The 57,671-nt window shown below is 50.3% G+C and carries 56 protein-coding genes and 2 riboswitches (1 of these 58 running past the window's edge); of the genes, 4 read left to right on the top strand and 52 right to left on the bottom strand.

Going from position 1 to position 57,671, the window contains the following annotated elements; genetic code table 11:
* The 10 genes from uca to urtA form a co-directional block, all read right to left on the bottom strand.
* Positions 1–1,929, bottom strand: the 5' portion of a protein-coding gene (uca, locus tag DFQ01_RS22325; RefSeq protein WP_110046135.1) for an urea carboxylase. It extends 1,764 nt beyond the left edge of the window; the window shows 1,929 of its 3,693 coding nt (coding positions 1–1,929); the start codon lies at positions 1,927–1,929; the stop codon falls past the left edge of the window.
* Between the two features lie 195 nt (positions 1,930–2,124).
* Complete coding sequence (locus DFQ01_RS22320; RefSeq protein WP_110046180.1) at positions 2,125–2,781, bottom strand: urea amidolyase associated protein UAAP2; 657 nt, start codon at positions 2,779–2,781, stop codon at positions 2,125–2,127.
* Positions 2,782–2,851: 70 nt separating this feature from the next.
* The gene (locus DFQ01_RS22315) at positions 2,852–3,577 is read right to left on the bottom strand and encodes an urea amidolyase associated protein UAAP1 (protein WP_110046134.1); all 726 of its coding nucleotides are present in this window, start codon (positions 3,575–3,577) and stop codon (positions 2,852–2,854) included.
* Positions 3,578–3,607: 30 nt separating this feature from the next.
* Positions 3,608–4,501, bottom strand: coding sequence for an ABC transporter permease (locus tag DFQ01_RS22310; protein ID WP_425452430.1), 894 nt, complete (start codon positions 4,499–4,501; stop codon positions 3,608–3,610).
* 14 nt (positions 4,502–4,515) lie between these two features.
* Positions 4,516–5,523 carry an ABC transporter substrate-binding protein gene (locus tag DFQ01_RS22305; RefSeq protein ID WP_245946826.1) on the bottom strand — a complete coding sequence of 336 codons (1,008 nt, stop codon included), beginning with the start codon at positions 5,521–5,523 and terminating at the stop codon, positions 4,516–4,518.
* Positions 5,524–5,578: 55 nt separating this feature from the next.
* Positions 5,579–5,744: riboswitch (guanidine-I (ykkC/yxkD leader) on the bottom strand.
* Positions 5,745–6,267: 523 nt separating this feature from the next.
* Positions 6,268–6,963, bottom strand: coding sequence for an urea ABC transporter ATP-binding subunit UrtE (gene urtE / locus DFQ01_RS22300; protein WP_110046133.1), 696 nt, complete (start codon positions 6,961–6,963; stop codon positions 6,268–6,270).
* Entirely contained in the window at positions 6,941–7,732 is a 792-nt protein-coding gene (gene urtD / locus DFQ01_RS22295) for an urea ABC transporter ATP-binding protein UrtD (RefSeq protein WP_110046132.1), read from the bottom strand. Before urtD ends, urtE begins: the two co-directional genes overlap by 23 nt.
* Complete coding sequence (urtC, locus tag DFQ01_RS22290) at positions 7,698–8,783, bottom strand: urea ABC transporter permease subunit UrtC (RefSeq protein ID WP_110046131.1); 1,086 nt, start codon at positions 8,781–8,783, stop codon at positions 7,698–7,700. The genes urtD and urtC overlap by 35 nt, the downstream gene beginning before the upstream one ends.
* Positions 8,784–8,791: 8 nt before the next feature.
* Positions 8,792–9,697: an urea ABC transporter permease subunit UrtB gene (gene urtB / locus DFQ01_RS22285; protein ID WP_110046130.1), complete on the bottom strand. Its 906-nt coding sequence runs from the start codon at positions 9,695–9,697 to the stop codon at positions 8,792–8,794.
* 144 nt (positions 9,698–9,841) lie between these two features.
* Positions 9,842–11,098, bottom strand: a complete 1,257-nt coding sequence (urtA, locus tag DFQ01_RS22280) for an urea ABC transporter substrate-binding protein (RefSeq protein WP_110046129.1) — start codon at positions 11,096–11,098, stop codon at positions 9,842–9,844.
* Between the two features lie 516 nt (positions 11,099–11,614).
* Here urtA and DFQ01_RS22275 point away from each other — a divergent pair.
* The gene (locus tag DFQ01_RS22275) at positions 11,615–13,093 is read left to right on the top strand and encodes a GGDEF domain-containing protein (RefSeq protein WP_110046128.1); all 1,479 of its coding nucleotides are present in this window, start codon (positions 11,615–11,617) and stop codon (positions 13,091–13,093) included.
* Positions 13,094–13,179: 86 nt separating this feature from the next.
* Here the strand turns inward: DFQ01_RS22275 and DFQ01_RS22270 are convergent, their stop codons facing one another.
* The gene (locus DFQ01_RS22270; protein WP_245946825.1) at positions 13,180–13,992 is read right to left on the bottom strand and encodes a methyltransferase domain-containing protein; all 813 of its coding nucleotides are present in this window, start codon (positions 13,990–13,992) and stop codon (positions 13,180–13,182) included.
* Between the two features lie 227 nt (positions 13,993–14,219).
* On the opposite strand from DFQ01_RS22270, the gene DFQ01_RS22265 reads away from it, so the two are divergent.
* Complete coding sequence (locus DFQ01_RS22265) at positions 14,220–15,020, top strand: AraC family transcriptional regulator (RefSeq protein WP_110046126.1); 801 nt, start codon at positions 14,220–14,222, stop codon at positions 15,018–15,020.
* Between the two features lie 88 nt (positions 15,021–15,108).
* On the opposite strand, the gene DFQ01_RS22260 is transcribed toward DFQ01_RS22265, so the two are convergent.
* The 31 genes from DFQ01_RS22260 to DFQ01_RS22110 all read right to left on the bottom strand — a co-directional run bounded on the left by DFQ01_RS22260 (position 15,109) and on the right by DFQ01_RS22110 (position 47,693).
* The gene (locus tag DFQ01_RS22260) at positions 15,109–16,233 is read right to left on the bottom strand and encodes a peptidylprolyl isomerase (protein WP_110046125.1); all 1,125 of its coding nucleotides are present in this window, start codon (positions 16,231–16,233) and stop codon (positions 15,109–15,111) included.
* Positions 16,234–16,398: 165 nt separating this feature from the next.
* On the bottom strand, positions 16,399–18,990 hold the full coding sequence (locus tag DFQ01_RS22255; RefSeq protein WP_110046124.1) for an ABC transporter permease: 2,592 nt from the start codon (positions 18,988–18,990) through the stop codon (positions 16,399–16,401).
* Positions 18,987–19,754, bottom strand: coding sequence for an ABC transporter ATP-binding protein (locus DFQ01_RS22250; protein ID WP_110046123.1), 768 nt, complete (start codon positions 19,752–19,754; stop codon positions 18,987–18,989). The genes DFQ01_RS22255 and DFQ01_RS22250 overlap by 4 nt, the downstream gene beginning before the upstream one ends.
* A 1-nt stretch (position 19,755) precedes the next feature.
* The gene (locus tag DFQ01_RS22245; RefSeq protein ID WP_110046122.1) at positions 19,756–21,597 is read right to left on the bottom strand and encodes an ABC transporter ATP-binding protein; all 1,842 of its coding nucleotides are present in this window, start codon (positions 21,595–21,597) and stop codon (positions 19,756–19,758) included.
* On the bottom strand, positions 21,594–22,160 hold the full coding sequence (locus DFQ01_RS22240; protein ID WP_110046121.1) for a TlpA family protein disulfide reductase: 567 nt from the start codon (positions 22,158–22,160) through the stop codon (positions 21,594–21,596). Before DFQ01_RS22240 ends, DFQ01_RS22245 begins: the two co-directional genes overlap by 4 nt.
* Before the next feature lie 15 nt (positions 22,161–22,175).
* Positions 22,176–22,694 carry a MauE/DoxX family redox-associated membrane protein gene (locus tag DFQ01_RS22235; protein WP_110046120.1) on the bottom strand — a complete coding sequence of 173 codons (519 nt, stop codon included), beginning with the start codon at positions 22,692–22,694 and terminating at the stop codon, positions 22,176–22,178.
* A 16-nt stretch (positions 22,695–22,710) separates the two neighbouring features.
* Entirely contained in the window at positions 22,711–23,112 is a 402-nt protein-coding gene (locus tag DFQ01_RS22230) for a MauE/DoxX family redox-associated membrane protein (RefSeq protein ID WP_110046119.1), read from the bottom strand.
* A 51-nt stretch (positions 23,113–23,163) separates the two neighbouring features.
* Positions 23,164–23,577: a hypothetical protein gene (locus tag DFQ01_RS22225; protein ID WP_110046118.1), complete on the bottom strand. Its 414-nt coding sequence runs from the start codon at positions 23,575–23,577 to the stop codon at positions 23,164–23,166.
* A 389-nt stretch (positions 23,578–23,966) separates the two neighbouring features.
* Entirely contained in the window at positions 23,967–25,790 is a 1,824-nt protein-coding gene (locus tag DFQ01_RS22220; protein WP_110046117.1) for an asparagine synthase-related protein, read from the bottom strand.
* Positions 25,787–26,206, bottom strand: a complete 420-nt coding sequence (locus DFQ01_RS22215; RefSeq protein WP_110046116.1) for a lasso peptide biosynthesis B2 protein — start codon at positions 26,204–26,206, stop codon at positions 25,787–25,789. The genes DFQ01_RS22220 and DFQ01_RS22215 overlap by 4 nt, the downstream gene beginning before the upstream one ends.
* Positions 26,203–26,472, bottom strand: a complete 270-nt coding sequence (locus DFQ01_RS22210) for a PqqD family protein (protein ID WP_110046115.1) — start codon at positions 26,470–26,472, stop codon at positions 26,203–26,205. The genes DFQ01_RS22215 and DFQ01_RS22210 overlap by 4 nt, the downstream gene beginning before the upstream one ends.
* Before the next feature lie 602 nt (positions 26,473–27,074).
* Entirely contained in the window at positions 27,075–27,329 is a 255-nt protein-coding gene (locus tag DFQ01_RS32245) for a helix-turn-helix domain-containing protein (RefSeq protein WP_425452432.1), read from the bottom strand.
* A 682-nt stretch (positions 27,330–28,011) separates the two neighbouring features.
* A complete protein-coding gene (locus DFQ01_RS22200) occupies positions 28,012–29,163 on the bottom strand; it encodes a peptidylprolyl isomerase (protein WP_110046113.1) in 1,152 nt (383 codons plus the stop codon).
* Positions 29,150–32,677: a transcription-repair coupling factor gene (gene mfd / locus DFQ01_RS22195; RefSeq protein ID WP_110046112.1), complete on the bottom strand. Its 3,528-nt coding sequence runs from the start codon at positions 32,675–32,677 to the stop codon at positions 29,150–29,152. The genes DFQ01_RS22200 and mfd overlap by 14 nt, the downstream gene beginning before the upstream one ends.
* A 157-nt stretch (positions 32,678–32,834) precedes the next feature.
* Positions 32,835–33,065, bottom strand: a complete 231-nt coding sequence (gene fin, locus DFQ01_RS22190; protein ID WP_110046111.1) for an anti-sigma-F factor Fin — start codon at positions 33,063–33,065, stop codon at positions 32,835–32,837.
* Between the two features lie 485 nt (positions 33,066–33,550).
* Positions 33,551–33,898 (bottom strand): hypothetical protein, encoded by a 348-nt coding sequence (locus DFQ01_RS22185; RefSeq protein WP_245946824.1) that lies wholly within the window; start codon positions 33,896–33,898, stop codon positions 33,551–33,553.
* A gap of 192 nt (positions 33,899–34,090) precedes the next feature.
* Positions 34,091–34,651, bottom strand: coding sequence for an aminoacyl-tRNA hydrolase (gene pth, locus DFQ01_RS22180; protein ID WP_110046110.1), 561 nt, complete (start codon positions 34,649–34,651; stop codon positions 34,091–34,093).
* 182 nt (positions 34,652–34,833) lie between these two features.
* Positions 34,834–35,502, bottom strand: coding sequence for a 50S ribosomal protein L25 (locus DFQ01_RS22175; protein WP_110046109.1), 669 nt, complete (start codon positions 35,500–35,502; stop codon positions 34,834–34,836).
* An 85-nt stretch (positions 35,503–35,587) separates the two neighbouring features.
* Positions 35,588–36,988: a bifunctional UDP-N-acetylglucosamine diphosphorylase/glucosamine-1-phosphate N-acetyltransferase GlmU gene (gene glmU / locus DFQ01_RS22170; RefSeq protein WP_110046108.1), complete on the bottom strand. Its 1,401-nt coding sequence runs from the start codon at positions 36,986–36,988 to the stop codon at positions 35,588–35,590.
* A gap of 109 nt (positions 36,989–37,097) precedes the next feature.
* Positions 37,098–37,382 carry a septation regulator SpoVG gene (spoVG, locus tag DFQ01_RS22165; protein WP_110046107.1) on the bottom strand — a complete coding sequence of 95 codons (285 nt, stop codon included), beginning with the start codon at positions 37,380–37,382 and terminating at the stop codon, positions 37,098–37,100.
* Positions 37,383–37,509: 127 nt separating this feature from the next.
* Positions 37,510–37,905: a RidA family protein gene (locus DFQ01_RS22160; protein WP_110046106.1), complete on the bottom strand. Its 396-nt coding sequence runs from the start codon at positions 37,903–37,905 to the stop codon at positions 37,510–37,512.
* Positions 37,906–37,936: 31 nt separating this feature from the next.
* On the bottom strand, positions 37,937–38,761 hold the full coding sequence (gene purR, locus DFQ01_RS22155; protein ID WP_110046105.1) for a pur operon repressor: 825 nt from the start codon (positions 38,759–38,761) through the stop codon (positions 37,937–37,939).
* Positions 38,762–38,907: 146 nt separating this feature from the next.
* Positions 38,908–39,762 carry a 4-(cytidine 5'-diphospho)-2-C-methyl-D-erythritol kinase gene (gene ispE, locus DFQ01_RS22150; RefSeq protein WP_110046104.1) on the bottom strand — a complete coding sequence of 285 codons (855 nt, stop codon included), beginning with the start codon at positions 39,760–39,762 and terminating at the stop codon, positions 38,908–38,910.
* 178 nt (positions 39,763–39,940) lie between these two features.
* Positions 39,941–40,126, bottom strand: a complete 186-nt coding sequence (locus DFQ01_RS22145) for a small, acid-soluble spore protein, alpha/beta type (RefSeq protein ID WP_110046103.1) — start codon at positions 40,124–40,126, stop codon at positions 39,941–39,943.
* A 211-nt stretch (positions 40,127–40,337) separates the two neighbouring features.
* Positions 40,338–40,610 carry a biofilm formation stimulator Veg gene (gene veg, locus DFQ01_RS22140; RefSeq protein ID WP_110046102.1) on the bottom strand — a complete coding sequence of 91 codons (273 nt, stop codon included), beginning with the start codon at positions 40,608–40,610 and terminating at the stop codon, positions 40,338–40,340.
* Between the two features lie 146 nt (positions 40,611–40,756).
* On the bottom strand, positions 40,757–41,653 hold the full coding sequence (gene yabG / locus DFQ01_RS22135; protein ID WP_110046101.1) for a sporulation peptidase YabG: 897 nt from the start codon (positions 41,651–41,653) through the stop codon (positions 40,757–40,759).
* A gap of 548 nt (positions 41,654–42,201) precedes the next feature.
* Complete coding sequence (gene rsmA / locus DFQ01_RS22130; protein ID WP_110046100.1) at positions 42,202–43,110, bottom strand: 16S rRNA (adenine(1518)-N(6)/adenine(1519)-N(6))-dimethyltransferase RsmA; 909 nt, start codon at positions 43,108–43,110, stop codon at positions 42,202–42,204.
* 3 nt (positions 43,111–43,113) lie between these two features.
* Positions 43,114–43,680, bottom strand: coding sequence for a ribonuclease M5 (gene rnmV, locus DFQ01_RS22125; protein WP_110046099.1), 567 nt, complete (start codon positions 43,678–43,680; stop codon positions 43,114–43,116).
* Between the two features lie 110 nt (positions 43,681–43,790).
* A complete protein-coding gene (locus DFQ01_RS22120; RefSeq protein WP_110046098.1) occupies positions 43,791–44,942 on the bottom strand; it encodes a resuscitation-promoting factor in 1,152 nt (383 codons plus the stop codon).
* Between the two features lie 239 nt (positions 44,943–45,181).
* Positions 45,182–45,386: riboswitch (cyclic di-AMP (ydaO/yuaA leader) on the bottom strand.
* Between the two features lie 183 nt (positions 45,387–45,569).
* The gene (locus DFQ01_RS22115; RefSeq protein ID WP_110046097.1) at positions 45,570–46,352 is read right to left on the bottom strand and encodes a TatD family hydrolase; all 783 of its coding nucleotides are present in this window, start codon (positions 46,350–46,352) and stop codon (positions 45,570–45,572) included.
* Positions 46,353–46,394: 42 nt separating this feature from the next.
* Complete coding sequence (locus tag DFQ01_RS22110) at positions 46,395–47,693, bottom strand: HD domain-containing protein (RefSeq protein ID WP_110046096.1); 1,299 nt, start codon at positions 47,691–47,693, stop codon at positions 46,395–46,397.
* A gap of 286 nt (positions 47,694–47,979) precedes the next feature.
* On the opposite strand from DFQ01_RS22110, the gene DFQ01_RS22105 reads away from it, so the two are divergent.
* The gene (locus DFQ01_RS22105; protein ID WP_006038197.1) at positions 47,980–48,234 is read left to right on the top strand and encodes an AbrB/MazE/SpoVT family DNA-binding domain-containing protein; all 255 of its coding nucleotides are present in this window, start codon (positions 47,980–47,982) and stop codon (positions 48,232–48,234) included.
* Positions 48,235–48,529: 295 nt separating this feature from the next.
* On the opposite strand, the gene rsmI is transcribed toward DFQ01_RS22105, so the two are convergent.
* The 10 genes from rsmI to DFQ01_RS22055 all read right to left on the bottom strand — a co-directional run bounded on the left by rsmI (position 48,530) and on the right by DFQ01_RS22055 (position 56,569).
* Positions 48,530–49,474 (bottom strand): 16S rRNA (cytidine(1402)-2'-O)-methyltransferase, encoded by a 945-nt coding sequence (gene rsmI, locus DFQ01_RS22100; RefSeq protein WP_110046095.1) that lies wholly within the window; start codon positions 49,472–49,474, stop codon positions 48,530–48,532.
* A complete protein-coding gene (locus tag DFQ01_RS22095; protein ID WP_110046176.1) occupies positions 49,471–50,262 on the bottom strand; it encodes a tRNA1(Val) (adenine(37)-N6)-methyltransferase in 792 nt (263 codons plus the stop codon). Before DFQ01_RS22095 ends, rsmI begins: the two co-directional genes overlap by 4 nt.
* Before the next feature lie 262 nt (positions 50,263–50,524).
* Positions 50,525–50,938, bottom strand: a complete 414-nt coding sequence (locus tag DFQ01_RS22090) for an initiation-control protein YabA (protein WP_110046094.1) — start codon at positions 50,936–50,938, stop codon at positions 50,525–50,527.
* 34 nt (positions 50,939–50,972) lie between these two features.
* A complete protein-coding gene (locus DFQ01_RS22085; RefSeq protein ID WP_110046093.1) occupies positions 50,973–51,776 on the bottom strand; it encodes a PSP1 domain-containing protein in 804 nt (267 codons plus the stop codon).
* A gap of 4 nt (positions 51,777–51,780) precedes the next feature.
* Complete coding sequence (gene holB / locus DFQ01_RS22080) at positions 51,781–52,758, bottom strand: DNA polymerase III subunit delta' (protein WP_110046092.1); 978 nt, start codon at positions 52,756–52,758, stop codon at positions 51,781–51,783.
* 202 nt (positions 52,759–52,960) lie between these two features.
* Positions 52,961–53,401 (bottom strand): YaaR family protein, encoded by a 441-nt coding sequence (locus DFQ01_RS22075; RefSeq protein WP_110046091.1) that lies wholly within the window; start codon positions 53,399–53,401, stop codon positions 52,961–52,963.
* Between the two features lie 56 nt (positions 53,402–53,457).
* On the bottom strand, positions 53,458–53,787 hold the full coding sequence (locus tag DFQ01_RS22070) for a cyclic-di-AMP receptor (protein ID WP_110046090.1): 330 nt from the start codon (positions 53,785–53,787) through the stop codon (positions 53,458–53,460).
* A gap of 70 nt (positions 53,788–53,857) precedes the next feature.
* Positions 53,858–54,493, bottom strand: coding sequence for a dTMP kinase (gene tmk, locus DFQ01_RS22065; RefSeq protein ID WP_110046175.1), 636 nt, complete (start codon positions 54,491–54,493; stop codon positions 53,858–53,860).
* Positions 54,494–54,578: 85 nt separating this feature from the next.
* Positions 54,579–56,171, bottom strand: a complete 1,593-nt coding sequence (locus tag DFQ01_RS22060) for an aminotransferase class I/II-fold pyridoxal phosphate-dependent enzyme (RefSeq protein ID WP_174812905.1) — start codon at positions 56,169–56,171, stop codon at positions 54,579–54,581.
* Between the two features lie 203 nt (positions 56,172–56,374).
* Positions 56,375–56,569 (bottom strand): sigma factor G inhibitor Gin, encoded by a 195-nt coding sequence (locus tag DFQ01_RS22055; RefSeq protein ID WP_110046088.1) that lies wholly within the window; start codon positions 56,567–56,569, stop codon positions 56,375–56,377.
* Positions 56,570–56,852: 283 nt separating this feature from the next.
* Between DFQ01_RS22055 and DFQ01_RS22050 the strand changes: the two genes are divergently transcribed.
* On the top strand, positions 56,853–57,383 hold the full coding sequence (locus tag DFQ01_RS22050; protein WP_110046087.1) for a hypothetical protein: 531 nt from the start codon (positions 56,853–56,855) through the stop codon (positions 57,381–57,383).
* Positions 57,384–57,671 lie beyond the last annotated feature (288 nt).

Here is a 57,671-nt window from a genome sequence, read left to right as displayed (position 1 = left end):
TGTGCTGTGCGGACCCGGGACGACACCGATTGTCCATTCACGCGTTAACGCAGGGCGCTCCGACACAGGAAGTTCCGCCTGATAATCTGCCAAACTTGCTAGATTTCTCGCATCCTCTACCGATTGCCGCACACCCAGTACGTCGCCTGTTCGCAATGCACGACCGCCATGACCACCGAAGCCGCCAAGCGTGAACGTCGATGAGCTGCCAAGAATGTGCGGCATATCGAGTCCGCCAGCGACGAGCAGGTAAGTGCGAAGCCCCGACTTCGCTTCACCGAAACGAAGCACCTGACCACGACGCGCGAGCACCGGTTTGTAGAGGGGCACCTCGTCTTGTTCGAGCTTCGCATCCATATCTGCACCCGTAAGACAGATCCAGATGTCGCTGCGGAACGTATAGGAGCCGCCGCGCAGCGTCAGCTCAATGCCTGCCGCATCATCGGCGTTCCCAAGCAGCCGGTTGCCGATACGGAACGACAACGGGTCCATCGGTCCGCACGGCGGAACGCCGACATCCCAATGGCCTCTTCGGCCTGGATAGTCCTGTACCGTCGACTGCACGCCGCCATCAAGCACTTCAATGGCATGCTCGGATGGCTCGAAGCTGTTCAACAGCCGCGTATACACGTCGCCGTCAATAACAGCCTGCTCCTGCAGCAGCGTCTGCAAATAAGACAGGTTCGTCGTAATGCCGTACATCCGCGTCTCCGACAGCGCCTTGATTAGCTTCGCGATAGCATCGTTGCGATCGCGGCCGTGCACGATGATTTTGGCCAGCATCGGATCATAAAGCGACGTTACCGTGATGCCATCCCGGACCCACGTCTCATTGCGAGCATCTTCCGAGAATACAGCGCGGTCCAGCTGACCGGCGCTCGGACGGAAGTTGTGGTGACAGTCCTCCGCATAGATACGAGCCTGCATGCTATGTCCTTGCGGTGTCGGCACGAACGAATCGAGACCGTGCAGCTCATCAGCCGCTTCCTTCACCATCCATTCGACCAGATCGACGCCGAGCACTTCCTCCGTTACGCCGTGCTCCACCTGCAGCCGCGTATTCACCTCGAGAAAATAAAACTCGCTCGTCGACGGGTCATACAGAAACTCGACCGTTCCCGCGCTGCGATAGCCGGCCTCCGCAGCCAAGCTGCGCGCCGCTTCGAACATTCGCTCGCGAACATCCTGCGTTAACTTCGGCGCTGGACTCTCCTCGATCACCTTCTGGTTGCGGCGCTGAATGGAGCAGTCACGTTCGCCGAGCGCCGCAACCTCGCCAAATCGGTTGCCGAAGATCTGCACCTCGACGTGTCTCGCCTTGGCGATGTATTTCTCCAGGAATACGCCGCCGTTCTTGAAGTTCGCCTCTGCCAGATGGCGGACCGACTCGAATGCGTCGCGCAGCTCGCGTTCGTCAGCGCATACGCGCATGCCGATACCACCGCCGCCAGCAGTACTCTTCAGCATGACGGGATAACCAATGCCCGAAGCGGCGACTACCGCTTCCTCCAGCTCTGTAATAAGCGGCGTACCTGGCGCAAGCGGCACGCCAGCCTTCTCCGCCAGCTCGCGGGCGGAGTGCTTCAGTCCGAACATCTCCATCTGTTCGGGCGTCGGTCCGATGAACGCGATGCCGCGCTCCCGGCAAGCGCGGGCGAAGTCCGCGTTTTCGCTCAGGAAGCCGTATCCGGGATGGATCGCTTGCGCGCCGGTCTGCTCCGCTACTTGCAGAATAAGCTCTGCGTTCAAGTAGCTGTCCTTCGCTGCCCCTTCCCCGATCAGCACCGCTTCATCGGCTAAATCTACGTGCAAGCTGTCCTGATCGGCCTGTGTATAGACGGCCACAGAGGCGATACCCAGCCTGCTCAGCGTGCGCTCAATACGAACGGCGATGGCACCGCGATTGGCGATAAGTATTTTGTTGAACATTATGATCCTCTCCATCCCGCATAATTGCCTGCGTCTATCTATCCGTACATGCTCATACGTTCGATTGTCAGCACCGAGAAGGTTGGATGAAAGCAGGAATGAGGATCGGAGCGTAGTGAAGTGCTACGTGAGAACCGGAAGTCGCTGCTTCATGCAAGATTCGATGCCGACGTTGCTTCTTGTACTGCTTCGTGATCACAAGCGAGCTTCGTTCCAGATCAGCACGCGCACCGGCGTCGGATTGTAAGCATTACACGGATTGTTCAGCTGCGGACAGTTGCTGATGAGTACCATCGTGCGAGCGATCGCTTGCATCTCGACATAAGCGCCTGGCGACGAAATCCCGTCTGCAAACGTCAGTCCCCCATCTTCTGAAACCGGCACATTCATGAAAAAGTTAACGTTCGGCGCCAGATCGCGCTTCGTGTACCGCTCATCGCCCTGCTTCGCCAGTTGAAGCATGAACGTATCGCGGCAGTTGTGCATATACAGCTTCTCGTGCGCATATCGCACCGTATTGCTCTCAGCCGAGCAGCTGCCGCCGACCGTATCGTGTCGACCGCATGTATCAGCAACGATCTCAACAAGCGGCTTACCGGATTCCGCCCGCAGCACCGAACCTGTCGTTAAGTAGATGTTGCCTTGTGCAGCAATCGTCGCAACCGCACTATAATGATCCTCCGGATTGTCTGCGTCGTAGAATATCGTATCCGCAGCCTGATTCCCTTCCATATCAACAATGCGCAGCACCTGACCCGGCTCCAGCACGTGCATCCAGCCATCACCTGCCGGAATGACCTCATTCACTATCGCTTCCGATTCTTCGCGCGGCAGCACCACCGCTTCTCCCATAATTGACACAAGCAATCCCTCCCGTTCGATTGTGTATCTCCTGTCCTCGCGTCTAGTTATCTCGCTATATTCACACACCAAGCAGCGTGTAGTATTGCTGCGTATTCTCAAAGGCACGGCGATTCTCGCCTCTGAAATTCATACAATAATCCATGTCATCGACAGGATCTGCCTGCAGCACCTCGACCTTGACCGGTACCGACGGGTATTCCGTCCGCGGGTCGAGCGGGTTAGGCGTATTCGATAAAATGAGCAGGGTATCCATCTCCGTGCGCAGCGTCACCGTTGCGCCCGCTGGGCAATGACCAACGTCGTATTGCATCGCACCTGAAGCATCAACCGCCACTTTGGAGAATAAATTGACGACCGGCATCATATCTCTTGGTCTCAGCCCATTGCGTACGAGCTCGACTGCGAAGTTCTCTTGACCGCTCCGCAGCCATTCATTGCGCTCCACCTGATAATTCGTGCTGCCGTACTTCGCATCGGTCGCTTCTCGGTACGAATAGCCGCTGATCGGATCATGCCAGCCAAGGCTGTCCTCAACAAAGCTCGCCAGTACGCGTCCGTTATCGCTCATTAGTACGTTGCCGCGTGTATAATGCGCCGTGTACTGCGCCTTCAGCGAATCCGGCATGTTGTAACGCTCCGTCAGATCGCCGGCATGGTAGAGCTGAATCGCTACGTTCGCCCCTGCCTCTAGCGCTGTGAATCGGATAAGCTTGCCGCGCCCGATCGTGCCCGACCATTTGCCGCCCGGGCGTATCGTTGTGTTCCATATCGCATTGCTTTCCATATCGATTGCCTCCTTATCGAATCGTTAATTTTACACCCAAGGGAAGAAACGTTTGTTCATTAGTGCGAATATTCTGTCACTTATGAGACCCAGCAGTCCGATGACGATGATGCCGACGAAGATTTGATCGGTATTCAAGTATCGCTGCGCCTTCATAATGGCGTAGCCTAACCCGCTGTTAACGGCGACGAGCTCTGCAACGACGAGGTACGTCCACGCCCATCCGAGAATGAGACGAAGTGTATGCATCAATTGCGGCTGAATGGCCGGCAGCAGCACGGTCTCGATAACCTTCCAGCGGCTGGCGCCGAGCGTGAACGAGGCTTGCACAAGATCATGTGGTACGCGGCGCACATTGTCGGCAACCATAAGCACGAGCTGGAAGAAGCAGCCGATGAAGATAAGCATCACTTTGGCCCATTCGCCGATACCAACCCAAACCATAATAAGCGGAATGAATGCTACAGCCGGCATATACCGGATGAATTCCATTGGCGGCTCGATGAACGCCTCGCCGAATTTGAACGTACCGGCGAATATGCCGATCGGAATGCCGATTACGCAAGCGAGCAAGAAGCCGCCCATTACGCGGAATACGCTGATGCCGATGTGATGCCAGTAATCCGAAGTCCCAAGCAGATGAATCATCTCCGTCAGTACCTCATGCGGCTTCGGCAGGAAAATCGGGTTGACCGCCTCCGTGTAGCTGAGCGCTGACCATAGTAGAAGCAGCAGCAGGAAGGACGAGCCGGCCGTTATGGCAAACGGCTTAGACCCGATATCCTTGAAAATTTGCATGCGATGCGGCTTGCGCCGCTTCGTCTGTTGCTTGGCCGCCATAGGCACCGCTTCTGCCGAAGGCAGATCAGCGAGCGCCGCCGTTCTCGGCTGAACCTCTTGCTGCGTAACCGTAGATGCGCGCATCGCGCTCGCCTCCTTTATTGTCCTGACACGAACGACGAATCGAAGATTGCGTCGAAGTCATCAATTTTGCCGACCATATCAAGGCCCTGCAGAAACTCAGCTGTCTTCTTTGCTGTGAATGCGAGCGACGAATAGTCCTCTTGCTTACCGAACGCCTGCACGTTGTCTTCCTTCGTGAACAGCTTAATGCTGTCGAGGCCAAGCTTAAAGTCATCCGGCGTCGTCTCCGCCTTGCCTGCAAGCAGCTTAACCGCCTCATCTGGATGCGCCTTGAAGTACGCCAAACCTTCGAACCAAGCATCAACGATGTGCTGGACATCTTCCTTGCGATTCTCCACGACGCTTTCCCGGAACACGAGCAGATCGGGAATGAGACCCGGCGTATCCTTCGAGGAGAACAATACCTTACCTTTACCTTCCGTGACCGCCTTCGTCTGGAACGGCTCCCACAGCACCGACGCGTCCGTTTTACCAGTAATGAAGGCAGGACCCGCATCGTTCACCGTCATGTTCACAAAGTTAACATCACTTTCCTTCATGCCGTTCTGTTCGAGCGCCGTCAGCAGCAGCAGATGATCGACTGTCCCGAGCTCGGTTGCCACTGTTTTTCCAGCCAAATCCTTCACACTCTGAATGCTCGGTTTCGCTACAATCGCATCGCCGCCATTCGAGTTGTCATTCACTAATACCGCCTTAAGACCGATCCCTTTGGACACTGGCGCAAGCGTATCACTAAGCGTCTGTGAGTTCGCATCTACCTTTCCCGTCGCGAGCGCCTGCAGCGAATCGCTGTACACCGGGAACCACTTCAATTCCACGTTAACCCCATGCTTCTCGAACAGACCCTGCTCCTTGACAAGGTACCACATATACCAACCCGGCCAAGGGCTGAGCGCAATGGTAATCGGCTCATCCGCACCGCCCGCCGCCGTTTCCTTCGAAGATCCGCCGCACCCTGTTAAGGCTGCCGACATCATAAGCACAAGCACCATTGCCAGCATCCAGCCACGAAATTTTCTCACCGACTCCACTCCCTTTTTCTGTTCAAAAGTATAAGAAAAAGCCCAGGAGACATGTATCTCCCAGGCTTTTGTCCTTCCGTGTATGCGCGCCTTCCGAACCGCTTCCCGCAGCAGCTGGTTGGCCATCGCACGCCATCTCTCGGACCAGTCTTAACACCTCCATCGCATACTTTGAAGTAGGCAATTAAGGGAGGATCAACGGAACCCTAGACAGCTTTGTCGTTCTTCATCCTGCTGCTCCCGGTACATCGGGCTGGGTGAGAACTCTATTTTCTATTGTAAGGTTATCTAACATCTAACCTTAGTCTATTGGTAAAATCATCATGTGTCAACTACTATGTTAGATAATATAACATTAATATTTTGACATAAAATTGAAAAAGTCGATTTTCGGGCCGAAAAGTCAGACAAAATGTCGAATGCGCGTTGTAAGTTCGTCGGGCTAACTGAGGGAGGAAAAGAGGGTGAAGCCGGCCGAATGTCAGGTTTCATGCGATTTTAGGCCAAAAATAGGGAGGTGTTGGACGGCCGGACACCTCGGATGACCCCGTTGGACAAGCCGTCTAGTTGCCGCTTCTCCCCCACCAACCCCACACTAACAAAATAGGAATGATATCCAACAACACTTACTAATCCCAAAATTTACTCAACGAGTAAAATAACCGTCATTCCATCTGGCACGACCAAAAGCCCCTCACATGATTTCACCATTGAGGAGCTTTCGTTCATTCAGACGTCTTCTCTCTATACCGTCAAATACTTCCTTACCACTTCATCGCTCAGCCGATCCAGCTCACCTTCCCAAGCGACGGCGCCTTTATCCAGAATGTAGAAATAATCGCCTACACTGCGAACGAATTCAAGACTTTGCTCGACGAGTAGTATAGCCGTCTTACCGTCCTGTTTAATCGACCGTATCACGTCTCGAATATCATCAACGATCGATGGCTGAATGCCTTCACACGGCTCGTCGAGCAGCAGAAGCTCCGGCTTCGACGCGAGCGCCCGCGCGAATGCCAGTTGCTGCTGCTGACCACCCGACAGATCGCCGCCCCGGCGTTCATACATCGACGGCAGCACCGGGAACTTCTCGATCGCTTCCGGCGGAATGCCAGCGCTTTTCTCCCGCGATGCCTCCAGTCCGATAAGAATGTTCTCGTACACGGTCAGTTGGCTGAAAATTTCGCGCCCCTGCGGCACGTACCCAATGCCGCTCTTCGCCCTCCGCGCCGGCGCACCTTTCGTCAGGTCGGCACCCCCATACGATACCGAGCCCCGGCGAGCTTTCAGAACACCCATAATGCTCTTCATAAGCGTCGTCTTGCCCACGCCATTACGACCCAACAGGCAAACGACCTGCCCCGGCTTTACTTTCAGTGACACGCCACGCAGAATGATGCTTTCGCCATACCCGGCTTCAAGCTGTTGAACGGCTAGCATCCGCATTCCTCCTCTGCCCCAAATAAACCTCGGCCACCCGATCGTCGCTCTGGATTTCGTCCATTGTGCCTTCCTTCAACAGCTTACCTTCATGCATAACCGTTACTTTGCTTGCAAAATTACGCACGAACTCCATGTCGTGCTCCACGACGACGATCGTCCGCATTTTTGCGATTTCCTTCAGCAATTCGCCCGTTTTGTCGGTTTCTTTGTCCGTCATGCCCGCAACCGGCTCGTCGAGCAGCAGTACGCTCGGCTCCTGCATGAGCATAATGCCGATCTCGAGCCACTGCTTCTCGCCGTGCGACAGACCGCCAGCCCGCCACGACGCTTTGTCCTGCAGGCCGATCATTACAAGCTGCTGCTCAATCCGCTCGCGGTCTTCCGCCGTGAGGCGGGCGAACAACGTCGCAAAGACGCTGCGGCGCTGGCGCATGGCGATCTCTAAATTTTCGAATACAGTTAAGGTCGGAAAGATCGACGGAGCTTGAAACTTGCGGCCAATGCCGAGTCCGGCAATTTGGTGCTCCTTCTTCTTCGTCACATCGATTACACCGTCGCTGCTGCTATAAATAACGGAGCCTGCTGTCGCTCTCGTTTTACCGCAAATGACATCAAGCATCGTCGTCTTGCCCGCCCCGTTCGGACCGATCAGGAAACGAAGCTCTCCCCGCTCAAGCGTCAAATTCATGCCTTGTATTGCCTTGAATCCATCAAACGATACGGTAATGTCCTCACACTGCAGGATGACGGACGGCTTCTTGCTCATGCTCGCTCACGCTCCTCTTGCGGAATTTAAGACGTTGGAACAGCCCTGTCACGCCGCCAGGCAGGAATACGACGACGACGATAAACAGCCCACCCATGATGAAGGTCCATGCGTCCGGGTATTGCGCGCTAATTTCACTCTTTGCACCGTTCATCAGCACGGCACCAAGCACAGCGCCGATCAACGTACCGCGGCCGCCGATAGCGACCCAGAGCACCATTTCAATAGAAGGAACGATACCAAGCATCGAAGGCGAAATAATACCGACATGAAGCACGAACAACATGCCTGCAAGCCCGGCCAATACGCCAGAGATGGCGAATGCCGTCATTTGATACAAGGCTGGGTTATAGCCGATGAAGCGAACACGATTCTCGCCGTCACGGATGGCGCGCAGCACTTTGCCGAACCTGCTCTTCACCAGGAAGCGGCAGATCACGAACGCAACGACGAGGAAGATTGCCGTCACCCAATAAAGCATCTGCTTCGTATCAGGCGATGAGATCGATTGCCCTGCAATCTTCGAATAGCCCGTAATCCCGTTCGTACCACCCGTATACGCTTGTTGTCCGACCAGAAGCGTTGTCGTAATAATGACAAGTGCCTGCGTTAGAATCGTAAAGTAAACGCCGCGAATGCGGTTGCGGAACGTAACATATCCCAGAATGAGTGCCAGCAAGCCTGGTATGAGCAGCCCCGCTAAGAACGCGAAGCCTAACGATTCGAACGGCTTCCAGAATGCCGGCAGCGAAGTAAGCCCGCTCCAGTCCATAAAGTCCGGCACTCTTCCGCCGCTCGCTTGCAGCTTCAGATGCATCGCCATCGCATAGCCGCCAAGTCCGAAGAAAACGCCGTGCCCCAAGCTAAGAATGCCGGTATAGCCCCAAATCAGATCCAAACCAAGCGCAACGATAGCGAATGCGAGAAACTTCGCCAATAAATTCAGACGAAAATCACTTAAATACAATGGTGCAGCGAACATCGCGGCCGCCGCGACGGCATATCCGATAAGTGCCCATATGCGAGCACGACTCCAAGTTTGGCTCATCATGGTCACCTCTAATCCAATGAACGTGTACGCATCGCGACGAACCCTTTAGGCCGCCACTGCAGGAAAGCGACAATACAGACGAATACGAGTACTTTGCCTAGCGATGCATTCGTCCAATATTCAAACAACGTGTTCGTCATGCCGATACCAAGCGCACCGAACAGCGTACCAACCAGCTTGCCGACACCACCCAATACGACGACCATGAAAGCATCGACGATGTAATACGTGCCTAGCGAAGGTCCAATCGGACCTATCAACGTCAGCGCGCAGCCTGCGATGCCTGCAATACCCGAGCCAATTGCAAATGTGACAGCATCGACTCTACGGGTCGAAATGCCGAGACAAGCCGCCATATCACGGTTTTGCATAACCGCACGCATGTTGCGACCCGCGCGGCTTCGGTAAATATAGAAGTACATCGCCAGCAAACAGACGATAACAAGGCCGATAATAAACAGCCGTTTGTACGGCAGCACGACGCCTTCCATGATCGTGAGTCCACCGTCCAGCCAGGACGGACTCGTCACGCCGACGTTCGGCGCACCGAAGATGGAACGCGCGAGCTGCTGCAGCGCCAGACCGACACCCCAGGTCGCAAGCAGACTATCGAGCGGCCGCCCGTACAAATGTCGGATGAGCGATAGCTCAAGCAGCCATCCGAACAGAAATGCGATTGCGAAGCTTACCGGGATCGCGAGTATATAGTAGTAGTCGAACATCGAAGCAGGCAGCGCGCTTTTGAACATATTTTGCGTCACATACGTTGCATATGCACCGATCATAATAAGCTCGCCATGCGCCATATTGATAACATTCATTAGACCAAATGTAATTGCGAGACCGAGTGCGATCAGCAGCAGAATTGAGCTGACACTGAGCCCGTTGAACAGCTGCGTTACGTAAATTGCCATAAGTCCACCCCATTGGCGAATCGATTGTTAGCCAGGAAAAAGGGAGTATCCGAGACTGCAGCAGCGAATACTCCCATTCCCCTTCCCGTTTACTAAGAGATGCTGATGTTCAGCACCCTTGGTTCAGCGCTAGCTGTTTAGTTGTTAGTTGCCCGCGCTAAGCGTAGCTGCCCAAGTGTAGCCCTTCAAGTATGGATCTGGCTTAACTGGATCGCCGGAGTTCCACAGCTCCTTGAACATACCGCCAGATTGCACCTCGCCGATGCGAACCGTTTTGTACAAGTGCTGCGTTTCGCCGTCAATTTTAACCTTACCTTCTGGCGCATCCCACTCGAGTCCCTTCGCTGCTTCCTTCACCTTCACAACATCCGTGGCGCCTGCTTTCTCAACAGCTGCTGCCCACAGGTAAACGGCATCGTAGCCTGCTTCGATTGGGTCGGCCGTTACGCGGTCATTGCCGTACTTCTTCTTGTAGTTCTCAACGAATGTTTTGTTCTGAGGCGTATCTGTCGTCTCGTAGTAGTTCCAAGCTGCCAAGTGACCCGTCAGTACGTCTGCGCCGATACCGCGGATTTCCTCTTCTGCTACCGATACAGACAACGTCGTCAGATCTTTCGAGGTAATGCCTGCGTCCTTCAACTGCTTGAAGAAGGCTACGTTGCTATCGCCGTTGAGTGTATTGAAGACAACGTCCGGCTTCGCTTCTTTGATTTTCGTAATAATTGTGCTGTAGTCCGTGTGACCGAGCGGCGTGTACTCTTCGCCTACCAGTTCGCCACCCTCTGCCTTCAGCTGCTCTTTAATGATTTTGTTCGCGGTGCGAGGGAATACGTAGTCTGAACCCAGCAGGTAGAATTTCTTGCCGCGATTCTCAAGCAGCCACGTAACAGCTGGAACGATTTGTTGGTTCGTCGTAGCCCCTGTGTAGAAAATGTTCGGCGATGACTCCAGTCCTTCGTACTGAACCGGATACCAGAGTAGTCCGTTCAGCTCTTCGAACACCGGCAGCATCGCCTTCCGGCTCGCCGACGTCCATCCCCCAAATACCGTTGCAACCTTATCTTCGGACAACAGCTTGCGCGCCTTCTCCGCGAATGTCGGCCAATCCGACGCACCATCCTCGATGACCGGCTCGATCTGCTTGCCAAGGACGCCGCCCTTCGCATTGATTTCTTCGATTGCCATCATCTCGGCGTCTTTCACCGATACCTCACTGATCGACATCGTGCCGCTGAGGGAGTGAAGAATACCGACCTTAATCGTGTCACCACTCGCTGCCGTAGTGCCACCCTCCGTGGTGGACGCTGGCTCATCCTTGCTTGTGCCACAGGCTGCAAGACCAATAGCCAAGACTAGCATTAGCAGTGCTGTGCGATGAATGCTCATTTTCTTTTTCTTCATACTTCCACTCCCCATTTACGATCTGTTTCCGAACAATAGGTTTACATTTCGTTCCATCATTCGTGATTCCCATTATAGGGGCGGGCAAAGTTTCGTGTCAATATAGTTTACATCAATAATTTGAATGGGAGGATAATCTTAAAAATATTTAAGCCGTTTTGGTCTTTTGTGTTAGGTAATATAACATATATGTATCAAGTTATACTGATATTCGAGAAACTTGTTCCTAAACGCTCGAACTATGTCATTTTTCATAACTAGTACTTTCAACGTGTTTATTCGGTTTTTGTGTATGCGTTTACGAGTCGTTCTCGGACTGATTGAGCCAGGATTTATTGCTAAATGATAGAGGGGTGTCTATTCCAGCCTTACATTTATGGAAATTGTTAATAGAAAGTTCGAATATCTCTATATTTATTCTAAAAATTTGGTTGGCATACTGGACATCGCGCTTAAACATGGTAGTATATTGGTGATTATTGCTAGTTAAATACTACCATTATCAGGGTGTGACTTATGATGCATCTCCGGATGCCGAGACTAGGCTTGCGGTACCGATTCGCAGTCGCGATTACCGTCAGCATACTCATTCCAACCTCCTTAATCAGCTTGCTCACCTACAGGCTTATCGACAATCAGGCTGAGCAGTCCGTCCATGCAAGGATCGAACAAAGCCTCGCGGCGATTGATTATCAGCTTACTGATTCAATTAACACCGCCGAAGCAGATGCGCTCTGGCTGTCCCAGCTTTTCGCTGAAGAAGGCAGCAGCTTCACCTCGGATCAATCCGAGCCTCGTAAGCTTATGGAACATTTCCTTGAAGCACACGAACAATACCGTTATATCGTTGTCCGTTCTGACCATAGACCTGATCTTGTGATCTCGCGGCCATCGCAGCCCAAACCTGACATTACACCTCCGTCCACTACATCCAACAACGATTCGATCCACCATCCTATCGTGCATCCACCAGCGCTTGGAGAGAATGGTCAATTAGAAGCAGCGATTGAGGCACTGCTGCCCAGCCGTACCGGCTATCTTCTTATCGGCCTAACGATGGAGCCAATTGCCGATCGGTTGAACGAAGAAGCAGCTTCCCTCGGTATACGATTCATGCTGGCCGACTCGAGCAGTACGGTGTTCGCAGACTCGACGCTAGCTGCAGGTGCCGGGCAAGGCAACCCCGCATCGCTTCAACTCATCAAGAACAAGACAACGGACTGGCGGATTGCAGCTGAGCTGCCACCTGTACGCACCTATCCAGCAGCGATATCCGCAGTTCGGTCAATCGCCTTCATTAGTGTGCTTGCCCTGCTGATCGGCTTGTTTGCAGCTGCATGGTTAGCTGCCCGCTTCATACGACCGATTCGGACGTATCGTGAAGCATTCGGACGAATGGCGGATGGAGATCTCACGTTCGCTATGCCCGCCTCAACTCGTGATGAATGGGGACGTCTCGGCGCCTCCTTTAACCGCATGTTGAAATCGCTCCAATTGTATGCGTTTTCAGATCCGTTAACAGGACTCCCAGATCGACGTCGTATGATGCATCTCATCGAGAAGCATTTTCAGCAGAACAAGTCCGATGCAGCAGGGAGTCAGCCATTCGCAGTCTGGTTTATCGATGTCGACAATTTCAAGCAGTTGAATGATACGCACGGCCATGCCTTCGGTGATGATGTGGTCCGGCAGGTAGCCTACGAGCTTCAGAAGCTCATGCCGTCACCGAACGTCGTATCTCGATTTGGAGGAGATGAGTTCGTCATGCTCATGCCTGAGGCGAATGATCTGTCTCTGAGGGCGAATGCAGCAAGGCTGCAAGAGCGATTCGAACGAGGAATTCATATTCGAGGAGAATTGCTGCGGATTCAGCTCAGCGTCGGCGTAGCCGTCTACCCGAAGGACGGCGATACGCTTGACCAGTTGATTGCAAGCGCTGATATTGCGATGTACAAGGCGAAACGAAAAGGGAAGAACAACATTCAGTTTCACTAAACACGACTTACTCGATATCGACATTTAGAGGCTGTCCCTTGTAATCGTCATTGACGAGTAAGAGGGACAGCCTCTATTGTTCGACATCATACAGGTTTAACTCCTTCAACGGCAAGCAGGTACATCACATGCCGCTCCGCAACGTCATTTACCCACTGACGGTACTCAAGTTCTCCAACCGCCCGCTCCTCCTTCGTCACCCAGCCGTCAGCAACCATCTGGTGTCCTCGACTGGCCGCCACATCCGCCCAAATACCAGCAGACTTGACGAAATCGTCGTCTGTCCTCACCGATATCTCCGACTGATCTAATGAACGAATGTCCAGTAATCCATTGCGCTCCATCATGTCTGTCAGTTCGTCTGCGATCCGATTATTCATGCCCGCGTCCTTGCGCCAAGCAAGGAATTGATTATAGAAATAGCACATTGAGGTCGGTGGCGCAGGTTCCCACACCAGTCTCTCGTGATTGTAGTCGAGCACCAATAGCTTCCCGCCCGGCTTAACTGCTTTTAACAGACTGCGGAGTGCACCCTCCGGATGTTCGAGCCATTGTAGTACGCGCGAAGCCACCACGATATCGAATTGGTTCTCGTACGGTAGATGATAGATATCACCGACTTCAAACGAAAGGTTCTGATAATCGCGAGAGTTCTTGATCGCCTCCTCTATTAATGTCGCATTAACATCCAGGCCAATAACTCTGCCTTCCGGACCAACTGCCTCAGCAATTCCGATCGTAATCGCACCACCTCCACAACCGACATCCAATACAGCCATACCTGTCCGCACAAGCTCTGAAAGTCTTTTGTTCGAGGAAACGAGCGTCCTTCTATTTATGATAGAGCATGTGCCATGCGGCATATGGGCCCTCTGCTTCGATACCGAATCCATTCTCATTCCCATTCCCCTTTCGCTTGCGTACTGTGCTTATATCATCGATTATAGACACCCTGTTTAATCTGACACAGAGCAATAATTGCTGATATGGACAGCAACTTTGTATCCTTGCACAATTTTGAACAGAGGGATATTAATAAAACTCCAAACCCACTTGTACTTACATTAACCATAATAATTAGGTAAAATTGTATTATATCAACGCAACTCTCAAAGGGGTCTCGTCTGTGCTCATCTTTCAAATGAAACTGCCGCATGCAGAGCTTGTTATCGATGTTTCTGATCAATCGCTCGACGACCCGCACGAGCATAAAGACCTCTACCAATTGCTTATCCCACTCAAAGGATCCGTTGTATCGTGGTTCAACGGCCGCTCTTATACGTTGGAACGTGGTATCTCGACCTTGAAAAATCCCGAAACGACACATTGGCATGAGCTAAGAGAGCCAAGCAAGTCAATTATCGTCTCGTGGAGTCGTGAAGAGTTCAGCACCTGGTGCTCCAGCGAGGGCATTGAGATCGGGCCGGATCTTACCCTGAACGAGAAACAGATTATAATGCCCGAAAGCTTCCTGAAGCATATGAATCGTTGGGCGATGCAGCAAATGAACGATGACGATGCTACGTCGCTCGCTGGCATCCAGTCAGAGGTATTCGAGCTGTTGTCGCGGCTATCGAGAGACGACCCGGGGCTATCGGTTACCGTGCTGGACAACATTAGTATTCAGCGGGCGATTACGTACATTCACGACCGATATGCTGATCCTATTACTTTGGAAGACTTAATGGCGGTAGCCAATCAGAGCAAGTACCATTTTATTCGATCGTTCAAGAAAGCAACGGGCTACTCACCCTACAACTATATTCTCGCCGTCCGTATTAATCGGGCTAAAGCACTGCTCCGCGATTCGAAGGCCACGGTGCAGCAGATCAGCGATACGCTCGGCTTCTCAAGCGTGAATCACTTTACACGGACATTCCAGAATCTTACCGGTGTATCACCGAAGGCTTTCCGCGACGGATTGTAGTATCATTGCAACGATCAAACGCATATCGCACAACAAAAAGACCCCGACGTTCGCTTCCGCGATTGCCAGGGTCTTCTTCATTCAATATTTATTTACTCGTTTCCGTGCTAGCGTCTTTCGTATCTGTTGCAGCTTTCGTATCCTCGCTAGCTTTCGTACCGTCGTCAGTCGCTTTTGTGTCATCGCCTGTCGCAGCGCCACTGCTCGTGTCGCTGCCCGACGTTGCCGAGCTGTCCGTTGCCGTTTCATCCTTCGGCAGGTTAATCGACTCAATCAGTCCATCAACTTCATTGCTCATGAATGCTTCCATCTTCGTCGTAATGGCAGCCGTCTGAACGTCCGTCTTCGTATCGTCTGCGAGTTCCTCATATTTCTTATCCTCGCGGCTCTCTACTTTAATGACATGGTAGCCATAGTCAGTCTTCACTGGATCACCAATCACACCAATTGGCTGCGTAATTGCTGCCTGCTTGAACGCTTCCACCCAGCTGTTCGGGCTTTCGTTCTCATACAGGCCACCATTGTCCTTCGACCCTGTATCTTCAGAATACTCGGCAGCGAGTGCTTTCCAGTCACCACCATCGTCGAGCTTCTGCTTCACTTCTTTCGCAATCTTCAGCGCTTCTTCATCCTTACGCTTCTCTGCGCCTGTCGACAGATCCATCGTTGCGATCAGAATGTGACGAACCGTAACTTTGTTATAGCCCGTCTTGTTCTTCTCAAACTCTGCCTTCATCTCGTCTTCCGTTACGTTGCGCTCCCAGTACTTGCGGATTGTAACGATCTGTTGGTAGAATTGGCGAACGTCGTCTGACTTCAGTCCCGCTTCTTCCGTCGACTTCTTCAACGATTCGTTGTCGACAAGCGCATCCTCGTACTGCTTGACGAATGCATCGAGGTTAGCGCTTGCTGCATCTTTATCCTCTTGGCTGGCCTTGTCGAACAACACCTTGTAGCCGATGTATTCTTTCAGATAGTGCTCTTTAGCCTCTGGGATCGTGACGTACATCGCAAACGTCTGGTCGAACATCGAATAGAATGCTACGTACTTGTTAAACTCGGACTCTGTTACTTGTCCGCCTTTATAAGTTGCGATAACAGTATCCTCTTCCTTCTTCTTACCGCAAGCCGCCAGTACGGATACGATAAGAATTAGAGCCACCATTAGCAAAAATCCGCGACGCCATGCGGATAGACGTGTTGTCTGTGCCATTATGAATCCCCTTTCAAAATTCCAACTTCTTGTATTGTAACAGATTGCTAGATTGTTGGCTATTCACTTTAGTAGGTTCTGGAAGTTCATATTGTGACTCAAATAGTAAGGAAAAGGCTGTCCCAAAGCCAATAGTAATGACTTTTAGGACAGCCTCTTATTACGTCATTCATTAACCAGTGCACGCGTAACGGATTCCTTACCGAGCCCACGGGAGAACAACCACGGCTGAAGAAGCGTTATGGAGAAGCATACCGCCGCCCCCAGTACCATCCATAAAATTTCAGTCAGATTCACAGTATAATTCGCGTCCAACGCTGATGTGAACGAATAGGACAGCATAAGACCTCCGCCGGCTCCAAACGTAAAAGAAATTACACAAAACAGAATACACTGAGTAAGCACAATCAGCGTAAGCTGCCGCGGAGTTATGGAAATAGCCCGCAGTATCGCATACTCTCTTTTCTTCGCGAGCAGATTCGCACTCAGTGTAGTCATGCCGCCTAGTAGCCCGATCACCCACACGACTGCAGTGACCGCATACAAAAGCACGATCCGCTGCAACATGCTGCGCTTCAAGTCTTTTAACTCCGAATTCAGATCTGATACCCGTAGAAAAGAATTAGCCGAAAACTGCGCTTTTAACTGTTCACCCAGTGCAGCGCTTTGTCCAGGCTTTGCGTGGACCATCAAGGATTCCAGAGTTAATCCCTTCTGGTCATCATTCGGCTGAATTAGAACTGTCTGCTTCCAATCCCCTAGCACGAAATTAGGAGAATCGTCCGGAATGAGTGGGAGCTGATCAACGACTGCCGCCACGGTTAGGACGGTGCTGCGGTTGTTCCGTGTAACGGTAAGTCGCTCACCGGCTTGAATTCCCAATCGCTCCGCGTAAGTCTTGCTGATATAGATCTGGCTGGACATATCGCCTGCCGCGGCAGGCAGCTTGCCCAAGTCAACCAGATCTTGCAAGTTAACCAACTTATAGCTGAACAGTTCTCTCTGCGGTAGTGAATATAATGGATCCTCTTTTCTGCCTGCACTGCTCCAAGCCGAATCGGCATGCGTGAAATCAAAATCCTTGAGTCGGGCGATCTCTACATAAGAGACGGGAATGACTTTATCGGCAGCCTGGAGATTCTCGACTTTCCCTCCTATCTCCTTCCGCATATCTGATCCAGGACCTAGCGCATGCGTAATTCGCCAATCGGTAATGAACGACTTCTTCAGATTGTCTGTAATGCCGCTCTGCAAGGAACCTAAAAAAACACTGATCGAGAAGAAAAGCAGCGGTGCCATGGCAAGTACCGCCACTGTAACCACACTTTGCCTGCGCTCGGATCTAATATTTCGGACCGAGACTGCCGCCGAAGTCGAAATTAGTGCTTTAACCACAGGCTCTAGGAGCCGGCTTATGGCCGACATCCAAGATCCGATTCCGAGGAACAATCCAAATACAAGCAACAGGCCCCCTGTAAGAGAAAGCAGCGGATATGCCGAGCTGTCACTACCTTCGCGAGATAACTGCGTAAACACAAGGATCAACAGACCCGGTATCCCCACCCAAAGCGGTATTGCGAAAAGCCGGCGTCTGCTTACGTGAACATTCAGAGACGCTTCACGGACAAGAACAACAGGAGGAATCCGGGATGCCCTCCATGCCGGAAACGCTGCTATTGTCATAATATATCCCCAGCCAGCCACGGTGGCGATAATGATAGCCCGCCAAGGAATGATAAATTTATAACTGTTCAGCCCCACCCAGCTATTGGCTACCCCATAAAGCGATGAGGAGCTAATAATACCAAGCGCGCTGCCTAAGGCGGAGGATATTATCCCGATCAAGAAGGCTTCTGTCCATATCAGAAAGAACAACTGTCTGGGGCTCGAGCCAATAGCCCGAAGCATCGCGAGATCGCGGTATCTCTCACGAATAGATAACAGAAAGTTGCTCAAGACGAACATTCCGGCGGTCAGGAATGCGAGTCCCCCAAACAGTCCACTCAACCATTTCAAATTTCGTATGTTTTCTTTCTGCTTGTCAAGTCCACTCATCGGTTCAATATCCAGATCGGTGGTAATCAAATAATGTATCTCATCGATGATTTGTTCCTTATTCGCTCCGGGCATTAGATCGACAAGAACGGGATTAGCAATAATTTCGGACCCGTATATACGGTTAACCTCTGAGATGGAGAGATAGACATATTCGGAGCGAGCCTCATGTGATATATCTTTAATAATCTGTGCGATCCGATATGACTTGGATTCCTGCTGGGGCAGCGGAATCTTCACGCTTTGTCCTTCTCTCACACCCAAGCGGCTAGCCAGTGAAGCCGAAATTACGGCATCCCCAGGCTGTATCGGCTGCTTGATCCGGTAATGGCTGAGCGTCAACGGACTATTGTCAACCGCAATAAATAGCATCCTGGCCGTTTCGGGCCGTGAATCATGATAGTACAAATCCAGATTCGTGATCGTCGAGCCAATTGCACGGATTCCAGAAATGTTGCGAAGCATCTCAATTTGATCAGGGTTAAACCGCTTTTCCTGATCCCTATAGCCGACCATAAGATCTACTGGACCGTATTCCTCCATTAACTGCTTGTCCATGGAGTGGTTCATGTTGATATAAAGCGAGATCATGCTTACGACAAGCGTAACCCCAAATACCGCGCCGAGAACAGATGTCAGAAGTCGCTTTGACTTGCCGTGCAGAAGGCGCAGAGCAAAATGCCATAGCTTGAAGACGATCATGCTGTCTTATCCTCATTCAATGAGTGAAGGCGATCATAGATCACCAAGGACCGATCCCGGCGGTCCTCGCTTCCAGATCCGTCCATCTCCCCGACGATTGAACCATCACGAAAGAAGACGATACGGTCTCCATATGTCGCCACCATAGGGTCGTGCGTAACCATAATAATTGATTGATTCAATGTTTTCTTCATCTGTACAATGACACGGAGCACATCTTCTGATGTCTTCGAATCCAGACTGCCCGTTGGCTCATCGGCTAGTAGCAGTTGCGGGCGATGCACCAGACCTCTCGCCAACGCAACCCTCTGTTGCTGCCCACCGGATAGCTCAGCGGGACGGCGGCGCTCAAATCCTCTAAGCCCAACCAATTCCAGCAAGCAGGCCGCTTCCCGATTGGCTTCAACCTCGCTTCTGCCCGCAAGCACCAACGGCAAAGAAATATTCTCGACAGCGGTCAGTGAAGCAAGCAAATTGAAAAATTGAAAAACAAAGCCGATTTTTTCCCTGCGGTAACGTGTCGCATGGGGCTCCTCATGAAAATCCTTAATCTCCTGCCGTTCAATCATAATCTTGCCGGATGTTAACGGCTCCAACCCGCCAAGCACATGAAGAAAGGTCGATTTTCCCGAGCCGCTCGGTCCCATTACGACAACAAACTCCCCCTTGTTTACCTTTAAGTTAACATTTTTGAGGGCATGAAACGTCATTTCGCCCTGTTTGAAGGTCTTACACAAGCCCTGTACTTCCAGCAAAGCTTCCATCTTATCCAACCTCCCTAATGACTGAGTAATCAACATTGTCTTGATACCAGGCCGCCTGACTGTTGAACATAGAAGCATATTCACCACTTAACTCCATTAGCTCCTGATGGGTCCCTTGCTCCACAATTCTCCCGCTTTTTAGCACAAGAATACGGTCTGCCAGCCGAGCGGGTCCTAGTCGGTGAGAGACCATAATTGCCGTTTTGTCTTTTGACAGCTCCAGAAAACGCCTGAAAATGTCCATTTCCGCATTGGGGTCCAGCGCAGCAGTCGGTTCATCGAATAGCAGAAGGCTTGCCGGACGCATGAAGGCCCGGGCGATGGCAATCCGCTGCCACTGCCCACCCGACAATTCCTGACCATCTTGAAACAGGCGGCCCAACGTGGACTCAAGCCCGTTCACAAGACGTTCGTTCAGAAGCCCCATCCCAGAGCTTTTTAGCGCTTTCATGATCAACTCATCATCATCTAGACGGTTAATCCAGCCAAACCCTACATTGTCACGAAGCGAATATTGATATTTGACGAAGTCCTGAAATACTGCTGATACCTGCGACCACAATTCCATCTTATCGATTCGCTGAAGATCAGTATTACCGTAGTAAATGGTTTTCTCTGGCACCGGGTACAGGCCTAACAAACAGTTGACCAACGTGCTCTTGCCGGCCCCGTTCTCACCGACAATTGCAATCTTCTCACCATTTCGTACATTAAACGAGATATTCTCAAGAACCGCCATATCATTACCATTATAATAATAATTTAGATTTTTGACAAAAATTTGGTCACATTCTTTGATGTCAACCAACAAATTCTCTTCAGCATGAGACTGGTTGTGGTTTTCGTCTATGAAGTCATAATAATGGGTGACATGTAATCCTATCACAAATATATCGCTAATATGCTGACCGAAATTGCCCAAAGCAGCCTGTAGGGTAATAATTGAGGTCGAAAGAGCGACATAATCGCCTATCGTTAAATGCCCTCCAGCGATCTGATAAACAAGAACTATAGCAACACCGCCCGACGCTAACGATAGCATCATTACGCCGATGGTTTCGCTTAGGGACTCTCTGACAGTTTGTTTTAGGAAAAGTTTTCGAACTTGGTTAAATATCTGCTCCCACCGGGATAAGAGCGTCTCGCCCAGATGATAGAGACGAATTTCCTTGGCTGTCTCACGTGCCAGCATCAATTTGTATGTATATTCCATTTCCCTGCCCTGAGGTGTCGTCGTCACAGCCAGTTGTACCCGTCTTTTTTTGACAATTAGCAACAGCAGAATGCCCGGCAATGCTGAACCAAGAAGAACGATAGGCAGCGACCAGTGTGCCACGAACAGGATCCCAATCATGCCGAGCAGGGTAATTGTTAGTGAGACCGCCTGCATGACACTTTTTATCGCATCCAAAATATTCTTGGCCACAGCAGATTGAGCAAGCTGCATCCTGTCGTAGAGCTTAGAGTCTTCAAAGCCGGAAAAAGGGATCGACAATGCCTTTCTTGCAATTTCAACCTTTAGTTGATAACCGACATCTTCCTTTAGAATGGTATAAAAATAGTTCGTTATACTGCCCACAACCACAACAGCCACATTACACAAATAGAGTGCCGCTACAATGAACAGCACCTGATTGAGTATGAGGCTGTTGCCGGTCAACTCACTGATCCGGTCAATAGCGGTTTTATTCAACCACACCTGCAGCAGAGGAAATATCGAAGGAATCAAGATCATCAGACACCAGATGACAGAGATGACCGGATGAAGACGGAACATCAACCGAAGCAGCCGATGGTAGTAGCTAATTCTCTTCCCGGTGGAAAGTATATCCTCATGCATCATGATGCCCCCCGCCCCTGCCCATCCATCGACTCAACATATTTGGGGATATCCACTAACCAGGATAAGAGCGTTTCCTTTTTCAGTACTTCTCTGCGCATGACGATTCCTTCCCGGTCAATGAGCATTCCGAACGGAAACCGCTTCAAATTCAGCTTTTTCGTTACAGTTGTGGCCTCAACACGGTAGACCGGAAGATTAACATTGGTCTCCCTCAGAAAAACGCTGATCTGGTCGGGGTCGTCAAAGCTGAGAAGGATCGGGCGAAAAGCGCCGTAGGCATGAGAAACACGTTCCAAATGTGGGGCAATTTCTCTGCAAAATTTGCAAGAGGAATGTACAAAACAGAACATGAGGGAATTCCCCCCTCCCATGATGTCCTCATAAGTCAAATTCTGCTTGCCTGTTAGAGACTCCAACACAATATCCGGAAAACGGTTCCCCGGAGGAATGCCATTATTGTCCGGCGCAAGCCGTCTGGTCTGCCGCAGCACGATAATTTGCATCATGACTGATAACGAAACTACAAACCATAGCGCCGTAACGCTTGCCTGAAGCATAGACATTGTCGTTACACCTCATCACCGATAGAATAGAATTTCCCTTGATATCATCCCCATCAAAAATATCCCGACCGCAGGCACGCCTATCATTATCATGTGGTCAATACCAGGATCACTTAGGAGATCCGAAACGGAAAAACCGGGCCACAAATAACCGACTGTACAACAGATCATCATTATTACACTGTGTAGTAGGCCGCCCCAACCCATCGTTCCCCTAAGTAGAGAACCAAAGCAGTGACAGGCAATGTCCTTGCCCTGTACCAATACGATCGCATTCGCCGTAATGAAAGCGGCGAATAGAAGCGCTGCCGCTACCAAAGCCAGGCGCATCTGCGTGTCGGTTAATAGCAGTGCCGCCAGAATAATTTCTGCAAAGGGAAGCACATACCCGAATAACCTCCCCAAACTATTGGGAAGGATACCGATGGATGCAGCGGACCGCCCAGAGCTCCGGAGATCGAATACTTTCGCAGCACCCGATAGAAACAAGGTTAGACAGACAGACAGCGTCATCATCAGTCCCAAATAAATCATTGCAACTTACACCTCCCTACATCAAAGTGGCAAGCAGTATCAAAACGGTCAAAATCATCCCGTTTACATAGAGATGCTTGCCTTCTATAGTCTGGGGCTGGTTAAGTCCAAAGCACCCACAGCCGTATTCCATTGTTTTCCCAAAATTTTTAGTTAGAAGAATGATAAACAGCAACTGCAGTCCGATTCCCGCATAAACTCCAACCTGCCGAGTGAAGGGAACTAGGAGCCAGACCGCCGTTAAGATTTCACTTGTAATTATTATAGGTGCCGCAGTTTGAATCCATCTAAACGGGACACTGACGTAACCGCTCATCACCAATTGAAGCGCATAGGGATTTCTCAGCTTTTGAAGTCCACTTTTCAAATACATTACTGCAGCAACTGCAGCAAGTAGCCAAGAAATAACAAGCATCATATTGTTCCCTCCTTTAGGTTTAAGAATAGGCTCTGCTCCTATATTTAAGGCTTATTTGATTACAGGGACCAGATGGCTCCAGCTTCTACTCAATGGAGGGAGAAATATTCCCTTCGTAACGGCTTCCCCTTCTTGGACCTTTACAAGTATAGGCAAATATTCAATCTTGAGTCGTTCCCTAACCTCCGGAATTTTCAGTACGATGCCTGCCGCATCAAAGACTAGCAACGGAATTGATGCTTGTTCCATAATCTCTCCTATTTCCTGAATCATCCGGGTACTAGTCTCATATCTTACAAAATCGAGGCATAGGGCGTAACCAGTAAAGGAGTTACGAAGCTCCTGAATAACCACTTCTTTATCCGAAAGTAAATAATATTGCTTAATTTGGAATTTTGCTTTTCGGAATGATATAATATAAAGCAAAAGCCCAAATCCAATGCTCAGAATCAGTACCACTACCATTCTCGCATCACTCCTCAGCCTTGCCGAAATGTAAGCACTTTGCAGACCCACCCACCACGATAGGTTTTTATTTGAAAATTAAGATGCCTTACTGTAACGTTCGGCCAGGAACGTTACAATTAACAGTTGCTGTCGAGACCTTTGCAGCCGTCGCCAGGATTGCTATTCGCGCAAACGGAAGTGGAATAGCAGTCTTTAAGTGAAGAGTTGCATTTATACGTGCTATAGCTGTAATAACCCGTTTTGTCTAGGGAGAGGTTCTCCGTCCCCCATCCGCAGGTACCTTGGATTAGATCGTTGGAATGACCAAATTCAACCATTGTAGGTGTAGTATATTGCATTATTATATTTTCCTCCTTTTATTGGTGGTGAGTGGGTCGGCAAAATGCTCAAATCGCAGCATTTTGGGTGAAGCGCTGCTCCAGCCTGTAAAGCCAGATCTCAAGCGCAACTAGTAGAAATATGTTTTCGCGGCACTCGAAGCCTTGACGCCATTTGGCAAGCTCATGCAGCCACTCCTTTTTACTGATCCAGCCAAAACGGATAATCCTTCCTACTGATAACACGGGATAAAGCTTCGGCCAACTAACGGTCAATCCACGATACGTAAGTGGTAGGTGCACTGTCTTATTTGTTCTCGTCAATATTTCCTCGGGCAGATCTGCGTGAAGGGCAAGGCGTAAAATTTCTTTACGTGAACCATGATTCCATAGTTTTTCACCTGGGATCTGATAGAGGAACTCTACGAGCCGCCGATCCATCAACGGATGCTGGACCTCGATTCCTTGTAGCGGAGCGATTACCCGATCCATGTAGACACGGTTCCTCGTTCCGGACCACTGCCTGTAGAAATCTTTCTTCGCAAATGTCGGGATACGGCCCAACTTTCTTATAAATGCTTCATCGCGGTCAGCGATCAGCTCCTTGTAAAACCCCCGCCCTAACAAAGGAGCGATCCCATACGTCCACATCGTTTGGAACACAGATCCTCGCGTCATCTCTGCAAACCGACGGGCATGTGATGCAGCCTGCATAATCGATAGATTTCCTACAAGATCGGCGATCATCCCGGGTGTCCCGGTTAGCACATGGTCTCCGGCACAGCCGGTCAAAACTCTTGAGGCGCCCAGCTCTTTGGCGTAACCTAAGAGGCCGCTTGTGAACCCGTACGAAGTTGCCGGAACGTGAGGCTCGAATGTCCACGGTGAATCATCAGGGAATTCTTTGAAGACGGTAAGACCATCGCACGGAAATTCATTGGTCGCAGCATTGTATTTATTCAACAGCGGTCGAATATACGAACGCTCGTCACATTCGGAGAACTCGTTGAACACCCCACTTATCGCAATCGTTTGAGCAGGGTGCCCTTGCATTTCCAGCCTTTTGGATAGGGCGAATACGCTCGTGGAATCTAGTCCTCCGCTCATCAGCACAGCTGTTGTTCCTTGAGTCGACAGTCTGTTCTCTACTGCCTGCATGAAAAGCTCTCTGAATTGTTCCTGGTAGTCGGTGTTTGAAGAATAATGAATTTCTCCCCGCAGATCGGTTAGATCCCAGTATTGAAATAATGCCAGAGAACCACCGTCGTTACCGAGTAAATGACCACTTGGCACACGATTAACGCCTTGATAAGGGGTAACAACGGAGTCAACACATCCATTCTCCATATAAAAAGAGTGAAAATAATTATCGTTGATCTGTTCCATTGAGAATTGATCCTGCAGCAGAAAAATATCGCTCGCGATCCAAGTGGTCCCTTGATTCTCAATCCAAAATAGAGTACGCATTCCTAAATGATCCCTTGTAGCATGGAATCTACTAGTATCCTTCTCCCATATCACACAGGTGAATTCACCTACAATATGGCTGAATGCCTCACCTGCATACCTCTCATACAGAATCAAGAACATCTCAGGATCACTTAATTGATCGCCTATGCCGTCTAGCAACGCCGATATCTCCGCCCGATTGTCAATACGCATATCTCCTATGAATAAGAACCGATTGCTATGTGCTACGAGCTTCATTGGCGATAATATTCGAGGTTCTTTGCTTGCACCGATCACACACGTCAGATTACTCTCCGTCATGACCTCAATTTCGACCTGATACGGATGATGCTCCGACAGATGCTCCTTGAATCGGGCATGCATTCCAGTTATGCTTTCGCCGTCCTTGTCGCCATGCGCAATCTTACATAAAAACCAGATCAACTTGTCTCCTCCACCTTCCCGGAATCCAATATGATAGACAGCGTGTCCGTAAAATCAGGTGGTTCATTGAAGTTTTTCCCCCTCAGCATCAACCAAGCGTGCGCGTAAAAAGGAAACTTACGTACACCAATAACCAAATTAACCGGAACCCGAAATCTGGAACGAACGAAGCGGTAGGCCAAGAATGATCGGTGCATACATTGCGCGTCAAATGGGACACTCGTGCAGGTTCTATCGATTAGAGCCATCCAATCCTCAATCTGTTGAATTTCATCTTCGGTAATTGAGGTGCGTTCTTCGCGAATCTCGTACTTTTGAATGTAAGTTTTAAACAGCCGTTGAAATCCAAATAACCGAAGTTGCATATGGAAACTGATTAATGCGGTTAAGACGTGTAGCGCCTGAATATTTCTCATCTCGGCTTCTCCTGAATCAGTTTGGCCTGCAGAAGTTGGTTAATTAAGCCGCTAATATCTGCAAGGGCTCTTTCCTGAGATACTTGCGGGTAACGGATACATAATTGATCGGAAATGGCTGAAATCGACATTCCTTCCTCCAGAAGAGCCCATATTTCCGAACCGGTACTATCAAGCCCGTAGAATTTCCCTGTCTCCATGTTCATTAGCACAAATTCGCCCTGGTCTCTTGATGCTAAGGTATCTTTTGGAATGGAGTAGTACATGATTATCACCCGACCTGTATGTATTTATTAACCATAATATATCAAATTTTACATGTCGAAACACTTACAGATTATTTATCTTTTCGACACTCCAAGTTCCGATAAAAATCGAGTAGGCCTATGCGCATACGCATAGGCCTACTCACAGATCCGGACATGCGGATGTGGGTTCCAGTTCAACCATGTCCATCCCCTTTGAGATGGGACTGAACAACGGCGATTCTAAACGAAACCAGCAGCGATTCATCTTGCCCGCTTTAGAACAGCCCGATCTGCAACGTCCAAGGCCGCAGAGATGCGATACTGCTATCCGTCTTATACGATGCGGGGCACAACGAGTGCAGGAATTAGTTGATCTTGTTACATGTTCTCAGACCAACCGCCAGTTCTGACCCGACTATTAAGACAAAAGACAAGACATATCCCCTTATGTTCAACACGGAGGCCACACTCCGGCAGCATACAAAAAATACCCATTTATTACAAAAATTAAATTTCAGTCTAGCTTCTATTCTGTAACCACCAGCATAGGAAGATGACGCGGAAAGATACCGCATTTATAAGTTGCTCGTGCGCGGGCAGACTCCTCAGCCATTCCAGCATCAATCAAGATGAATCCGCAGCAGATAACCTAGATCTCTAATGCAGATGATACGCGGACCGTCCTCCGAAATATATTCAATTTTATTCCTAAGCCGGCTGATAAATACATAGAGGCCCTGCCTGTCCATCCCCCCCAGGTTACCCCACGTATGCGAAATCAACTCATCGAATTTAACGACTCTGTTCTGTCTCACAACAAGTAGATTCAGGAGTCTGAACTCAAGACGAGATAATGACGAGTTATTTCCCCTCACCGTTAACGATTGACGCTCTACATCCAGATAAAATTGTTGTCCCAATCTAATCTGCTTGTCCGCTATTACCGAAATATGAACTCCCTCCTTATGTATATTACGGCAGATTAACCAGGTAGGGGATCAACTGTTTCTTGGCCATTAGGGACTCTCGCTACCAAGTCGCCCCCTCCTTAAATCTCGACCGAGAGAGATTAATATATTGAAAACACCAATCATCAAATAACAAATCTCTCCTGACATAGAATTATATCATATAATTACTTATTTTCATACAAATTCCATATATGTGTATCGATGTTATATTGAGCACTTTGAAAAAAGGGGGGCAGAGGACGCACAAGGCATTTGATGGTTAACCGAGGAGGAGCGCCGTAAGCTCACCATGAAGAAGCTGGAGTACGAGAACGAGCATCTGACGGGCGGAAGCCTAGTGGATCTACATGATAATACAATATCTCATATATATTAGGCCATTCCAAAAACCCTCTCGAATTCCGAAATGTGAAATGAACTCAAACTGGATATAGATAACTACACATTGCAGGCAAAATTAAACGACCTCCGTCCCATGAAATTCAAGACAAAGGTCGCTTAACTGATTTTTTATTTTTCGTACTGTCTATCCGGCGGGGGACAGTACAATTATATAAAAAAGACTTTTGACACAGCCTCTGATTCATTATTTCGTGCTGCTTTCTTCTTTCTTTTCTGCGTTCGTGTCCGTCGAAGTGCCTGTATCTGTACCCGTATCTGTACCCGTATCTGTACCCGTGTCAGCTTGTCCGCTGTCCTTGTTCGTGTCCGTGGACCCGCCTGTCGTATCTGTCGTATCTTCCTTCGGCAGATCGATCTTCGTTATCAGATCCGGCAGCTCATCGCTCATGAACGTATTAAGGTTGTTCGTCGAGATCGACTGACGAAGCTCATCCTTCGTAGCGTCGGGAACTTGTTCCCAAGTACGCGTTTCCCGCTTCTCCACCTTGATGACGTGGTAGCCGTACTCCGTCTCGACAGGATCGCCGATTTTGCCGACCTCCTGCGTATTAGCTGCATTCTTGAATGCCTCTACCCAGACACGCGGCTCTTGGTCTTCATAGAGACCGCCATTGTCCTTGGAACCCTCGTCATCTGAATACTTCTTGGCAAGCTCGGTCCAATCGCCGCCCTTCTCCAGCTCAGCTTTCACTTCTTTCGCTTTCTTCAGGGCGTCTTCCTTCTTCATCTTCTCTTCGCCAGTGGAAGGGTCCGTAAAGCCGATCAGAATATGGCGAAGCGTGACGTTATTGAAATCCGTTGGCGTCTTATCATAGACTGCCTTAATTTCCTCGTCCTTCACGCTTTGCTCGGAGTGATCCATAACCGTAATGATCATTCGGTAGAACCATTCTGCGTCATCGTTCGTCAGACCGGATTTATCCATCTTCGCCTTCATATCCGTGTCGCTCTTAGCAGCGTCTTCAAACTGCTTCACGAAGGTCTCCACATCGTCCGCTGCTGCCTCTTTTGCCTTGTCATCCGCACGGCTGTAGAGAATCTTGTAGCCAATATATTCGCGCAGGAACTGTTCCTTCACGCCTTCCACCGCCAGGTAGGCTTCCGCCGAAGAATTCACGATCGAGAAGAAGCTGATGTAGCGATCGAATTCTTTATCCGTAACCTTACCGTCCTTGTACTCTGCAACTACTGTGCCCTGATCAGAAGCAGGTGCTTTTGTAACGTCTACTGTCTTCTTGCCGCAGGCGGACATAACGACCGCAAGCGACAGCAGCAGCACCAGCATAGCGGACAAGCCGCGTTTGCCAGTGAGGCTGCGCTGTTTATTGTGCAACATCTTGGAGTGCTCCCTTCGATTTTAACGCATCCTTACAAGCTTCAAGAAATTTCTCCAGCAGCTCAAGCTTCTGCTCCTGCGTCAGCCCTTTGCCACGAAGCAAAATATACGGCTGACCGCCAGCGCTCGCATCGTCGAACAGCTTGAATCGGTTCTCGAATTTGAGGCATAGCTGGTCAAGCTTCTTCTTGTCGAATCGGCCGACCTCGGCAAGCTTCAGCGTCCAGTCGTCCGCTTTCTGCGAAATTTGCTCGATGCCATAATCGCCGCCATATGTTTTCAGACGGGCTACAGCAAGCAGATTCTCTACCGCAGCCGGCAGATCGCCGAAGCGGTCGACGAGCTCTTCGCCAAGATCCTCTGCCTCTGCAATGGAGCGGATGCTGGCCACCTTCTTGTAAATCTCGATCTTCTGAATGCTGTCATAAATATAATCCGACGGCAGGTAAGCATCGATGCTGACGTCGATAACCGTCGACACCTTGCGTTCCACCACCTGCGCCGTTCCTTCAAGCTGCGACTTGCGAGCAGCTACCTCATCGGCAAGCATCTGCGAGTACAGGTCAAAGCCAACCGAGGCGATGAAGCCATGCTGCTCCGCCCCGAGCAAGTTGCCTGCTCCGCGGATGGCAAGGTCACGCATTGCGATTTTGAAGCCGGAGCCAAGCTCCGTAAACTCCTTGATTGACTGCAGCCTTTTCTCCGCAACCTCTGTCAGTACCTTGTCCCGCTGATACGTGAAGTAAGCATACGCGATCCGATTGGATCGGCCAACCCTGCCGCGAAGCTGATACAGCTGCGATAGCCCCATCTTGTCCGCATCATGAACGATGAGTGTATTCACGTTCGGAATATCTACGCCTGTCTCGATAATGCTCGTACTGACCAGCACGTCAGATTCGCCGTCGAGGAAGTCGAGAATCGTCTTCTCCAGCTCCTGCTCCGACATCTGGCCGTGACCGACCGCTACTCTTGCATCCGGTACAAGCGCTTTAATCTGGTCAGCCATCTGGTGAATGCCCTGTACGCGGTTGTACAGATAGTATACCTGTCCGCCGCGCGCTAATTCACGTTCGACCGCTTCTCTAACAAGAGAAGCACTATATTCAAGCACGTAGGTCTGAACTGGGAAACGGTTCTCCGGCGGCGTCTCGATAACCGACAGGTCGCGGACACCAAGCATCGACATATGCAGCGTACGCGGAATTGGCGTGGCCGTCAGCGTCAGTACATCAACATTCGTCTTCAACCGCTTCAATTTCTCTTTATGAGAGACGCCGAAACGCTGCTCTTCGTCAACGATGAGCAGGCCAAGATCTTTGAACACGATATCCTGCGACAGCAGGCGATGCGTACCGATAATAATGTCTACCGTACCCGCCTTGATGCCTTTCATCGTCTCCGTCTGCTCCTTGCGGGAACGGAACCGAGACAGTACCTGCACCTTGAACGGATAGCCGGAGAATCGCTCACGGAACGTCTCGTAATGCTGCTGTGCGAGAATGGTCGTTGGTACCAGTATTGCCACTTGCTTGCCTTCTATAGCCGATTTGAACGCTGCTCTTACCGCTACCTCGGTTTTGCCATAGCCAACGTCGCCGCATAAGAGACGGTCCATCGGACGCGTCATCTCCATGTCTTTCTTTATTTCGTCTATTGCACGAAGCTGATCCCGCGTTTCATCGTAGGGGAACATCGCCTCGAATTCTTGCTGATAAGGCGTATCTGGCGCAAAAGCAAATCCAGGGCTCGATTGACGGTCGGCGTACAGCTTAATAAGCTCATCCGCAATATCTTTGACGGATGAACGAACCTTCGTCTTAACTTTGTTCCACTCGTTGCCGCCAAGCTTATAAATCTTCGGCTCCTTGTCCTCCGCGCCAACATACTTCTGAATCATATCAATCTGTTCGATCGGGATGGACAGCTTATCGCCGCCTGCATACATGACATGCATATAATCTTTATGAATGCCGCCAATAACAAGCGTGCCGATGCCAAGGTATTTGCCAATACCATGGTTCTGGTGAACGACGTAGTCGCCGACCTTCAGCTCGGTATAGCTCTTAATCCGCTCTGCGTTGTCGATCTTCTTATCGACACGCGTCGCTTTCCGCTGCTTCTGCGAGAACATTTCGCCCTCTGTTATGACGACCAGATGAATGGAAGGCAGCTCAAACCCAGCCTGCATATTGCCCTCTAACAGCATCGGCGGCTCAATATTGTAATCCTGCAGCACCCGGCGCATACGGTCCATACGCTCTGCGCTGCCTGCCAGCATCATAACGGTGGCTCCAGCCTTCTTCCAGCGATCCATCTCTGCCTTCAGCACGTTCATCTGCCCGTGGAAGTTTTGCGTCGCACGGCACATGAAGTTCAAGATGTTCTGCGGCTGCGTATGTGGAATTTGGCGCAGGAACAACGACAAGAACACCGTCTGATAAGCGCGGTGGTGCAAAATTTCATCATTTTCGCGTGCGAGCGGAAGGCCGGGAAGCGACTTGCCATGCGACAGCAGATGGGTTGCCCACTCTGCTTCGTCCCGCTCCAGCTGCCGTGCAGTCTCAATGAGACGCAGCGGCTCATCCATAATAAGCAGCGTATCCGATGGAATATAGTCAAGCAAGGTGTGGCGCTCTGGATAGAGCAGCGAGACATACTTATACATTTCGCTAAAATACTGCTCTTCCTTCAGCTTCTCGATCTCACTGCCAATCTCGGCGCGCAAACGCTCCTTCGCCGTACGATCGGTCATTCGTTCGAGCTGCTTATCAAGCAAGCCCACAGCTTGCTGCGCTGCGTTCTTAAACCTGCGCTCGTCTGCTGGAAGCTCACGGCATGGCGTTACGACGAACGACTCCAGCTTATCGAGCGACCGCTGATCCGCCGGATCAAACGTTCGGATCGAATCGATTTCGTCGTCGAACCATTCCACACGGCACGCCACGGACGATGTCAGCGGATAGAAGTCGACAATACCGCCGCGTACGCTCATCTCGCCTTTTGATTCTACGCGATCCACCCGCTCATAGCCGATTCCGGTCATGCGGCGGAGGAACGTATCGATCGGCAGCGTATCGCCAACCTTCAGCGAGATTTGGGCCTCTGCCATAATGCCTTTGACAGGCAAATAGCGTCGTACGCCGCTGAACGGCACGACGACAATCCCGCGATACCCTTGGGACAGCCTGATCAGCGCATCGATACGCTGTGCCAGCGTCTCGGGACTCGAGACAGCGGATTCGGCGGCCACCAATTCGTTGGCGGGATAAAGAAGAACATCGCCCTGGGGCAGCAGTTCCTGCAAATCTTCTACGATTTTCTGAGCTGCGAACATATTATGGGTGACGACCAACATTGGCCGATCCAAATCGGTACGCAGCGCAGACATGAGCACTTGGCGGGAAGAGCCCGCTAAGCCCGATATAAGCTGCTCCCGCATGCCCGCTGTAACACCCGACAGGACGGTCTGATAGTCGGCATCTGCGGCAAAAGCCTTAATTAACGCTTTCAATGGAAACGGCACCTTCCTTCTGCGGCGCGCATTCGATCGCACCGTTGACGATGAAAAAAACCTCTATCGATATCGCGTATAGAGGCAGGTGGTAAACACACAAAGAAGCCTCAGCCATCCCGATGCCTAGGCTAAGGCTGTCGCTTGTATTCCAAAGCTATTGAAGCGGATTTGGTATAAGCACCAGCTCAGGGTTCGCTTCAATTGCTTCGCGGCAATAATCACACACCACGTTAACAATGACGTCCCCGTTTGGGTTATACGCTATTATATCGCTGCGCTCCTCGGGGGTCAAGAAATGGAAACCGAGCTGCTGCTCCGTTACCGATGCGTTATTAATCGTTCCTACCGTAGAGCGGCAATGTGGGCAAATGTAGTTCACAGCCATATGTATGCCTCCTGACCAATTGTTATACACGTTAGTATGTCCCAAATTTAATCGTTATAACGATTGGTCTGCGACCGGCTTGATTGTCCCTGCGGGACGGCTTTTAGATAGGGCTCCGCCCTATTTAACCCGTTTGTCCCTGCGGGACTCGCTTCCCACCCAAACCCTCGGGAGCCCACCCCACCCAAACCCTCCCCTCGTAAAGGAGGCCCCAAGGGCTCTGCCCTCTGGACACCCGAAGGACTCACCTAGATACGGTGGAGGCGTGGTGGCACGTTCTGCTGTGACTGGAAACGTTCTCACGTATGCCTACGATTCGACGCCCCTGAGTTGCTGCGTGCTGGTGCTCGCTTTCGTCCCTGTGGGACACGCTCTACGGTGGGGCTCCTGCTGGTGGATCCCTGTGGGATCTAAGAGCTTTATCGGTAAGGCACAAAAAAAGTCTGCATCTAGCCATTGGAATGGCGGATGCAGACTTTTTCTTATTAACCGATGAGTGCAAACGCTTGGACGCCTGCCGGAATCGTCCGTACCCGCTGCAGAATGCCTGACGGGTTGAAGGTGCGCAGCTGGTAGCTGACTTGAGTCAGCGTTCCGATATTGTTGAACACGACAACGCCGAACGGATCGAATACCGCTTGGGACACAACTCTGCCGTTACGGATCAATTCAGCGAAGAAGTTGGTCGTCCGAAACGGTACGCCGTTATTCTGCACCCATACAACCGTAAGACGGTTTAACGTAGGACTCGTACTCGCGGTCAACGACGGACGCCTTACTTTTACAACAGTGCCGCCCGGCAAAGTAAACGGAGGGTTCACCAATCTAACCACCGCTCTCACTCCTTTCGGTTCTTATACCGTAGACAGCTTATGCGGGAGGTGGTCAGCCCGAGTGGACGATTGGTACCAGGGCAAGCGCTCTCAGCTTTCGCCTTAGTGAGAAAACCGAATAGCTAAGTCTAAACGCAGAGGCGCGTGCCGGGCTAGGCGCGTTTGTGTGCAATGAGGACGTACTTCTATGACTTAGACATTAAACTTAGCCATGGTCTGCTCGAACGTTGCTTTGAGCGCAAATTCGGCCGCGTCACAGGTTTGGCTGATCATCGTGGACAGCTTGTCCTGCTCTGCCTTAGGGAAATTCGCTAGGACGTAATCAGCGATGTTGCCGCCCGGTTGCGGGCGCGTGATCCCCATACGGATTCGGTTGAACTGCTGCGTGCCGACATGCTGAATAATCGACTTGATGCCATTGTGGCCGCCTGGGCTGCCCTGATAACGCAGACGGATGCGGCCGATTTCGGTGTCGAGGTCGTCATAGATGACGACGAGGTCTTCCAGCGCGACTTTATAGTAATCCATAAAGGCACGAATGGATTCGCCCGAGAGATTCATATACGTCATTGGCTTCATAAGCACAACCTTCGTGCCGCCAACGTTGCCTTCCCCAACAAGTGCCTTGCATTTGCTCTGTGTGACACTGATACCCCAGCGTTTCGCGAGCTCATCGATTGCCATGAACCCGACATTGTGCCGCGTATTCTGATATTGCGTTCCTGGATTCCCCAGACCTACGAACCATTTCATAATGTAATATTCACTCCTATAAGTGCTTTGACCATGTCCTCGTGTAAGGTGAAAGTGAAAACCTATACATAACTGGATTTATGAAAAAAGGCTGCATCAGCAGCCTCTCTTGCGATGGTATTACGTTAACAGCATGTCCCGAACTAACGAGGTACAAGCAGCTGGAAAAGCAGCAGCGGCGGCTACGCCTGCTGGCCGCCGACACCCGTCTTGACCGCTTCCATCTTCTCGTGCTTCGAACGCGACTCCGCTTCATGCAGCTCGACCGCCTGCGCTGCTGCTTCTTCCTCCGACAGCTCCAGCTGCGGCGCCAGAATCGTTACGACGACCTGCTCCGCATCCGAACGAACCGTTACGCCAGCAGGCACCGGAATATCGCGTACGAGCATATTCTCGCCCACGCCAAGCGAGGTAACATCAAACGAAATAACCTCTGGCAGCTGGTTTGGCAAACATTCGATCTCGAGCTCATGCGCAAGCAACTGCAGAATGCCGCCCTCACGTTCGCCCTTGCTGTCGCCAGTCGCCTCTAGACGCACATGCGTCCGAAGCTTCTTGTTCATATTGATCTGATGCAGATCGATATGAACGACCTCATGCGTCAATGGATCGCGCTGAACCTCGCTGATTACAACCGATTCAGTCAGTCCACCTGGTATGGACACCGAAAGAACCGCATTCGGATGGGAGCGAAGCAGCGGAAGCAGCTCGCGCTCAGACAGTGCGATCGGCTTAGGTGCTTGCAGGCTCGGACCGTACACAACACCCGGCACTTTACCTTGACTGCGCAGCTCACGAAGCTCGCGTCTTGTTTTGGTAGCCCTTGTTTCAATTGTTAATGGTATGCCCAATTGGATAACCTCCTTCGCTTTCTCCCATAGGCTTACCTACAGCCAAGCGAATTAGTCGGACATACCACCAGTTATTTTTCCATTATTATTGTTTGGAGAGACGTTCTTTCCTTGCTCTCGCGCGTGCGCGAAGCTTCTCCCCATAGCCGGTCTTGTTCTCTTGGCGTACACGGGCAATAGCCATATCATTAGCGGCTACGTCCTGCGTAATGGTCGAGCCTGCGACGACGTATGCGCCGTCACCGATCTTGACCGGTGCGATCAGATTTACGTTGCTGCCGACGAAGGCGTTATCGCCAATCTCGGTAACCGCCTTGTTGTAGCCGTCATAGTTAACCGTAATCGCGCCACAACCGAAGTTAACGTCTTTGCCGACAACGGCGTCGCCTACGTAGCTCAAATGCGACACTTTGCTGCCGTCACCGAGCGTAGCATTTTTGAGTTCAACAAAATCGCCGATCTTGCATTCGCGTCCCAGCTTGGAGCCTGGACGAAGATTCGCGTAAGGACCAACCGTGCTCTTTTCACCAATCTCTGCATCGGCCGCACTCGAGTACTTGATGGCTGCGCCATTGCCAACCGTCACGTTCGTCAAATCGGCTTGCGGCCCAATTACGCAGTCTTCACCAATAACCGTACGTCCACGTAAAATCGTACCTGGATGAAGAATCGTATCCGCGCCGATCTCAACGCCCGCTTCAATATAAGTCGTCGCTGGATCAATAATCGTTACGCCGTTAATTTGATGCTGACGCACGATGCGTACACGCATCAGTTGCTCCGCTTCGCCAAGACCAACGCGATCGTTAACGCCGATGCCTTCCGCGAAGTCCGGTGCGATGTAGGCCTCAACCGTTTCGCCCTGCTTGCGCAAAATCTCCAGCACATCCGTGAGATAATACTCGCCTTGCGCATTGTTATTCGTTACGAGCTTAAGCGCTTCGAACAGCTTACGGTTGTTGAAGCAGTACATGCCCGTGTTGATTTCCGTAATAGCCGCTTCCTCGGCCGAGCAGTCCTTTTGCTCAACAATGCGCAGCACTTCACCGTTCTCGCCGCGGATAATACGTCCAAGCCCTTGTGGATTAGGAACGACAGCCGTCAGCACCGTTGCTGCTGCACCCGCACCTGTATGCTTCTCGAGCAGCTTGCCGAGCGTCTCCGCCGTTACGAGCGGTGTATCGCCATAAAGGATAACCGTCGTGCCCTCTTCCTCACCGAGGAGCGACGCAGCTTGCTGTACCGCATGGCCCGTCCCAAGCTGCTCTGCTTGCAGCGCGAACTCTGCGCGATCACCAAGCGTTGCTTTGACGAGCTCTGCACCATGTCCAACAATTACAACTTTACGCTCACACGCCGTTGCGTCTACTGTATCAAGTACATGCTCCACCATCGGCTTACCGCATACTTGGTGAAGTACTTTATATAACTTGGATTTCATCCGCTTGCCTTGTCCTGCCGCAAGCACAATCGCCATCAATTTCAATGAAATAACCTCCTGCCAACGTTCGCTTAATCCCGTTTATTCTGTATTTGACTATATCTTATTCATATGCAAAAGAAAAGAGAGCCCTTAGGCTCTCTTCGTCTCATTATTACGCTCCTTCTTCGATAACTTCCTCTTCCGCAGCAGCGCGCTCATACTCAGCGAGTACGGCAGCTTGGATTTTCTCCCTGGTGGTTGAAGAAATCGGGTGAGCGATATCCCGGAATTCTCCGTCCGGAGTCCGTTTGCTTGGCATAGCGACGAACATGCCATTGTTGCCGTCAATAACACGAATATCATGAACGACGAACTCATTATCAATGGTGATCGAAGCAATAGCCTTCATACGGCCCTCCGAGTTTACACGTCGGAGTCTGACATCTGTAATTTGCACTTGTGTTCACCACCTTTGCCTCTTGAAGACTTGGTGTTTAATTCCACACTTTAGAGCAAATTCCTTCTATTTTTTTGGAAAACTTATGCTTATTTATATATTTTTTTTTGCACTAGAAAACTTTTCGCTATTGTTCGACAGATACCGATGCGATCAATTCTATTTCGACAAGAACGTCCTTCGGCAGGCGTGCAACCTCTACCGTCGAGCGTGCTGGTTTATGGTCTCCGAAGTACGATCCATAGATCGTGTTGACTGCTGTGAATTGGTTCATATCCTTGATAAATACCGTTGCTTTCGCCACATCTGCGAATGTTGCGCCTGCTGCTTCGAGTACCGCTTGCAGGTTGCGGAACACCTGATGCGTCTGTTCCTCGATGCCACCTTCAACGAGCTGGCCGTCTGGACCGAGTGGAATTTGACCCGATGTAAAGAGCAGATTTCCTACTTTTGCAGCGTGCGAATAAGGGCCAATTGCGGCAGGTGCGCCTGCTGCGTTTACGATTTCTGGTTTCAATTTCATGCGTGGTTCCTCCGTCCAAATTGTTATATTTTTATTTGAAAAAGTTGCCTGGAATGACCATCGTTTGTTTGGACTTTAAGTCTACTGCAGTTACCTTCGCAAGCGATACATAATCCTCGAGAAGACGCTCCTCGGTACCTAGTTCACCCGATTCAACGAACACGCCGACACCTGCGACCTTCGCATTAAATTCACCGAGCAGATCCATCATCCCCTGGATTGTTCCGCCTGCCTTCATGAAGTCATCAATAATAAGCACACGTGAACCTTCGCGCAATGTACGTCTTGCCAGCGACATCGTCTGAATGCGCTTGTTAGAGCCGGATACGTAGTTAATGCTCACCGCAGAGCCTTCCGTCACTTTGTTATCCCGACGTACGATAACAACCGGCAAGTTAAGGCAGGCCGCAGTCGCATACGCGAGCGGAATCCCTTTCGTCTCCACCGTCATAATGACGTCGATCTCACGACCAGCGAACGCGGTAGCGAACATGCGTCCGAGCTCCGACAACAGTTCCGGCTGTCCTAGCATATCGGTCATGAACAAATAGCCGCCAGGCAGCACCCGTTCAGGCTGCTCCAATTGGCGGCACACCGTTTGAATCGTCTCGAGCGACGCTTCCAGGCCGATCTTCGGTGTGAATTTCACGCCTCCCGCCGCACCTGCAAGCGTATGCAGTTCTCCGATTCCTTCGTCTTCGAACACTTCTTTAATAATCGCCAAATCCTCGCTAATCGAGGACTTAGCGGATTGATAGCGATCCGCGAATGCGGTCAGCGAGATGAGTCTGTGTGGACGGCTCAGCAAATACTGTGTCATTTCTACGAGTCGAGCACTTCGTTTCAGTTTTTTCAACGTATTATCTCTCCTCGCCAAAATCCGAATAATATAAAGCAAATATACCACTTTTATACGGATTTAATCAAGGTGAAACGGCCGCCGCCGTCCTTTCGACGGTCCATCTCGTTTCGATTTCAAGAAAACGTGCATTTTTTACTGGACTATGTCAACATCCGTACGACGTACACTTCTTTGCAAAATCCACGCAGTCCGTTATAGATGCGCGCCAGCTTCGCTTCCTTCGACACAAGGCCAAATACCGTTGGTCCGCTGCCGGACATCAATACGCCCTCAGCACCCAGCTTCTGCATGCTTTCCTTCAGCTGCAGCACCTCAGGATAATGATGAAGCGTTACTTCCTCGAGCACATTGCCAAGCGATGCGCACATATCATTGAACGAGCCGCTCGTAATAGCGCTTAGCATGTCCTTCATGGACGGATGCCATTTCAGCTCCGAAGCCTTGAATCGGCCGTACACATCAGCCGTCGACACGTTAATCGGAGGCTTGGCCAATACGACCCAGCACTGGGGCGGGTTCTCGATGCGCTCCAGACGCTCGCCGCGTCCTGTTGCAATTGCCGTTCCTCCCGTTACGCAGAAAGGTACGTCGGATCCGAGCTCTGCGCCAAGCACGCACAGCTCCTCATCCGAGATATTAAGACCCCATAGGCGATTGAGCCCGCGCAGCGCTGCTGCTGCGTCGCTTGAGCCGCCAGCAAGACCTGCGGCGACGGGGATCTTTTTATCCAAATGAATATATACGCCCTTGCGGACGTCATAACGGTCCTTGATCAGCTTCGCTGCTTGGAATGCCAAGTTCTTCTCATCGAGCGGTATGTATCCAGCTTGGCTCGAAATTATGATCTGGTCACGCTGAAGCTCTTCCATCTCGAGACGATCGGCCAGGTCGACCATCGTCATAATCATCTCGACTTCATGAAAGCCGTCGTTGCGCTTATGCAGCACATCGAGCAGCAGATTTATTTTGGCAGGGGCCTTCTCGTATATTTTCATTATTTTCACCCGTTCGTATGGTTAACTCCACCTATTATAACAAACGAAGTCAAGAAATGCGAAAAAGAGTGAAGCATGTAAATTGTAGTCCTTAAATGCAAACAAGCCCCCGTTGTTTATAAACGGCAGGCTTGTACGGCAGACGCATTCAGTTTGAAGCAAGCACACCGTTTACCAACTACTGGTTCGTCTTGTTGGCAGCGGCCTGTTCTGCAAGCTGGATCGCCCGCTTCACCATATTGCCAGCATCCTTGGCGCGAATGCCGCCCCAGCCTTCCTGCTGAACCGTATCGTAGAAGCCAAGATCTTTTGCCAGCTCATATTTCAAATTTTCGGACATGGTGCCCCGTCTTCTTCTGCTCATCGGTATTCCCTCCTGCCATCTGGATTTTGAACCGCGTTCAAAGTCACTCTGCTGATCGGTGGCTGCGACTAATAATGGCTTGATGCGTCTTTAGGATGCCCTGACAGCGCTTATTCATGCGGCAGTAAGTGAGATGGAAATTGAGAAAGAAAAATGCGCATCCACTTGGGATACGCATTGGAAGCAGCCGGCATCATGCCGACCGTTGGTGCTATTGTATATAGTTGATGCGCACTTGCCCCTCTTCGTTGCACACATGAACTTCAACGGATTCGGTCAATATATCCGCATAACTGTATGAAACGCGTTTAAATGCGCTCTCTTCCTGATCCAGCTTGACAATGAAAACAGATGGGTAGATTTCTTCCAGTACTCCGGTGCGTTCGACGGTTTTGCGTCGGCCTCCATTGGCGCGGAGCCGAATTTTAGAACCGACATGGGCTTCCAAGCTGCGTTTGATTTCCGACAGCGCATTTTTTGCCATTGTCCACTACCACCTCTTTCTCGTCCATTATAACGATCCAGGGAGGTAGTGTCAAATTGGTCAATAATTATATCAGCCAACAAAAGTTGGTGTCAATAGATTTTTTAGATTTTCTAAACATGAAACATAGGATCATATAAATACGTCTACATCATTACATTCGCTTGCGAGGTCTGCTTCGTCCACTTCGGCTTTGGCAGCCCTTTGCGCAGCCGGCCAATGGTCTCTATGCCGCCGATCCCTTCGATTCCGCTAATCGTCCCTTGAATGACCTCTGGTAGATCAATCGTCTCGCGAATCGGTGTTGCGCTCGCCTTGATTGCGATATAAACGGGATCAAGCGCATGAATGAGAATACGGCCCGGCGAACTTGCGAAGTTGGATCCCGCTTGCAGCAGCGCTTCGTAGTGAGATTGGCATGCTCCAGCAATAACGATAAGCGAGTCGCGGTTCTTCTCATAGTCACGTGCAACACGGACAGCATCAACGAAGTTTTGGGAGTTCTTATAGCTGCTTATGCTGCCTAAATCTTCAGATCGTCTGTTTTTTAATACGCCATCGTGTCCAGTAATAACGACGATGTCAGGCTTCAGCTCCGGCAGCAACCGATACAGCAGCTCTGGCATCTGTGCCTCGTGGACATGAATGCCGTGCGCTGGCACGCGCATTTGCGAGTACAGCTGCATGCTTTTCCGCATATAATTGCCGTCTCCATCAAGATGAAGCACTTTGCCCGGCATTTCGTAGAACGAAGGGTTCGATGCCGACTGGGTCGCCAGCCGAATTGGTCCATCCTGCTCATGGACTGGCGGACGTTTCTCCTGCATTCGACGCAGCGATTCTTTGACCTTAATACGAACCTGCTGGGATGCTGGCGTCGAATCCGGATCCTTCACGACTGCCAGATCAAGAAGCGGCGAATCCGCAAGCAGCCGATAATCCGTGCCTTTCAAGACAGCTAGTTGGTTATCTCGTAATAATTCAATGCGGAACAGCACGTCACCGCCGTATGATTTGCGGACGACCAAGTCCCCTTGCTTCATGGGCAGATCACCTCTTCGTGTATCCTATGGGTGACCTTCCTGGAAGGTGACACTAATATCCGAGGGCCCGGCCCTCGGAGCTCCCAGTTCCACCCCACCCAAACCCTCCCCTCCTAAGGGGAGGGCTCCAAAGGGCACCTGCCCTCTGGACACCCCGGAGGACTGATCTAGCTACGTTAGATGGATTGGGGTACGTTGGGTTGTGACTAGGTACTTTAGAACGTCCGCATACGATTCGATGCACCTTGGATCATACGTGCTGATGCCCGCTTTCGTCCCTGTGGGACACGCTTTACCTGTGGCGATCCACCGCGAAATCCCTTTGGGATCTAAGACCTCTATGCAATTAAAGAGCGGTGCGCACGTCCGCATGCGATTCGATGAACCTTGGATCGTACGTGCTGATGCCCGCTTTCGTCCCTGTGGGACACGCTTTACTTTCGGTGCTCCCACGGGTGATCCCCATGGGATCTCAAAACCTCCATGGTTGATCCGTTAAAACAAAAAACCGTATGCACGTATGCATACGGTGGGGTTCATTTGCGACTCTAGCCCTCCAGGCCCAAACCCGCTCCGTGGAGGGTGTTGCTTAGCTTGGCGAATTCGTCGAGAGAGAGCGTTTCGCCGCGGCGGCCTGGGTCGATACCGATTTGCTCGAGCAGCGATGTCAGCGTTTCGCGCTGGTCTTTGCCGAGCCAGGACGAAAGGTTGTTCATGAGCGTCTTGCGGCGCTGTGCGAAGGATGATTGCACGACGCGGAAGAAGTGTGCCTCGTCCGGCGTTTCGACTGCTGGCTTGTCGCGCAGCTTCAACTTGATGACAGCCGAATCGACATTAGGCTGTGGAATGAACACCGTATGCGGTACGATGCATACGATGCTCGGTACGCAGTAGTATTGCACAGCTACGCTCAAGCTGCCGTAATCCTTGCCGCCTGGCTTGGCCGCCATCCGATCAGCGACTTCCTTCTGGATCATGACAACGATATTCTCCAGCGGCAGACGGTCCTCTAGCAGCTTCATCAGAATCGGTGTCGTTACATAGTAGGGAAGATTCGCTACGACGCTGACGCCGGATACATCAGCGAATCGCTCTGCGAACAGCTGCTGTAAATCTAGCTTTAGCACGTCTGCATGAATAACCTCGACGTTATCTTCGTCTGCGAGCGTGTCGCGCAGAATAGGGATAAGTCGATTGTCGATCTCGACTGCCGTCACTTTGCCCGCTGATTGAGCGAGATGCTGCGTGAGCGCACCAATGCCCGGTCCGATCTCAAGGGCGCCTTTCGTCGAGTCCAGCTCTGCTGCTGATACGATTTTGTGCAGGATGTTCTGATCGATCAGAAAGTTTTGTCCGAGACTTTTCTTGAACTCAAAACCGTACTTCTTTACAATATCGCGCGTTCGCGAAGGGGTAGCGACCTCTACCGCCGTATTTTTCTTCTGTTCGTTGCTCATATTCTAGCCACGCTCCTGTTCCAGCTGCTGCTCCATTTGCCGTCTTGCTTCCATGAATTCCGTCATCGTAATCCGGAAGCTGACGCACCGCTTGTAAAAGGTTTTACCGTTCGCATAGCCGATTCCGAGGAGTTTGCCAATGACTTCGCGCCGTTGGGACGCCTGCGGATGGACAATGAGGCCCGCTTCGATCAAATCATCCCATCCAACCTCAACAGAACCGCCTTCTCCTGCCAGCTGCTCTGTCCGCACATTAGCGAGCGCTTTGCGAATCGCTTCTGGCGATGCATTTTCAACACCAATATCGCCTTTATACATCGCTTCCTCTTCTGGAAGAAACGCATGCTTGCAGCCGGGAACACGTTGTGCCACAATACGCCGAATACGTTCACCTGCATGATCGGGGTCTGTAAAAATAATAACGCCCCGACGCTCCATCGCCAGCTCTACCCGCTTCAGCACCTGTTCGCCGATCGCGGAACCGCCTGTCTCTATTGTATCGGCTTCGACAGCCCGTTTAATCGCCGCCGTATCGTCCTTGCCTTCCACCACAATTATTTCTTTAATCATCTTTCGCCATTCCTTCCAACTGAGCATGCAAAAAGAAGAGGCATCGCCTCTTCTTATGATGGCATATTTGGCTGTGAATTACGATAAATATGTGTTACATTGCGAAGTTCCTAGCTCGATGACGGTTTGTTCGGCCCGATGACGTACACCGTATAGCCCTTCTTCGTACCGAAATCTTCAGCGTAGTCTTCACTATCGTAATAAACGTCGATCTTGTTCCCTTTAACAGCGCTGCCCTTGTCCTCCGCACGACGGAATCCGATGCCTTCGATGTAAACCCACCAGCCGATTGGAATCACGTTAGGGTCTACAGCGATCGTCCGTCCTTCCTTCACTTTCGCGCCGGAAGCGGTAATACCGTATTGCGGATGGCTCGCGCTCTTGCCCGTCGACTTCACGCCGGCGGAGTAGGCCGTCAGTGTAACATTTTTCAGCACTTTCTTCGCTTTGAAGGAAATGCCTTTCAATGATACCGTCTGTGGACCACTTGATGCTTTGGCCGAGAGTGCTGTAACCTTCGGCTCTATTTTCTTCGTACCAACAGCTACCACTTGGTTAACTGTCGGTTTCTCTACCGTCTTCTCAACGAGTGCGGTCGATACGAGCTTGCCGTCTTCGTACACGCTCTCGAATTGTTTGACAACAACACCATTGGTGCCGTTCTTAATCGTCTTCTCCTTACCCTGCTCCAGGGTCGGATCATCTTGCTTCACGATCGTGAAAGGAACCGTATGTTGGGAGCTCGTTACTTTATGCTCCACACGAACAACCTTCACCGCCATGTTCGGTGTCAGTTCTGCCGTTAACGCCGGATATACTTTATCGTAGCTACGAACCGGAATATTTAATTCCTCGATCGCCGCTTGCACGGTATCCTCGGTCGTGTACACAGTCCAAGTCTTGCCATCAGCTGTTACGGTTACCGGATTTGCCGTGTCGATAACGACACGATCTCCATCTTTAATCGCTGCATTCAAAGGGATCGACACCTTATCATGCGGCCCAACCGTAATAGCTTGTTCATCCAGTAGGCGTTGCAGGACCCATTGCTTCGTTTTCACGACGCTCTCCTGTCCATTCACTACTACGGAGACGCTTCTCTCAGCCGTTCCGTACAACAACACCAATAACATGAAAGTCATAGCGATTGAGATAATAATACTCAATGTGATTAACCGCACGTTTTCATGCTTCCATCGCAATGCGAAAGACATGCTGGATGATCGTTTCCCATGGGTGTCCACTTGCGGAATTACGCCCACTTCCTCGGTCCTCCTTCATAGCCCCGCCGTCGAGTGTTTCGCATGATACAATTGACGCGACTATAGTATATTGGCATGACGAGTCATGCTATCCAGTCCCTCTCACCCTCACCTCCATTGTAACCCTATGTCGACGTACTCTTCTTTATACGAAAAAGAAAAGAAGCCATCGACAGAGGATCATCTGCTTCGTGGCTTCCCGATTGGTCGCGACTAATCATGGAAAGTGGGATCGAAGGTTGATCTCTCTATTTCGCTTACGAGGTTAGCTGTCGGGTTCGGGCAAGAGAGTTGCCCTATCGTCACACTGCAGCGGATCGACCGCTATGCAATGCTTCCAAATTCACCCCATCGGTTTATGCTTCCGTGCGGCACATTGAACTGTGCAGCATTTCCGCATATGGTTCCCCCGTTCTCCATTAGGAGATTAAGCGTACTACTGGAAATCCAATACATTGTGTAAGTTCTGAAATGAATCATACCCCGTGTTCGCATGCATTGTAAAGAACAGATAAAAGACGATTTAAACGATATTTAAGGAAATTCAGCGAAAAGAGAAGCGGATTTCGCAGCAAAATCTACTTTTATCACACGTAAGCTCCCAATTCCTCATGATTCCAGCCATTCTTATTCAAAACGGAAACATTTTCTAGCGTTTAGAGACGTTAAATATCCTATTTCTTCTATCGTCATCCCTTTAATTGCCGCCGCCGCTTCAGCCACGAGTGCGACATATGCGGACTCATTTCTCTTCCCTCTATAAGGATGTGGTGCCAAATAAGGGGAATCCGTTTCGATGAGCAGACGGTCGTCTGGAACTTTTGAAAGCACTTCCTTCGGCACTCTCGCATTGGTAAATGATACCGGCCCGCCGAATGAAATATAAAAGTTCATGTCAAGACAAGCCTTCGCTGTATCCCAGCTGCCGGAGAAGCAATGCATGATGCCGCCGACCTCTTCAGCCTTCTCTTCCTTCAATATACGTACGACGTCCTCGTGAGCATCTCGGTTATGAATAACGATCGGTTTGCCGACCTTGCGGGCGAGCCGAATTTGCTCCCGAAATACACGATGCTGAACCTCTTTCGGTGACGTATCCCAGTGATAATCAAGACCGATCTCACCGATTGCTACGACTTTCGGATGCGACATCAGCGACTCGATCCACTCGAGGTCTCCCTCCTGCATATGAATGCTCTCAACAGGGTGCCAGCCGACAGCCGCATAAATAAAATCGTACTTCTCGGCCAATGCCATCGTCGTTGGAATCGTCTCACGGTCGAACCCGATATTCACCATAATTTCGACACCCGCTTCTCGGGCGCGTGCGATAACCTCTTCTCGATCATTGTCGAACTTCTGATTGTCCAGATGGGTATGCGTATCAATTAATGTAAGTTTTCCGTTCATGGTGTCTGACTTTCTCCTTCCTATATACAACCTTCTTAGATTCTAGTAGCCAAAAATCGCGCGAATGCGACTATCGAGTCGATGTGCAACCGGGCGCAGCAGATCGTCTGGGAAATACCAGCGGTGCTTGTCCTGATGAAGTCCGGTCAGCGATCTAATAATATCGGAACGAGCGGATATTTCGGATAATCCACCTTCTGAATCAAGCAATAAAATCGGCGGCTTCTCATTGTCCTTCTTGCCGCTTCTCGCGTCCAGTCGGTACACATCGTAAGGAAGATCGAATGGAAAGTCAACCTCAAGATGGTAGTCAGGATGTAGTCCAGCCTGGCGCAGCTGCTCTCTTGCCTCTTCGAAGAGCGCCTCATTATGATCGCTTACAATAACGTCTTTATACAGCCTTCTATGTAAAAATCTTCTGCACAGATCCGACAGCCATTCATCCCGCTCATCCGACCATGCCATGAAGACCGTCTGAGCTAACGCTTCATCTAATAGGAAATAATCGCTCGTCGTCAAATCGCCCTGGAACAGCTTCAAAATCGGCAGCGGTAACCACTCAAATTGATAGCCATTGTGATACAGCTCTTTCGCCCTGCCGAAGATGTGTCGCAATATAATTTCCGAGCTCCGTGTAACCGGGTGGAAGTAGATTTGCCAGTACATTTGATACCGCGACATGAGATAGTCCTCGACCGCATGCATGCCACTCTCTTTGACCACAATTCGTCCTTGGTGAGGTCGAAGCACACGCAGTATCCGCTCCAAGTCGAATGTACCGTAATGGACACCGGTGAAATACGCATCACGCAGCAAATAGTCCATCCGATCCGCATCCATTTGGCTCGATACAAGGTTCACGACAATTGGTTTGTCGTATTGCTTCTTAATAATAGCAGCGACACGTGCAGGGAACTGCTCGTCCACCTCGCGCAGTATCTGATTGACCTCTGTTTCTCCCATAATAATGCGGCATGTCCAATCCTCGTGATCCGTGTCGAAAACCGCCTCGATCGAATGAGAGAACGGGCCATGACCAAGATCATGAAGCAGCGCTGCGCATAAGGCCGGCAGCCGTTCTTCCCGCGGCCAATCTTTGTACGCATTGCGCTCGAATTGCGAGATAATCCGTCGTGTAATCTCATAGACACCAAGCGAATGAGAGAATCGGCTATGTTCGGCTCCATGGAACGTCAAATAGGAGGTTCCCAATTGTCGAATTCTGCGAAGTCTCTGAAACTCCCTTGAATTAATAAGATTCCAGATCAGTTCATCCTGCACATATACCGATTTATGCACCGGATCCTTGAAAACTTTCTCTTCTGCTAGCAATCTCTCCATGTAAATCACACCCCTTAAAAGCAAATTTGTTCAAGATTTCGACACAGCCCCATATTTTTTGTCGAAAACTGTCGTATGTTCATTTCCAAACGTAATTAATTTGTTGTATGATATTTGTAGTGATTTAATGCCTTGTTTACAGGAAATGCAGAAAATTCAGTACCATTTTTACATATTTTCTATATTGACTGATCTGGGTATTCTTGGTACTATATATTTCATAAAAAGTAAAACCGTGTCGAAACATGACGAATTAATAATTTTGATTGAGAGAGGACTGATTCCTATGATGAAATCTACTGGTATTGTTCGTAAAGTTGATGAGTTGGGCCGTGTTGTAATTCCAATCGAATTGCGCCGTACGCTGGGTATTGGTGAGAAGGATGCGCTTGAGATTTACGTGGACGGAGAGCGCATCATGCTGAAGAAATACGAGCCAGCTTGCATCTTCTGTGGTAACGCAGAGAACGTTGCATACTTCAAAGGAAAAATTGTTTGCAATGTTTGTCTATCAGAATTGCCTGCACCTGTGACAAAATAAGAATTATAGGTTATAATATACTTATCCACATGTTAATTCTAACCTTTTTCATACTCCTTATGCCTTCCAGTGCTAAAACCCGGCCTGGAAGGTCTTTTTTTTGTCCGGAGAACAATCGGCCTTCGCTGTATTCTAGGCTTTTATTTCTCAGGAACCAAATAAACTTTGTAACTTCACGAAAGCGGAAGTTATACCACTTAATCTGTGGATAAGGAGTGGATAACCCCCTATGTTATCCACTTAGCCATTTATAAACGCGTTTTTTCATCCCCGAATTGCCTCGATAGAGGTCTTCTCATTCCCTTTCGTCTTTGCGCATGACCGCGTTGTACACGTCCCGCTTCTGCATCGACCGATCGGCTGCCGTTCGTTTAATTGCTTCCTTCCGATCCAGCTTCGCCTGCTCTTCATAATGCCTGACATGTGCGTCTAGCGTTAATGCCGACCACCACAGCTCGCCTGCTCCATTCGGAACGCCGTCTGCCATTTCCGCAATGCCCGTACCAGCTAATGAACCGCTCGAACCCGACTGTGCCGTGCGCCCTTCGACAATGATGACATACTCGCCAAGCGGAGGATGCTCTTCCAGCCAAATCATGCATTCCGAAATCGTACCGCGTGCTGCTTCCTCATGTCGCTTCGTCAGTTCGCGTGCCATTACAATACGTCGATCGCCAAGCACCTCGAGCATGGCAGCAAGCGTCTTCTCAATCCGATGCGGCGATTCATACATCATCAAGGTGCCTGGTTCATGCGCAACGCTCGTTAGCCATTCATTCAATGCTTTCTTCTGTCTTGGAGGGAAGCCTGCGAATAAGAATCGCTCTGTTGGCAGCCCTGATATAATGAGTGCGGACAAAGCCGCATTAGCACCAGGAATCGGAACAACCGGAATGCCCCGCTCCGCTGCATCTCGTACAAGGTCAGCTCCTGGATCTGAGATCGCAGGCAGACCAGCATCGCTTACGAGTGCAATCGATGTCCCTTCCTCTAATAGCCGAATCAGCTCTGGTCCGCTTGCCCTCTTGTTATGTTCATGGTAGCTGACGAGACGCGTCTGTATTTCAAAATGCGTCAGCAGCTTGCGAGTCTGCCTTGTATCCTCCGCCGCAATCAGGTCTACCTCGCTCAGCGTTCGAATTGCGCGGAACGTCATATCCTCCAAATTGCCGATTGGCGTTGCAACCAAATACAGCGTGCCGCCACTTTCCCCTGCAAAACTTCGTTGAACCTGTATCATTCGTTCTCCTTCCCGTCCGCGCCTGCGGCCCACGATCCATTGCTGCCGTAATACAGCCGCACCAGCTCTTCGGTGTATTGCCGTTCCTTCGTGTATACGATAAGTGGAGGCAGAAGCTTCACAGATGGCTTGCCATCTCGGATTGCTTCGATTAATAGCATATTCGCTTCTGCATCGGCATGCGGATGAACGAAACGGATTCGCTTCGGCTCGAGCTTCCATCGACGGAATGTCTCCAGAATGTCAATCAGCCGATTAGGCCGATGCACCATTGAGACTTTGCCCCCCGTGCGTACAAGCCTTGCACATGCCTCTACGACGTTATCGAGCGTGCAGTGAACTTCGTGGCGAGCAATTGCGTAGTGCTCATTGTCATTCTTATCGCCCGTCTGCGCTGGCATGTATGGTGGATTAACCGTAACAGCATCGTAGACACCGTTTCCTGCCGTTTTCCAATATTGACGCAGGTCCGCTTCGATAATCTGAATCTGATTGTCGAGCTTATTGAACTTCACGCTGCGCTGCGCCATACCAGCAAGCCTCGGTTGAATCTCAACCGCATCAATTGCTGCTTGTGTCCGTGTCGACAACAGCATCGGAATGACACCGTTGCCGGTACACAGATCAATCACCCGTCCACGCGGCGGAACTGATGCGAATCGAGCGAGCAGCACCGCATCCATCGAGAAGCTGAACACGTCTCGACTTTGTATAATTTGCAGCTCCTTCGTCATCAAATCATCCAGTCGCTCGCCGGGTAGAAGCTCGATCCCATCGGCATTCGCCATCACTTGCTCTTGAATCCCATTGCTTAATCCTTTTTCGACATCCACCGCTTAACGTTCCCCCACTCATTTCCTATCCTCATTGTTGCCAATAAACCTGCCTTAAACAAAAACAAAGACCCGTTGAAGGGTCTTGTTCGAAATCCAAGTCATTATTAGTTTCACTCTATCCATAGGCTTGGATTTCTCCGGAATGAAACGCACTGTGCCGTTATAAGGACGGCGACAGCCGTTTCACCTTGCGAAATATTGAAATCGAAATGCGTTATTTATTCAAAAACGAGAGACAGAATAAACAATCGCCTTCCGTCCGCAAATGCCCATAATAGACATTGCATATATGAAAGCCTTCATGATACAGACGGGCGAGATTATCATGTCCGCCGCCAATGATTGGTAACGTCTCAGCCTCCGGAGACGAAGGAGCCGCCAAGTCCAGCTGCTCCACGCTCTCCGTATTATCTGGTACTTCATCCGCAGCTGCCGGCTCCTGTTGCTGCTCCAGGAATGGCGCGCCCTGTCTGAGCAGCTTACGCAATTGATCGTTCTCTATGCTTAACCGCTTATTGTCCTCGAGCAATCTCTTGATGTGCAGCTTCATTAACCCGAGTTCGGCGTGAACGGCGCCTACGCGGCCTTCCAGCTCATCCATTTGTACAAACAGATCATTGTTATCCAAATTTGTTCCCACCTCAGGATCGTGATGGAACGGGTTATTTCACGACGACATCATCCATCGGAAGCTCTTTGGGCTTACCACCGATGTCGAGCAGCTGTACAAACACTGTCTTGCTCCCCGCATTAATTCCTGTTACTTTGCCTTCGCCAAGCGAAGTAATGACAATTTTACCGATAGTCGGAATTTCTTCGCGGACACTTTCATAGTTGTCATGCTCATATTTCAAGCAGCACATTAATCGGCCGCATAGACCCGAGATCTTCGTCGGATTCAGCGAAAGGTTCTGATCCTTCGCCATCTTAATCGATACTGGCTCGAAGTCGCCCAGCCATGACGAGCAGCAGAGTACCCGTCCGCAAGGACCGATTCCGCCCAGCATCTTCGCCTCGTCGCGTACGCCGATTTGGCGAAGCTCAATCCGTGTACGGAACACGCTGGCCAAGTCTTTGACCAACTCACGGAAGTCAACCCGACCCTCAGCGGTAAAATAGAAAATAATCTTGTTGCGGTCAAACGTATATTCTACATCAACCAGCTTCATCTTAAGCTGATGATTGCGAATCTTCTCCAAGCATGTCGTGAATGCTTGGCTCGCCGACCGTTTGTTTTCTTCTACCACCTTCGCGTCGGCTTCGTTAGCGATCCGTATTACTTTCTTAAGCGGAAGGACAACATCCGATTCACCGACTTGCTTTTGTCCCACCACTACTTTCCCATATTCGATGCCGCGCGCCGTCTCAACAATTGCATATTGATCCTTCGTTACGGGCAGATCGACGGGATCAAAGTAATAGATCTTGCCCGCTTTCTTAAAGCGGACCCCGACGACATTATACAAGGCATTAGCCCTCCTGTAGATTCACCAGTAATTGCTCCAGCGCCAGCTGCGTCGATACGTGTGCGCGTATTCGCTTGCTGCACTCCAGCACATGTTCCATGCAATTCACCCAGCCATCCGGGGTGCGAGCGAACGCATGCTTGCCAATCCATTCTGACTGATCTATAAAAACGATTTCTTCAAGCCTTCCAGCCTGGTAATGAATCATATCTTTATACCACAATAACAACATAGTGAGCAAAAGCTGCGGATCTTGTCCAACATCAGACTTCACGACCTGCTGTTGAACCGTAACGATCGCTGCAGTGAATCGGCTTAGGCTCTCCTTGCCTAATTGTATCACTACGTTTCTTGTTTCTGCAAACCCATTCTGCTGGATAAGCGCCCGGCAAGCTTCTACGCCGGAGGCGATTCTGGAAGCGGCTCGCGCCTGCATGGACGCGATGCCTTCAGCCTCTAGTGCTGCCTGCAGCTCCTTCGGAGACAATGGCACGAATGGGATCATCTGTACGCGCGACCTGATTGTTGGCAGCATCGCCTGTACGTTTTCTGTGAGCAGCAGCGCAACGATTTCCGATTGCGGCTCTTCCAGAAATTTGAGCAGGCTATTCGCCGCTTGAAGCGTCATCGTCTCCGCCTGCTCGACGATATATACCTTCTGCTGCACGCCTGCGTTCCGGTACGACATTTCACGCTGCAGCTGCTGAATTTGGCCGAGCTTGATCGACGCGCCATCCGGCTCTAGCATATGAAGGTCCGGTTGGTTGCCATGCTCGAATTTCCGGCACTCGATGCAATGGCCGCATGCGTCATCTCCACCAGACGTACAGAACAACGCCTGAGCAAAAGCGAGCGCAAGCGCCTTGCGCCCTGTTCCACGCGGTCCGCTGAACAGATACGCATGCGACACTTTCCCGCTTCGCAGCGCATAACGCAGCATTGACTTCGCTTTCTCTTGTCCTGGCACTTGATCCATACTCATGATGCAGTTTCCTTCCTAAATAAATGTAGTTCAAAAAGTCCGCTTTTGATCACGAAGCATCACAAGATGAATATTCGGCATCGAATCTTGGATGAAGCTGAGACTTCCGGTTCTCACGTAGCACAACACTTACGCTCCGATCCTCATTCCCCCGCTTGATCCAACCTTCTCGGTGCTTAAAATCGAACTTTTTGAACAGCCATTAATAAAACAAATTAATAAGCAGTCCTCGAATCTCGCCAATCTTGCTTAGAAGTTCCAGTCTTCCCTGCTCGCTCTGCAGTAATTCCTCTGCCATCTCGATGAGCTTCTCATCGATCTCATCCAGCAGCTTGTACCGCTTCATCCGACCACGACGATCAAAGCTTCGCTGCTCCTTCAGGCCAACTCCACGTCTAACCGTATCCTCGAGAAACTTCTTCACCATCTGCTGGTACAGCTTAAGCTCCCGTACCGTCATCGAGCGGGATAAACGCTCGCCCTGATTATATATATCCTGCAGCTTGCGCTGAAGCTGCTCGGTCGTTCTCTCCTGCTCATTTTGCTGCAGCACATCTGAGAAGCTTCTGGAGACAGTCGTTTTGTTCTGTTGATCCGTTCGCGACCGTTGCTCAAGCGGACGCCATCCTGATTCGATTTTCAAAGGCTGTCGCATCCTTCCTTGCTCGCAGATCACCGATCGCGACCGTTGTGATTACATCAATAGTGCTCGAATCGTTCAACTGGAACGACGAATACCGCCGCACCACCCACTTGAACCTCCACTGGGAATGGAATATACGAATCTGCCGAACCGTTTATCGGCGACACCGGTGTAACAAGCTGATCCCTTACTTTGCAATTCGATCGAATGACCTGTAGTACTTCATGAACCCGATCATCCTCAATACCAATCATGAAGGTCGTGTTGCCGGCACGCAGAAATCCGCCTGTGCTGGCCAGTTTAGTCGCGCGGAGACCTTCCCGAACGAGCGCATTGGACAACCGGTTACTATCTTTGTCTTGCACGATTGCGATGACTAGCTTCATCTTCAATCCCTCCCTAGACCATGGATAGTTAGCTACGAATAGCTATCTCTATTATTTTGACAAAAGTCTGTCAAATTCCTGCACAGCGCGCACGGATTGTCGCAATACATTCATTTAACACATTTTCCGGCTGCTGTTCAGCGTTAATGACAACAATACGATCCTTGAAATGCTCAGCTGCTAGTAAGAAGCCTTCCCTTACTTTATGGTGGAAAGATGCCGCCTCTAGATCAAGTCGATTAATTTCCCGCCCAGCTGCCTCTTGAATACGGCGCAGCCCTACTTCCGGTGTTACATCAAGATATAATGTCAGCATCGGCATGAGCCCATTGATTGCGAATTCATTGATCGCCATCACATCCTCGAATCCAATCCCACGCGCGTGACCCTGATAAGCAAGGCTGCTGTCGATGAAGCGATCGCATAGGACGACCTGCCCCTGCCCAAGTGCAGGCACTACCTTCTCCATCAGATGCTGTCTGCGCGCTGCAGCGTACAGCAGCGCCTCTGTGCGGCCATCCATGCTTGTATTGCTCCGATCCAGAATGACTGCACGTATTTGTTCCGCGATCGGAATGCCACCTGGCTCCCTCGTTGTCATTACCTGATGACCAGCTGCTTGCAGCGCCTCAGCAATACCTGCTATGACCGTCGTTTTCCCTGCGCCTTCTCCACCCTCTATTGAAATAAACAAACCGTTCGTCAATCCGTCGCTCAACGTCCTACGCCTCAATTCATCAAGAGATATCATCTACATCTATCATAGCAAAAGCTGGTACAGACCGTCACACTTAATAAATATTCGCAGCCTGCCTCATAATTCGTATCGTCTGCAGCGTCGGATCGGAGGCTCCTTGGCATTTGGCGCCCATATGAACAAGCTTCGCCAGTCTCGCAATAACGGTCTGTTCAAGACGCTCGCCAGCATATACAAGTGGAATACCCGGCGGGTACGGAGTAATCGTTTCGGCGCTAATACTACCTTCAGCGCTATGAAGCGGAACCGTCGTAATCGTATCGCGATTAATCCGATTCATAGAGAAAGGAATTGGTTCAGAGAACATTCGCTTCAGTTCCACGTCATAGCTCTCTTGCATTTCATGGGGCGACTTAGCAGTATCTATGTTCTCAAACAGATGCTGCTCCCGCTGATGCTTAACAAACTCCTCTTCTATCGCCTCACAAGCATCCAGCAGACGCTTTGTATCTTCCCTACTAACGAATGGGCCGAATAGGAGCAGCACGCGATGCTCGTCGGCCATCTCTGCCCAACAACCATACTTCTCCAGCAGGCTCAGCAGCTCATACCCGCTTACGACACCAGACTCATCTCGGATAATCATTCGCAGGGGATCGATTCGAACCTCATCATTCCACAGTGGACCGTAACCATCCGTCTTAGTAGCAACCTGATGGTCCTCACTTGTCTCCCCTGCTGAGACTGCCAGTCTCCCATTACGCCGCTTCATCTCTTGTCTGAACAACAACGCTTGAGATAACCCCGACTCAAATAAGGCTGGCCCCTCTTCCTCGATCATTGCCCGGGCAATATCAAGCGATGCCATGATAGGGAATGACGGGCTTGAACTCTGAACAGCTGCCAGCATATCTCGAAGCCGTTCAATATCCATATACTGCTCCCGTATATGAAGCATCGCCCCCATCGTCATGGCTGGCAGCGTCTTATGTGTCGACTGCACAACTGCATCTGCCCCTTGTACGATTGCCGACTCGGGAAAAGCGTCATGCAAACCATAATGCGCCCCATGTGCTTCATCGACCAACAGTGGAATGCCATAACTATGTACCAGCTCCACATATGGCTTGATCGATACACCACGCCCATAATAATTCGGTGTACTCAGCATTACAGCCCGGGCTTCAGGATATCGCTGAAGAGCTTGCTCAACCGTCTTCAGCAGCGGTACAAGTACAGTGCCTTCGTACGGTTCATAAGCTGGTTGTAGGAATACCGCCTGTGCCCCCGCAAGCCTTAGGCCGTTCAGTACTGACTTATGAACGTTTCGTTGAACAAGAATGATATCACCGGGCTCACATACCGTTAGAATCATAGCGATATTACCTGAAGTACTGCCACCAACAAGCAGCATCGATTCATCTGCGCCGAATACACGAGCCGCCATCTGCTGAGCCTCGGCTATTACATTGTCAGGCGAGTGAAGATCATCCGTTGCTGAAATTTCCGTTACGTCAATCGACAGCACGCCGCCAAAACGTGCCAGTCGTTCCTGCACAGCACTCCGCTCTGCATATGACTGCCACGCTTCTCCGTTACGATGCCCCGGCACGTGGAAAGAAACGGGATGGGTCGCCTCATGCGCAGTCAGACAATCATACAACGGCGCCCTTACGATTTTGCCCATTAGATTCATCCTTTTATATAAACAATAATAAGTGCATCATATAATCACTGTTTCATTACCATCTCTCAATATAACATGCCCTAAACGATAAAATCTCTATCGAGATCCACACTGACCGACTACCCAGATTCAAATATAAGCCTAGATCTATTGATTCTATTCATCAAATAAAAAAGCCTTTCCGATAGCCGGAATAGGCTTCTTTACGCATTTCTCTGAATCCAAATTTGTTTCATCTGATGAATATAGAAAGGATACTTCTCATCGAGTACATCCGTAGCTACAATATCAATCTCGCAGTCATCACAAATAAATTCTGTTACGATTCGGATACCTTCGTCCTCGCCCTTCATCTCACCACAAATAATACACTTGCACGTATGCTTCGCTTCCTCCATGTTGAATACCTCCTAAAAGCAATTTGCTTTCATCTTCGATATTACTACCTTTAAGCAAATTACTGCTTCGTAAGCATATGCTTTGCGGGGGAATAACGATCATATCTACTATTATGGTACAAATTCTATCACTTTAGTCAACTGGGCTCATCATTTTTAATCCAGCGTATGTAAGGAAGTCGCCTTTGGTGAATAGTAGGCGCAATAATCATCATTTGTATTCAGTAAATTCGTTTTCCAGCCGATAAAGGAGTTGATATCCTCGGAAAGGACAACATCTAGCATGCGACAAACCTTACAAGAACAAAGAAACGCAACCGTATATCAATACCGACTCGTCAACAAAATCGAGATCTATCCCAAGCTGCTTTCTGCATACAAAATCGTACCATTCGTATGTATCGCCATCGAGATCATCCTATTTGGCTGGAATGGCTTCCTATATGGTTTAATTGGACTGCCTGTCATGTCTTTGCTTCGTTTCATCCTCAATCGATTGACCCTGCTCCGCGTAGACAACTATCAGCGTCAGCGTTGGGGCTGGAACATTACGCTTCCTTTTATGGGATACAGCCCAGTCTCTGAAGTTAAATTCGGACTCTATCGTAAAACAGAACTAACAATGTTCTGGATCGGACTTTGCATGATCGGTGCTCTATTCCCTTGGATCAAACAGTCAGGCTTCTTCGGACTTCTTCTCTGGCACCTATGGCTTGCCATACCTGGACTCATCATCTGCCTCAGGCTGCGCAAACAACACTATGATGGCATAGTTAAGCTAGAAGCAGAGAACATCTCGTACTATCATCGCTAGAAGCCTCTATGGTTTCTAGCATTCTTTTTATAAAGTCTTTGTACGGTGATATCCGTTTAAAAACAACAAAAAAGCCATGTCATAAAGACATGGCTTACTTCATGCTTGGCGTCGTCCTACCTTCCCAGGACCCTGCGGTCCAAGTACCATTGGCGCTTATGACGGTCGATGATCACGAAGTTAACTCAGGGATCCTTCTCGGCATCGAATCTTGATCCAGCCTTCGGCCTCCGTTGCTCATGTAGGGTTTGCCTACACTCCGCTACTCATCCTCAGTCTAAATCAACC

It is taken from the genome of Paenibacillus cellulosilyticus (assembly GCF_003182255.1).
In the GTDB taxonomy this organism is placed as follows: domain Bacteria; phylum Bacillota; class Bacilli; order Paenibacillales; family Paenibacillaceae; genus Paenibacillus_T; species Paenibacillus_T cellulosilyticus.
The sequence above is the reverse complement of the archived record's forward strand: the minus strand, read 5'-3'. Positions and strand labels throughout refer to the sequence as shown.

What these genes read in the sequence shown, in the direction of transcription:
- DFQ01_RS22225 (WP_110046118.1), bottom strand. Translation starts at nt 23,577, where the DNA reads ATGGTAGTGGTACTGATTCTGAGCATTGGATTTGGGCTTTTGCTTTAT.
- DFQ01_RS22095 (WP_110046176.1), bottom strand. Translation starts at nt 50,262, where the DNA reads ATGGCGAATGCCGATGGGATCGAGCTTCTACCCGGCGAGCGACTGGAT.
- holB (WP_110046092.1), bottom strand. Translation starts at nt 52,758, where the DNA reads ATGAGTATGGATCAAGTGCCAGGACAAGAGAAAGCGAAGTCAATGCTG.
- DFQ01_RS22115 (WP_110046097.1), bottom strand. Translation starts at nt 46,352, where the DNA reads ATGAACGGAAAACTTACATTAATTGATACGCATACCCATCTGGACAAT.
- DFQ01_RS22215 (WP_110046116.1), bottom strand. Translation starts at nt 26,206, where the DNA reads ATGAGAAATATTCAGGCGCTACACGTCTTAACCGCATTAATCAGTTTC.
- ispE (WP_110046104.1), bottom strand. Translation starts at nt 39,762, where the DNA reads ATGAAAATATACGAGAAGGCCCCTGCCAAAATAAATCTGCTGCTCGAT.
- DFQ01_RS22110 (WP_110046096.1), bottom strand. Translation starts at nt 47,693, where the DNA reads ATGGAGAGATTGCTAGCAGAAGAGAAAGTTTTCAAGGATCCGGTGCAT.
- urtE (WP_110046133.1), bottom strand. Translation starts at nt 6,963, where the DNA reads ATGCTAGCCGTTCAACAGCTTGAAGCCGGGTATGGCGAAAGCATCATT.
- DFQ01_RS22320 (WP_110046180.1), bottom strand. Translation starts at nt 2,781, where the DNA reads ATGGGAGAAGCGGTGGTGCTGCCGCGCGAAGAATCGGAAGCGATAGTG.
- DFQ01_RS22055 (WP_110046088.1), bottom strand. Translation starts at nt 56,569, where the DNA reads ATGGAGGAAGCGAAGCATACGTGCAAGTGTATTATTTGTGGTGAGATG.
- DFQ01_RS22070 (WP_110046090.1), bottom strand. Translation starts at nt 53,787, where the DNA reads ATGAAGCTAGTCATCGCAATCGTGCAAGACAAAGATAGTAACCGGTTG.
- DFQ01_RS22210 (WP_110046115.1), bottom strand. Translation starts at nt 26,472, where the DNA reads ATGTACTACTCCATTCCAAAAGATACCTTAGCATCAAGAGACCAGGGC.
- urtD (WP_110046132.1), bottom strand. Translation starts at nt 7,732, where the DNA reads ATGAGCAAGAAGCCGTCCGTCATCCTGCAGTGTGAGGACATTACCGTA.
- DFQ01_RS22310 (WP_425452430.1), bottom strand. Translation starts at nt 4,501, where the DNA reads ATGCGCGCATCTACGGTTACGCAGCAAGAGGTTCAGCCGAGAACGGCG.
- DFQ01_RS22160 (WP_110046106.1), bottom strand. Translation starts at nt 37,905, where the DNA reads ATGAAATTGAAACCAGAAATCGTAAACGCAGCAGGCGCACCTGCCGCA.
- veg (WP_110046102.1), bottom strand. Translation starts at nt 40,610, where the DNA reads ATGGCAAAAAATGCGCTGTCGGAAATCAAACGCAGCTTGGAAGCCCAT.
- DFQ01_RS22250 (WP_110046123.1), bottom strand. Translation starts at nt 19,754, where the DNA reads ATGGAAGCTTTGCTGGAAGTACAGGGCTTGTGTAAGACCTTCAAACAG.
- DFQ01_RS22240 (WP_110046121.1), bottom strand. Translation starts at nt 22,160, where the DNA reads ATGTCTATGCTTCAGGCAAGCGTTACGGCGCTATGGTTTGTAGTTTCG.
- DFQ01_RS22060 (WP_174812905.1), bottom strand. Translation starts at nt 56,171, where the DNA reads ATGGGCAAAATCGTAAGGGCGCCGTTGTATGATTGTCTGACTGCGCAT.
- DFQ01_RS22235 (WP_110046120.1), bottom strand. Translation starts at nt 22,694, where the DNA reads ATGATTTATTTGGGACTGATGATGACGCTGTCTGTCTGTCTAACCTTG.
- fin (WP_110046111.1), bottom strand. Translation starts at nt 33,065, where the DNA reads ATGGCTGTGAACTACATTTGCCCACATTGCCGCTCTACGGTAGGAACG.
- DFQ01_RS22270 (WP_245946825.1), bottom strand. Translation starts at nt 13,992, where the DNA reads ATGAGAATGGATTCGGTATCGAAGCAGAGGGCCCATATGCCGCATGGC.
- pth (WP_110046110.1), bottom strand. Translation starts at nt 34,651, where the DNA reads ATGAAATGGTTCGTAGGTCTGGGGAATCCAGGAACGCAATATCAGAAT.
- DFQ01_RS22105 (WP_006038197.1), top strand. Translation starts at nt 47,980, where the DNA reads ATGATGAAATCTACTGGTATTGTTCGTAAAGTTGATGAGTTGGGCCGT.
- DFQ01_RS22315 (WP_110046134.1), bottom strand. Translation starts at nt 3,577, where the DNA reads ATGGAAAGCAATGCGATATGGAACACAACGATACGCCCGGGCGGCAAA.
- DFQ01_RS22050 (WP_110046087.1), top strand. Translation starts at nt 56,853, where the DNA reads ATGCGACAAACCTTACAAGAACAAAGAAACGCAACCGTATATCAATAC.
- DFQ01_RS22275 (WP_110046128.1), top strand. Translation starts at nt 11,615, where the DNA reads ATGATGCATCTCCGGATGCCGAGACTAGGCTTGCGGTACCGATTCGCA.
- DFQ01_RS22230 (WP_110046119.1), bottom strand. Translation starts at nt 23,112, where the DNA reads ATGATGCTTGTTATTTCTTGGCTACTTGCTGCAGTTGCTGCAGTAATG.
- urtA (WP_110046129.1), bottom strand. Translation starts at nt 11,098, where the DNA reads ATGAAGAAAAAGAAAATGAGCATTCATCGCACAGCACTGCTAATGCTA.
- rnmV (WP_110046099.1), bottom strand. Translation starts at nt 43,680, where the DNA reads ATGATTAAAGAAATAATTGTGGTGGAAGGCAAGGACGATACGGCGGCG.
- rsmA (WP_110046100.1), bottom strand. Translation starts at nt 43,110, where the DNA reads ATGAGCAACGAACAGAAGAAAAATACGGCGGTAGAGGTCGCTACCCCT.
- DFQ01_RS22255 (WP_110046124.1), bottom strand. Translation starts at nt 18,990, where the DNA reads ATGATCGTCTTCAAGCTATGGCATTTTGCTCTGCGCCTTCTGCACGGC.
- urtB (WP_110046130.1), bottom strand. Translation starts at nt 9,697, where the DNA reads ATGGCAATTTACGTAACGCAGCTGTTCAACGGGCTCAGTGTCAGCTCA.
- DFQ01_RS22145 (WP_110046103.1), bottom strand. Translation starts at nt 40,126, where the DNA reads ATGAGCAGAAGAAGACGGGGCACCATGTCCGAAAATTTGAAATATGAG.
- rsmI (WP_110046095.1), bottom strand. Translation starts at nt 49,474, where the DNA reads ATGATACAGGTTCAACGAAGTTTTGCAGGGGAAAGTGGCGGCACGCTG.
- DFQ01_RS22260 (WP_110046125.1), bottom strand. Translation starts at nt 16,233, where the DNA reads ATGGCACAGACAACACGTCTATCCGCATGGCGTCGCGGATTTTTGCTA.
- DFQ01_RS22200 (WP_110046113.1), bottom strand. Translation starts at nt 29,163, where the DNA reads ATGTTGCACAATAAACAGCGCAGCCTCACTGGCAAACGCGGCTTGTCC.
- DFQ01_RS22245 (WP_110046122.1), bottom strand. Translation starts at nt 21,597, where the DNA reads ATGATGCATGAGGATATACTTTCCACCGGGAAGAGAATTAGCTACTAC.
- urtC (WP_110046131.1), bottom strand. Translation starts at nt 8,783, where the DNA reads ATGATGAGCCAAACTTGGAGTCGTGCTCGCATATGGGCACTTATCGGA.
- yabG (WP_110046101.1), bottom strand. Translation starts at nt 41,653, where the DNA reads ATGAAGCAAGGGGACTTGGTCGTCCGCAAATCATACGGCGGTGACGTG.